40 protein-coding genes, 1 pseudogene and 1 riboswitch (2 of these 42 running past the window's edge) are annotated in these 57671 nt (G+C 68.0%); of the genes and pseudogenes, 25 read left to right on the forward strand and 16 right to left on the reverse strand.

Translation table 11 applies throughout. The features are described from left to right. A protein-coding gene (locus E1H18_RS04925) for an alpha/beta hydrolase (protein ID WP_172264278.1) crosses the window boundary here: on the forward strand, positions 1 to 922 show its 3' portion. The gene continues 167 nt to the left of window position 1, outside the view; only the last 922 of its 1089 coding nucleotides appear in the window; its start codon lies off the left edge, out of view; the stop codon is at positions 920 to 922. Between the two features lie 65 nt (positions 923 to 987). On the opposite strand, the gene E1H18_RS04930 is transcribed toward E1H18_RS04925, so the two are convergent. Both E1H18_RS04930 and hemN read right to left on the reverse strand, forming a co-directional pair. Continuing rightward, positions 988 to 3261: a nitric-oxide reductase large subunit gene (locus E1H18_RS04930; protein ID WP_172264280.1), complete on the reverse strand. Its 2274-nt coding sequence runs from the start codon at positions 3259 to 3261 to the stop codon at positions 988 to 990. 103 nt (positions 3262 to 3364) lie between these two features. Beyond that, a complete protein-coding gene (hemN, locus tag E1H18_RS04935) occupies positions 3365 to 4726 on the reverse strand; it encodes an oxygen-independent coproporphyrinogen III oxidase (RefSeq protein WP_172264282.1) in 1362 nt (453 codons plus the stop codon). 146 nt (positions 4727 to 4872) lie between these two features. On the opposite strand from hemN, the gene E1H18_RS04940 reads away from it, so the two are divergent. Beyond that, positions 4873 to 5568 (forward strand): Crp/Fnr family transcriptional regulator, encoded by a 696-nt coding sequence (locus tag E1H18_RS04940; protein ID WP_172264284.1) that lies wholly within the window; start codon positions 4873 to 4875, stop codon positions 5566 to 5568. 2 nt (positions 5569 to 5570) lie between these two features. On the opposite strand, the gene E1H18_RS04945 is transcribed toward E1H18_RS04940, so the two are convergent. Both E1H18_RS04945 and nirK read right to left on the reverse strand, forming a co-directional pair. After that, entirely contained in the window at positions 5571 to 6761 is a 1191-nt protein-coding gene (locus E1H18_RS04945) for a hypothetical protein (RefSeq protein WP_172264286.1), read from the reverse strand. Between the two features lie 67 nt (positions 6762 to 6828). Then, positions 6829 to 7860, reverse strand: coding sequence for a copper-containing nitrite reductase (nirK, locus tag E1H18_RS04950; protein WP_172264288.1), 1032 nt, complete (start codon positions 7858 to 7860; stop codon positions 6829 to 6831). A gap of 221 nt (positions 7861 to 8081) precedes the next feature. Between nirK and E1H18_RS04955 the strand changes: the two genes are divergently transcribed. Further along, on the forward strand, positions 8082 to 8540 hold the full coding sequence (locus tag E1H18_RS04955) for a hemerythrin domain-containing protein (RefSeq protein WP_172264290.1): 459 nt from the start codon (positions 8082 to 8084) through the stop codon (positions 8538 to 8540). Here E1H18_RS04955 and fixJ read toward each other — a convergent pair. After that, a complete protein-coding gene (fixJ, locus tag E1H18_RS04960; protein ID WP_172264292.1) occupies positions 8533 to 9141 on the reverse strand; it encodes a response regulator FixJ in 609 nt (202 codons plus the stop codon). The two genes, E1H18_RS04955 and fixJ, sit on opposite strands and share 8 nt — an antisense overlap. After that, positions 9134 to 10573, reverse strand: a complete 1440-nt coding sequence (locus E1H18_RS04965; RefSeq protein ID WP_172264294.1) for a sensor histidine kinase — start codon at positions 10571 to 10573, stop codon at positions 9134 to 9136. Before E1H18_RS04965 ends, fixJ begins: the two co-directional genes overlap by 8 nt. A gap of 185 nt (positions 10574 to 10758) precedes the next feature. On the opposite strand from E1H18_RS04965, the gene E1H18_RS04970 reads away from it, so the two are divergent. The 4 genes from E1H18_RS04970 (at position 10759) to E1H18_RS04985 (ending at position 14929) form a co-directional block, all read left to right on the forward strand. Beyond that, the gene (locus E1H18_RS04970; protein ID WP_172264296.1) at positions 10759 to 11448 is read left to right on the forward strand and encodes an alternative oxidase; all 690 of its coding nucleotides are present in this window, start codon (positions 10759 to 10761) and stop codon (positions 11446 to 11448) included. Positions 11449 to 11537: 89 nt separating this feature from the next. Then, positions 11538 to 11924: a response regulator gene (locus E1H18_RS04975; RefSeq protein ID WP_172264298.1), complete on the forward strand. Its 387-nt coding sequence runs from the start codon at positions 11538 to 11540 to the stop codon at positions 11922 to 11924. Between the two features lie 132 nt (positions 11925 to 12056). Further along, on the forward strand, positions 12057 to 14219 hold the full coding sequence (locus E1H18_RS04980; protein ID WP_172264300.1) for a TonB-dependent receptor: 2163 nt from the start codon (positions 12057 to 12059) through the stop codon (positions 14217 to 14219). A 2-nt stretch (positions 14220 to 14221) separates the two neighbouring features. Then, entirely contained in the window at positions 14222 to 14929 is a 708-nt protein-coding gene (locus E1H18_RS04985; RefSeq protein ID WP_172264302.1) for an energy transducer TonB, read from the forward strand. On the opposite strand, the gene cobO is transcribed toward E1H18_RS04985, so the two are convergent. Further along, on the reverse strand, positions 14926 to 15546 hold the full coding sequence (cobO, locus tag E1H18_RS04990) for a cob(I)yrinic acid a,c-diamide adenosyltransferase (protein WP_172264304.1): 621 nt from the start codon (positions 15544 to 15546) through the stop codon (positions 14926 to 14928). The genes E1H18_RS04985 and cobO overlap by 4 nt on opposite strands. Positions 15547 to 15658: 112 nt before the next feature. Here cobO and E1H18_RS04995 point away from each other — a divergent pair, with 112 nt between their 5' ends. The 3 genes from E1H18_RS04995 to E1H18_RS05005 all read left to right on the forward strand — a co-directional run bounded on the left by E1H18_RS04995 (position 15659) and on the right by E1H18_RS05005 (position 19441). Beyond that, positions 15659 to 16075: a DUF2946 family protein gene (locus E1H18_RS04995; RefSeq protein WP_370526429.1), complete on the forward strand. Its 417-nt coding sequence runs from the start codon at positions 15659 to 15661 to the stop codon at positions 16073 to 16075. A 69-nt stretch (positions 16076 to 16144) separates the two neighbouring features. After that, entirely contained in the window at positions 16145 to 18301 is a 2157-nt protein-coding gene (locus tag E1H18_RS05000; protein WP_172264306.1) for a TonB-dependent siderophore receptor, read from the forward strand. Between the two features lie 9 nt (positions 18302 to 18310). Beyond that, a complete protein-coding gene (locus tag E1H18_RS05005) occupies positions 18311 to 19441 on the forward strand; it encodes a PepSY domain-containing protein (protein WP_172264308.1) in 1131 nt (376 codons plus the stop codon). Positions 19442 to 19494: 53 nt separating this feature from the next. On the opposite strand, the gene E1H18_RS05010 is transcribed toward E1H18_RS05005, so the two are convergent. The 3 genes from E1H18_RS05010 to E1H18_RS05020 all read right to left on the reverse strand — a co-directional run bounded on the left by E1H18_RS05010 (position 19495) and on the right by E1H18_RS05020 (position 23921). Continuing rightward, positions 19495 to 22386 carry a TonB-dependent receptor gene (locus E1H18_RS05010; protein WP_172264310.1) on the reverse strand — a complete coding sequence of 964 codons (2892 nt, stop codon included), beginning with the start codon at positions 22384 to 22386 and terminating at the stop codon, positions 19495 to 19497. Positions 22387 to 22491: 105 nt separating this feature from the next. After that, on the reverse strand, positions 22492 to 23418 hold the full coding sequence (locus E1H18_RS05015) for a FecR family protein (protein WP_172264312.1): 927 nt from the start codon (positions 23416 to 23418) through the stop codon (positions 22492 to 22494). Then, positions 23415 to 23921: an RNA polymerase sigma factor gene (locus tag E1H18_RS05020; protein ID WP_172264314.1), complete on the reverse strand. Its 507-nt coding sequence runs from the start codon at positions 23919 to 23921 to the stop codon at positions 23415 to 23417. The genes E1H18_RS05015 and E1H18_RS05020 overlap by 4 nt, the downstream gene beginning before the upstream one ends. Positions 23922 to 24175: 254 nt before the next feature. Between E1H18_RS05020 and E1H18_RS05025 the strand changes: the two genes are divergently transcribed. Beyond that, positions 24176 to 26287, forward strand: a complete 2112-nt coding sequence (locus E1H18_RS05025) for a TonB-dependent siderophore receptor (RefSeq protein WP_172264316.1) — start codon at positions 24176 to 24178, stop codon at positions 26285 to 26287. A gap of 64 nt (positions 26288 to 26351) precedes the next feature. On the opposite strand, the gene E1H18_RS05030 is transcribed toward E1H18_RS05025, so the two are convergent. After that, positions 26352 to 29057, reverse strand: coding sequence for a hypothetical protein (locus E1H18_RS05030; protein ID WP_172264318.1), 2706 nt, complete (start codon positions 29055 to 29057; stop codon positions 26352 to 26354). Positions 29058 to 29321: 264 nt separating this feature from the next. Here E1H18_RS05030 and E1H18_RS05035 point away from each other — a divergent pair, with 264 nt between their 5' ends. The 3 genes from E1H18_RS05035 to E1H18_RS05045 are packed head-to-tail and all read left to right on the forward strand — an operon-like array spanning position 29322 to position 35053. Continuing rightward, entirely contained in the window at positions 29322 to 32522 is a 3201-nt protein-coding gene (locus tag E1H18_RS05035) for an efflux RND transporter permease subunit (RefSeq protein ID WP_172264320.1), read from the forward strand. Then, on the forward strand, positions 32515 to 33690 hold the full coding sequence (locus E1H18_RS05040) for an efflux RND transporter periplasmic adaptor subunit (RefSeq protein WP_172264322.1): 1176 nt from the start codon (positions 32515 to 32517) through the stop codon (positions 33688 to 33690). Before E1H18_RS05035 ends, E1H18_RS05040 begins: the two co-directional genes overlap by 8 nt. Then, positions 33677 to 35053 carry an efflux transporter outer membrane subunit gene (locus tag E1H18_RS05045; protein WP_370526430.1) on the forward strand — a complete coding sequence of 459 codons (1377 nt, stop codon included), beginning with the start codon at positions 33677 to 33679 and terminating at the stop codon, positions 35051 to 35053. The genes E1H18_RS05040 and E1H18_RS05045 overlap by 14 nt, the downstream gene beginning before the upstream one ends. Here the strand turns inward: E1H18_RS05045 and E1H18_RS05050 are convergent. From E1H18_RS05050 to E1H18_RS05070, 5 genes are all read right to left on the reverse strand, one after another. Beyond that, positions 35050 to 36483 (reverse strand): heavy metal sensor histidine kinase, encoded by a 1434-nt coding sequence (locus E1H18_RS05050; protein WP_194247876.1) that lies wholly within the window; start codon positions 36481 to 36483, stop codon positions 35050 to 35052. The two genes, E1H18_RS05045 and E1H18_RS05050, sit on opposite strands and share 4 nt — an antisense overlap. Further along, positions 36480 to 37163, reverse strand: coding sequence for a heavy metal response regulator transcription factor (locus E1H18_RS05055; RefSeq protein WP_172264326.1), 684 nt, complete (start codon positions 37161 to 37163; stop codon positions 36480 to 36482). The genes E1H18_RS05050 and E1H18_RS05055 overlap by 4 nt, the downstream gene beginning before the upstream one ends. Positions 37164 to 37386: 223 nt before the next feature. Further along, complete coding sequence (locus E1H18_RS05060) at positions 37387 to 38253, reverse strand: tyrosine-protein phosphatase (protein ID WP_172264328.1); 867 nt, start codon at positions 38251 to 38253, stop codon at positions 37387 to 37389. A 23-nt stretch (positions 38254 to 38276) separates the two neighbouring features. Continuing rightward, the gene (locus E1H18_RS05065) at positions 38277 to 39638 is read right to left on the reverse strand and encodes a TonB-dependent receptor (protein WP_172264330.1); all 1362 of its coding nucleotides are present in this window, start codon (positions 39636 to 39638) and stop codon (positions 38277 to 38279) included. Next, the gene (locus E1H18_RS05070) at positions 39638 to 40918 is read right to left on the reverse strand and encodes a TonB-dependent receptor plug domain-containing protein (RefSeq protein WP_172264332.1); all 1281 of its coding nucleotides are present in this window, start codon (positions 40916 to 40918) and stop codon (positions 39638 to 39640) included. Before E1H18_RS05070 ends, E1H18_RS05065 begins: the two co-directional genes overlap by 1 nt. Positions 40919 to 41152: 234 nt before the next feature. Between E1H18_RS05070 and E1H18_RS27225 the strand changes: the two are divergent. From E1H18_RS27225 to E1H18_RS05120, 11 genes and pseudogenes are all read left to right on the forward strand, one after another. Continuing rightward, positions 41153 to 41248 (forward strand): annotated as a pseudogene (locus tag E1H18_RS27225) (TetR family transcriptional regulator); the annotation flags it as partial. Positions 41249 to 41281: 33 nt separating this feature from the next. Next, positions 41282 to 42325, forward strand: coding sequence for a TetR/AcrR family transcriptional regulator (locus E1H18_RS05075; RefSeq protein WP_241735897.1), 1044 nt, complete (start codon positions 41282 to 41284; stop codon positions 42323 to 42325). 46 nt (positions 42326 to 42371) lie between these two features. Further along, the gene (locus E1H18_RS05080; protein WP_172264336.1) at positions 42372 to 43640 is read left to right on the forward strand and encodes an MFS transporter; all 1269 of its coding nucleotides are present in this window, start codon (positions 42372 to 42374) and stop codon (positions 43638 to 43640) included. Between the two features lie 92 nt (positions 43641 to 43732). Continuing rightward, a riboswitch (cobalamin riboswitch) is annotated at positions 43733 to 43980 on the forward strand. A gap of 120 nt (positions 43981 to 44100) precedes the next feature. Next, positions 44101 to 46446: a 5-methyltetrahydropteroyltriglutamate--homocysteine S-methyltransferase gene (gene metE / locus E1H18_RS05085; protein WP_172264338.1), complete on the forward strand. Its 2346-nt coding sequence runs from the start codon at positions 44101 to 44103 to the stop codon at positions 46444 to 46446. 168 nt (positions 46447 to 46614) lie between these two features. Continuing rightward, positions 46615 to 47064: a hypothetical protein gene (locus tag E1H18_RS05090; RefSeq protein ID WP_172264340.1), complete on the forward strand. Its 450-nt coding sequence runs from the start codon at positions 46615 to 46617 to the stop codon at positions 47062 to 47064. A 45-nt stretch (positions 47065 to 47109) separates the two neighbouring features. Then, positions 47110 to 48375 (forward strand): TolC family protein, encoded by a 1266-nt coding sequence (locus E1H18_RS05095; protein WP_172264342.1) that lies wholly within the window; start codon positions 47110 to 47112, stop codon positions 48373 to 48375. Beyond that, positions 48372 to 49628: an efflux RND transporter periplasmic adaptor subunit gene (locus tag E1H18_RS05100; RefSeq protein WP_172264344.1), complete on the forward strand. Its 1257-nt coding sequence runs from the start codon at positions 48372 to 48374 to the stop codon at positions 49626 to 49628. The genes E1H18_RS05095 and E1H18_RS05100 overlap by 4 nt, the downstream gene beginning before the upstream one ends. Positions 49629 to 49640: 12 nt before the next feature. Continuing rightward, positions 49641 to 52772 (forward strand): efflux RND transporter permease subunit, encoded by a 3132-nt coding sequence (locus E1H18_RS05105; RefSeq protein WP_172264346.1) that lies wholly within the window; start codon positions 49641 to 49643, stop codon positions 52770 to 52772. Positions 52773 to 52916: 144 nt separating this feature from the next. Then, positions 52917 to 55121, forward strand: a complete 2205-nt coding sequence (locus E1H18_RS05110) for a TonB-dependent siderophore receptor (protein ID WP_172264348.1) — start codon at positions 52917 to 52919, stop codon at positions 55119 to 55121. After that, positions 55121 to 56542: a DUF3526 domain-containing protein gene (locus E1H18_RS05115; protein ID WP_172264350.1), complete on the forward strand. Its 1422-nt coding sequence runs from the start codon at positions 55121 to 55123 to the stop codon at positions 56540 to 56542. Before E1H18_RS05110 ends, E1H18_RS05115 begins: the two co-directional genes overlap by 1 nt. Then, positions 56539 to 57671: the 5' portion of an ABC transporter permease subunit gene (locus E1H18_RS05120; protein WP_172264352.1), read on the forward strand. The gene runs 268 nt beyond the window's last position; 1133 of the gene's 1401 nt are visible here — the first part of the coding sequence; it begins with the start codon at positions 56539 to 56541; the stop codon falls past the right edge of the window. Before E1H18_RS05115 ends, E1H18_RS05120 begins: the two co-directional genes overlap by 4 nt.

The following is a 57671-nucleotide window of genomic DNA, read 5'->3' on the forward strand; positions in this document are numbered from 1 at the left end:
GGACAAACTGGCCTCGCTGGGCGGCAAACCGATCGAGACCCTGTCCCCGACCGAAGCCCGCGCTCAACCGACCCCGGCCGACGCCGTCAAGGCGCTGATGACCGAGAAGGGCCTGGCGCCGGACACCTCGGTGACCACCAAGGACATTACGTATGCTTCGGCCGCCGGCTCGCAGAAGGCGCGCGTCTATACGCCGGCTGGAGCCGGGACGAACACGCCGGTGGTGCTCTACATACACGGTGGCGGCTGGGTGATCGCCGACCTCGACACCTATGACGGCGGCGCGCGCAGCCTGGCCAAGGAAAGCGGCGCGATCGTCGTCTCGATCGAGTACCGTCATGCGCCGGAGGCCAAGTTCCCGGCCGCCCATGATGACGCCATCGCCGCCTACAAGTGGGTGCTAGCGAACGCCAAGAGCTTCGGCGGCGATCCGACCCGCGTCGCGGTGGCTGGCGAGAGCGCCGGCGGCAACATGGCCGTCAATGTCGCCATCGCCGCCCGCGACCAGAAGCTCGCAGCGCCCAAGGCCGTGATCGCGGTCTATCCGGTGGCCGACAGCAACATGGCCACCGGCTCGAAGGTCTCCAAGGCGACCGCAAAGCCGCTGAACACACCGATGCTGGCCTGGTTCTTCACCAACACCCTGGCCAATCCAACCCAGGCGACCGATCCGCGCCTGAATCTGGTCGGCGCCGATCTGGCCGGCCTGCCGCCGACCACGATCATCCTGGCCGAAATCGATCCGCTGCGCGACGACGGCGCCAACCTGGCCGACAAGCTGAAGGCCGCCGGCGTGCAGACCGATCTCAAGGAGTATGCCGGCGTTACCCACGAGTTCTTCGGCATGGGCCCGGTCGTGGCCGACGCCAAGGACGCCGAAGCCTATGCCGGCAGCAAGCTGAAGAGCGCCCTGGGCCTCTAGAGCTCAAAAGAAAGCGGCCGGACCCGCAAGGTGTCCGGCCGCTCTCGGTGTTCAGGTTCGTCTCATCATTCGGCCGGGATGGCTGCCTCCTTCGGTTGTCTGGCGGCGGACCGGCGCGAACCGATCAGGAGTTTGGCGGCGAAGGCGGCCAGAGTGAACGCCCCGCCGGCGAAGACGATGTCGCCGGGCACCCGCATCCAGACCAGGGTTTGGACCAGCGGCGAGTGGATCACCGCCGGCGAGCGGGCGTACCACATGCCATGCTCGATGCTGGCGATGGCCTGGACCACGCCGACCGGCAGCAGCGACAGGAAGATCATCATCGCTAAGCCGCCGTTCAGCAGCCAGAACGTCCAGGCCAGCAGGCGGTCGTCCCAGGCCTCGTGGCGCGCCAGGCCCCGGAAGCAGAAGAGCAGCAGGCCGATCCCAAGCATGCCGTAGACCCCGAAGAGCGCGGCGTGGGCGTGGGTGGCCGTCGTGTTCAGGCCTTGGATGAAATACAGGCTGACCGGCGGATTGATCATGAAGCCGAAGACGCCGGCTCCCAGCAGGTTCCAGAACGACACCGCCACGAAGAAGAAGATCGGCCAGCGATAGGTCGCGACCCACGGGGCGGCCTTGGTGTGGCGGAAGGTCTCGTAGGCCTCGGCGCCGATCAGGGCCAGCGGCACGACCTCGAGGGCCGAGAACACAGAGCCGATGGCGATCACCGAGACCGGGGTGCCGGCGAAGTACCAGTGGTGGGCGGTGCCCAGCACGCCGCCGAACAGGAAGACGATGGTCCCGAACAGCACCGCGCCGTTGGCGGTCTTGGCCCGGACCAGGCCCAGCTTGACCATCAGCAGGCTGATGACCGCCGTGGCGAACACCTCGAAGAAGCCTTCGACCCACAGGTGGACGACCCACCAGCGCCAGTACTCGACGATGCTGATGTGGGTGTGCTTGCCCCACATGAAGCCCGCGCCATAGAACAGGCCGATGGCGATGGTCGACAGGAACAGGATCCACAGGACCGGCTTGCTGTCCGACGGGACCTTGAGGGCCGGCCACAGAGCGCGACCGACCAGCACCAGCCACTTCATCAGGCCCACGAACAGCAGGATCTGCCAGAAGCGGCCCAGGTCGACATATTCCCAGCCCTGGTGACCGAACCACCAGTTGGTCTTCAGGTCGAACACCTGCTGAACGCCCAGCCACTCGCCGGCCATCGAGCCCAACACGACCACGACCAGGGCGACCCACAGCAGGTCGACGCCCAGCTTCTGCCCCTTGGGCTCGTGGCCCGAGATCATCGGCGCGACATAGAGGCCAGTGGCCAGCCAGGCGGTGGCGATCCAGAAGACGGCCAGCTGGGTGTGCCAGGTGCGGGTCACCGCATAGGGAATGATCTCCGAGATCCGGATGCCGTAGAAGTCGTGGCCCTCGACCGCGTAGTGGGCCGTCACCGCGCCCAGGCCGACCTGCAGCAGAAACAGGCCGATGACGGTCAGGAAGTACTTGCCCGTGGCCTTCATCGAGGCTGTGGGCTTCATCAGCGCCAGCGGATCCTGGACCGGCGCCGGCAGGTGCTCCTCGACCTTGGTCTTGCTGTGCCAGAAGACCAGCCCGCCAACCGCGCCGATCAGCAGGATGATGCTGGCGATCGACCAGACGATGGCGGCGGTGGTCGGCCGGTTGCCGATCAGCTCTTCATGCGGCCAGTTGGCCGTATAGGTGATCGTCTGGCCGGGACGCTCCGTGCCCGCCGCCCATGCCGACCACCAGTAGAAGGCCGAGATGGCCGTGCGCCGGGTCTGATCCTTCACCGCGCCATTGGCGATCGCATATTGCTCGCGCAGCTTTTCCAGCGACGGGTCCGAGCCCAGCAGGGTCTCGTAGTGCCCCCGCACCTGGCGCATGGCCTGGGCGCGATCGGCGCTCAGCGTTACCGTGTCGGTCTTGGCGTCGTAAGTGTTGGTCCGCATCTCGCGCTTCAGGCGCTCGCGCAGGCCGGCCTGCTGTTCAGGCTGCAGGGCGTCGTAGGCGACCTTGAAGTCGCGCTGGGCCCACAGGTCGAGCAAGGCCACCGACTCGCGGTGCAGATAGTCGGCCGACCAGTCGGGCGCGACATAGCCGCCGTGCCCCCAGATGGAGCCGACCTGCTGGCCGCCCATCGATTGCCAGGCCAGTTGGCCGGTCTGGATGTCGGTCTTGGTGACCAGCACCTGGCCGGCCGGATCGACCACCTGGGCCGGTATCGGCGGCGCCTGTCGGTGGATTTCGCGTCCCATCAGCCCCAGGACGGTGAACGACACCGCCATAACCAGGGCGAGGACGAACCATAGTCTTCGCGTGTTCATCGCTCGCTTTCCCCAATGCCGCGGGAGAGTCCCTGCGGCGTTGACCGGAAAGATGCGCGGGGCAGCTCCGGCGGACGTTGTCGGCCAGCAACCTTAAGCCCGATCAGACCGCCTTCGCGTGCCGCGTCACGGTCTTGGGCAGGCGCGCGTCGAAGGCCGCGGCCACTACGCGCATCAGCCGGCGGGCGTCCTCGGGGATGGTGATCACCGCGCCGTCGCGAGCGCACAGGCCGTCGCGCGCCAGAACGTCGATCTGCTCGAGATCGCCGGCCAGCTGGTCGACGCAGGCGTCCTGCGCTCGGCAGACGGCTTCCAGGTCGACGGTCATGTCGCACATCAGCCGCTCGATCACGGCCGCTCGCAGGCGGTCCTCGTCGCTGACCGGCAAGGCGCGGTTCAGCGGCAGTTGCCCCTCGACCACCCGCGCCGCCCAGTCGTCGGTCGGCGTGTGGTTCTGGACGAAGCCCTCGTGGAACTGACCGATCGACGACGGGCCGATCGGGATCAGCACCGGCGCCGGGTCGTCGGTATAGCCCTGGAAGTTGCGGCGCAGCCGGCCCTCGGTCATCGCCTTCGTCAGCGGATCCTCGGCGCGGGCGTAGTGGTCCAGGCCGATGCGGACGTAACCGGCCTGCGTCAGGGCCGCGTCGGCGGCCTCGGCCTGGGCCCAGCGACCGTCCAGGTCGGCCAGGTCCGCCTCGCGGATCATCACCTGGTGCTTCTTCATCCACGGCACGTGGGCATAGCCGAACACCGCCACCCGGTCGGGACGCATCTGGGCAGCCAGGCGGGCGGACTCGTGGACGTTCTCCGGCGTCTGGCCCGGCAGGCCATACATCAGGTCGAAGTTCATGCCGCCGACCCCGGCGGTGCGCAGCCGCTCGACGGCGCGGGCCACCATGTCCAGCGGCTGGATGCGGTTGACCATCTCCTGCACACGCGGATCGAAGGTCTGGACGCCCAGGCTGACGCGGGTGACGCCCGCCGCCCCGGCCGCGTCGATGAAGCCGTCCGACAGCAGGCCCGGATCCAGCTCGGCGGCGACCTCGGCGCCGGCCCGCAGGCCGAAATTGCGCTTCAGCTGCTGAACGAGCGTCAGGAAGTCGTCGGGGCGCAGAGCGTTGGGACTGCCGCCGCCGAAGTGCAGATGCGCCAGGCCGTCGTGCGCGCCCAGCTTCTGGGAGACCAGATCGACCTCGCGCGTCAGCACGTCGATATAAGCCCCGACCCGGTCGTAGGTGTGGACGATCGAGGTGTTGCAACCGCAGTACCAGCACAGCCGGCGGCAGAACGGCACGTGGACATAGACCGACAGCCGATCCTCGGCGCGCGTCGCTGCGAACCAGTCTTCGGCCGACCTCCCCTGCTCCGGATCGAAGGCCAGGGCGGTCGGATAGCTGGTGTAGCGCGGCAGGTTGCGACCGGCATGCGCCCGCTGAGCGTCCGACAAAGCCGTGTAGGTCATACGCGAAGTCCCGTTGTGAGCGTCCGACCTAGCAAGCCGGGCCCCGCCACCGACATTCGGGGAATGCGCCTAGGTATAATTCCGGGATTCAGATGGACGGCGGGCTCGCCTAGGCAAAGGCCAAGCTGATCCAAGGAATGCGCCTCATGGCCGCCCCCCTCACGCCCGAAGCCCTTCGCGGCGCCGACATGTTCGGCAATCTGGACGACGTCGCCCGCGCCGATGTCCTGGCCGCCGGCAAGGTCCGCACCTTGCCGCCCGGCAAGGTGGTGTTCTCGCAGGGTGACCCGGGCACGACCTGCCACACGCTGCTGGATGGCCGGATCAAGATCGTCCAGACCCGCCCGGACGGCAGCCAGTCGGTGATCCGCTTCATCGGTCCCGGCGAGATGTACGGCACCGTCGCGGCCCTGATGGGCAAGCCTTTCCCAGCCGACGCCGTCACCGTGGTCGAGAGCCTCGAGGTCTACTGGACCGTGGCGGCGATGCGCGAGCTGATGGCCCGCTACCCCGAGATCGCCATGGGCTCGGCCGCCTCGGCCGGCCACCGTCTGTTCGAGATGCAAGACCGCGTCGGCGAGATGGCCGTCGAGAAGGTCGAGCAGCGCATCGCCCACACCCTGCTGCGCCTGGTCCAGCAGGCTGGACGGCGCACCGAGCGGGGGATCGAGATCGATTTCCCGATCACCCGCCAGGAGTTGTCCGAAATGGCCGGCTCCACCCTGCACACTGTCAGCCGGACCCTGGCGTCCTGGGACGATCGTGGCGTGACGGGCAGCGCGCGCAAGCGGATCATCGTCCGCGACATGGACGCCCTGACAGCCCTCGCCGAGCCGGCCTGACGTCAAAGCTTGAAGTCCAGGCTGGCCCAGGTGCGGGTCGCGTCCGGATAGGTCGGGCCGCGGCTGTCGAACTGCCCCATCCCGACCTCGAACGACCAGCCCTTGGCCAGGGTGGTCTGGATCGCGCAGTCGATCTCGCGGCCCAGTTTCTGGCTGCCCACCGTGGTGGCGAAGTCGTGGGCCTCGGCTGTCAACCGGACTGGACGCGCCGTCCCGAAGCTGGTCACCCCGCGCAGAAAGACGTCGCGCACACCCTTGGCCGGCGTGGCGCCGATGACGTCCGACCAGCCCTGGAACAGGTGCAGCGAGGCCAGCGGCGTCTGGAACGCATGGACGCCATCCCCCTCCAGGCGCTCCATATTGACCGACAGCGTCGAGCGCTTGGTCTTCAGGCCCGCGGCGACCAGTTGGTAGTCCAGCGAGAAGCGCTGCGGGTTCGAACCCCAGTCGTTCTGGTGGGCGTATTCCAGCTCCCAGGTCCCGCTGACGCCCCCGCCGATCGGCCGCGCGCCGGCCAGCCGGACACCGAAGGTCTTGGACGACTGGGTCGCGGCGTTGTCGAAATCCAGCAGCAGGGCGTAGGCCGTTCCCTTGCCCAGCGCGCCCAGTTCGCTCTCGGCCTGGACGACATGGACGTCGCCGCGCCAGACGCCCTGCGCCGACTTGCGGCCCAGCGAGCGGTTGACCCGGTCGGCATAGATGTAGGTCAGGGTCGCGGCCTTGGTCGGATGGGCGATCAGCCGCACCGCGTCAAAGGTCTGCTCGTTCTGCCGCCAGGCCGAGTTACCGACGAAGCGGCTATTGCCCAGAATGATCCTCTGTCGACCTAGCTCGACGCTGACCTTGTCGCTGGGCCGCCAGTCCATCTGCGCGCGGTTCAGCTCCACAATGGCTGGATCGGGGATGGTCGCCTTGCCCGGCGCGGGATGCACGCCGTCGGCATAGTCGTGCTCGAATGCGCCGACCGCCTCGACCTCGATCAGGCCGGTCAGGGTGCGCGAGATCGGCTGTCGCCAGCCCACCCGCAGTCGCTCGGTGACGCCCTCGGCGTCGGGGCCGTCGGCCTCGTAGTGCTCGAACCGCAAACGCGCCTCAAGCAGGAGCTGGCCGGTTTCGGGAGCGGCTTGCGCCGCCGAAGCACCCATGGCCAAGGCGCCCGCGCTCGCCAGGGCGAGCAGGACCTGCTGTCTCATCGGAATTGTCCTGATGTCGGAAAGACATCGGGGCGGCGATCGTCTCGCCGCCCCGGGGTTTCGAGGGTTAGTGGCCGCCGCCGGTGTGCGGGTTCGGCGGCGCCTTGAAGATCGCTGGCGCGTCGGGGCCTTCGACGTGCAGGATGCCGGCGCCGCCGCGTTCCAGGCGGCTCAGGGCGTGGTCGACCAGGATATAGTTGCCGGGCACCTCCAGCTTGAAGTCGACGATCGTGGCCCCGCCGGGCGCGACGGTGACGGTCTGCACGTCCTTCGTCGGCGGGCTGCTCAGCGAACCCAGATTGTAGACGTTGTCGAAGATCTCGCCGATCACGTGGAAGCTCGAGGTCTTGTTGGGACCGCCGACGCCGAAGAAGATCCGCACCGTCTCGCCGACCTTGGCGTTCAGCTGCCGCTTGCCGGTCAGGGCCTTGTAGGCGCCGTTGAAGATCACATACTCGGCCTGCTCGTTGAGCAGCTTCTCGACGCTCTCGTTCAAGAGACCCTTCGTGCCGATCGCCTCGTCGGTATAGACCTCGCCCTGCACGACGTAGAACTCGTGATCGACCTTGGGCAGGCCTTCCTCGGGCTCGACCAGGATGGCGCCGTACATGCCGTTGGCGATGTGGGAGGCGACCATCGGGGTGGCGCAGTGGTAGATGTAGAGGCCCGGCGCCATCGCCTTGAAGGTGAAGTTGCGGGTCTCGCCGGGCGCGGCCATCGTCGCCACCGCACCGCCGCCGGGGCCGGTCACGGCATGGAAGTCGACATTGTGCATGTGCTCGCTGTCGTCGGCGTTCTTCATGGCCACCTCTACGGTGTCGCCGACGCGAACCCGGACCATCGGACCCGGCACCTTGCCGTTGAAGGTCCAGAACTTGTAGGTCGCGCCGTCGTCCAGCGTGCCGACCACCTCCTGGGTGATCAGGTCGACCTTCACCGTGGCCGGCGTACGACGCGTGATCGGCGGCGGCAGGTCGGTGGCCAGGCGAATGGTGTCGGCGACGGCGGCCTTGGGCGCGTCGGCCGTGGCGGCGACCGCGCCGGCGGCGCTGGTCAGGGCCAGGGTCGCGGCCGTGGCGAAGAGAGCGAGCGTTTTCATGTTCCTATCCCCGGGCGCCAAAGCAGCGCCGATGGGGAGACGGTCTGCCGGTCCGGGGCCTGCGACGTTGCGCGGGCGCAAACTGGCGTTATCCGGAAAAATGCTTACGCAACAACCGCTAGGCCGCGGCCAAAACGCTCCGGCGGCGGACGAGAAGCTTGGCGCCGCGCAACGTTCGCGCGCCCGTCTTGCGCTCCAATAAAGCGCCAGAGGAGACCGCGATGGACATCACCCAACAGCTCGAAACCGGCGCGCTGATCGCGCACCTGATCTCCCGCTATCACGAGGTCCACCGCCAGCAGTTCCCCGAGGCCGTCCGCCTGGCCCGGCGGGTCGAGGCCGTGCATGCCGAGCATCCGGCCGTGCCCGTCGGCCTGTCGCAGCACCTGCTGTTCATGTTCGACGACCTGGAACTGCACCAGCAGCAGGAGGAGCTGATGCTTTTCCCGATGATGGGCCGCGGCGTCGTTCCCCCCGGCCCGATCGCCTGCATGGAAGAGGAGCACGACGACGTCGTCGTTCAGCTGGAGACGCTGGCGCGGCTGACCACCGACTTCACCCCGCCCGAGGGCGCCTGCGGCAGTTGGCGAACGCTCTACGCCCTGTGCCGCGAGATCGACACCGACCTGCGCGAGCACGTGACCCTCGAGAACGACGTGCTCTTCCGCCGCTTCAGCTGACCTCGACGGACAGCGCCATGCGCACCAGTTCAGACAGGCTTTTCGCCTGCATCTTGGTCATCAGGCTGGCGCGGTAGATCTCGACGGTTCGTGGGCTGATGCCATGGTCGAAGGCGATGACCTTGTTGGCCTTGCCCTCGACCAGGCCCTTGAGCACGTCGCGCTCGCGCGGCGACAGGGTGGCGACGCGCCGTCGGGTCTCGGCCAGGGCGACGTCCTGATCATGCTGCACATGGCCCAGCTCCAGGGCCGAGCGCAGAGCGCGCAGCAGCACCTCTTCCTCGAAAGGCTTTTCCAGGAAGTCGACGACGCCGGCCTTCATCGCCTCGATGGCCAGCGGCACGTCGGCATGGCCGGTCATGACGATCATCGGCGAGCGATAGCCCTTGCCCTTCAGCAGGCGCACCATCTCGATGCCGGTCATCTCGGGCATGCGCACGTCCGTCAGCACGCAACCGCCGTCGTCGGCCGGCAGGTCGTCCAGGAACGCCACGGCCGAATCATAGAGCCGGAACGGGATGCGGTTGACCTGCAGCAGGAAACCCAGCGAGTCCCGCATGGCCGCATCGTCGTCGACGATGTGAACGACGCCTTCACTCAAGGTCGAGGTCTCCTTCTTCGGTGGTCAGCAGGGTGAACTTGAACGTCGCCCCGCCGCCTTCGGTCGGTTCCACCCACAGATGGCCGCCATGCGCTTCGATAATGGTGCGCGAGATCGACAGGCCCACGCCCATGCCGGTGCGCTTGGTGGTCACGAACGGCGAGAACAGGTTCTCGGCGATCGCCGGCGCGATGCCGGGGCCAGTGTCGGCGACGGTGACCAGGGCGTGGTCGTCCAGCCGCCCGACGCTGATCATCAGCTCGCGCCGGGACGCGTCTTCCATGGCGTCGACGGCGTTGCGGATCAGGTTGACCAGCACCTGCTGCACCTGGACCCGGTCGACCAGCACCTGATCGACATCGGGATCATAGTGGAAGCGGACGTCCACCCCTAGCTCACGCGCCCCGATCAGGGCCAGGGCGGCGGCCTCCTCGACCAGGCGCTTGAGGCTCTCGAAGGCCTTCTCGGTCTCGCCCCGGGCTACGAAGTCGCGCAGGCGGCGGATGATCGCCCCGGCCCGCAGCGCCTGCTCGCCAGCCTTGTCCAAGGCCTGGGACAGCAGGCCGCGGTCCAGCTCGGGGTCCTCCAGCAACCGCCGGCCGCCCTTCAGATAGTTGGCGATGGCCGATAGCGGCTGGTTGATTTCATGCGCCAGGGCCGAAGCCATCTCGCCCATCGAGGTCAGACGGGCCATGTGCACCAGCTCGCCCTGCAGGTCCTGCAGGCGCGCCTGGGTCGCCTGCGTCTCGGTCAAGTCGCGCACGAAGCCGGTGAAGAACCGTCCCTGCCCGGTGCGGATCTCGCCGACCGCCAGCTCCATCGGGAAGGTCGAGCCGTCCTTGCGCTCGCCGATGACCACGCGGCCCAGGCCGATGATCCGACGCTCGCCAGTGGCGTAGTAGCGTTGCAGGTAGCCGTCATGGCGGCCTCGGTCTGGCTCGGGCATCAGGCGACTGACGTTCTGGCCCTGCATCTCGGCCGCAGTCCAGCCGAACAGGCGCTCGGCCGTAGAGCTGAACGAGCGCACCAGCCCAGCCTCGTCGATCAGCACCATGGCGTCGGGCACGGTGTCCAGGATCGAGGCCAGGTGCGCCTCGCGCACTTGCAAGTCCTCCGCCACCGCCTGGGTCCGCCGACGCTCCACGCGGAAACGCTCGCCGCCGTAGGCGATGACGCCGCTGACGGCGACATAGAGCCCCGCCCCGACCCAGTCGCCCGGATCCAGGCCGTGGTGGCGCGCGCTCAGCATCAGCAGGGCGACCGTCCCGACGGCGCAGGCGACCAGACCGCCCAGCGCGCCGCGATAGGCGGCGGCCGCCACCACGGCCGGGAAGAAGAAGAGATAAAGGCCCCGCTCGCCCAGCAACGGCTCGAAGAACAGGCGCGTGACGGCGCCCGCCCCGATCAGCCCCGCGACGATGCCCGCGACCATCGCCCATTCCCGCGTGGGATCTCGGCGTGATGGCGTGAACTCGGCGATGATCTGTGCTCCGCGGCGGCCTCAGGGATTCCCCTTAGGATGAGACCAGAATTTTGCGACGCCAGGGCCAGTCGTATCAAGACCCCATCGCAACGGACGGCCCTGAAGACCGTCCTCCGTAGCAAAGGTCTCAGACCATGACTGGCCCGCAAATCAATCTGGACGTCCACCATCAGCCCAAGGGCGCTTCGGACGTCGTCGCCTTCGGCTTCGTGAAGGCCCTGCGCTTCTGCGCCGACACCTTCTTCGCCAAGCGCTACGGCCACCGGGCCGTGGTCCTGGAAACCGTCGCCGCCGTCCCCGGCATGGTCGGCGCCACGCTGAACCACCTCAAGTGCCTGCGCCGCATGGAAGGCGACAAGGGCTGGATCAAGACCCTGATGGACGAGGCCGAAAACGAGCGCATGCACCTGATGACCTTCATCGAGGTGGCCAAGCCGACCCTGTTCGAGCGCTTCGTCGTCGTCGCCGCCCAGTGGGTGTTCTACCTTTTCTTCTTCGGCCTTTACCTGGTCAGCTCGAAGACCGCTCACCGCGTGGTCGGCTACTTCGAGGAAGAAGCGGTCGTCAGCTACACCCACTACCTGGCTGAGATCGACGAAGGCCGCAGCGAGAACGTCGCCGCGCCGCAGATCGCCCTCGACTACTGGAACCTGCCGGCCGGCAGCACCCTGCGGGACGTGGTCGAGGTGGTCCGCGCCGACGAGGCCCACCACCGCGACGTCAACCACGGCTTCGCCAACGAGCTGTGCGGCCTGCCCGCCGGCGAGGTGGCCCCCTGCCCGCCGCACGTCGAGCTCCAGCCTAACTGGAAGATCGCCGCCTAGCCCGCAATCCCGCCTGCCCAGGGCCTGTCCATCCGATCGGATGGGCGGGCCCTGCTCGTTCCCGCCCTCCGCGCTCTCGAAGGCCGTCCATGTCCGAGCTCCGTGCCGCCGCACCGCGCGTCCTGCTTCTGGACCAGGACGCCGCGCTTCGTCAGGCGCTCTGCTTCTCCCTGGCTCTGGAGGGCTATCGCATCGAAGCCTTCGGCGATCCGGCTCAGTTTTTGAAACGCCTGGACGCCGCCGACCACGACGCCGTCATCATCGGCCACGCCCCGCCGGCCATTCACGCCGCGCCCCTGGTCCAACGCATCCGGTCCGAGGATCCAGCGACCGCCATCCTGCTGACCGCCACTCACCCAACCGCCGACCTCGTGCGCCTGGCCCAGCGCCGTCGAGCGCATCTGGTCGAGAAGCCGCTTCTGGAAGACAGCCTTTCGATAGCGCTCCAATCGGCCCTTGCCCGACAGACGCCTTAAGGGCTCCGCCCCGCGCGCTCGTTGCGCCGGCACAACGTTCGCGCGCGGGCGGGTTCTAACGTCCCAGTCAGGGCGGAGAAACGCCCGCAACCTTCAGAAAAGACCGCACAATCTCGTGCGCCAGGTGTCTCCATGATCCGCATCGCCGCCCTCGCCGCCTCGCCCTCCTGGCTCGCCATCGCCTTCGCCCTGACCGCGGCGCCGGCCCTGGCCCAGACCACCTTGCAGCTGCGCGACGTGGACATCGCAGCCGCCCCCGCCGAGCCGTTGACCGACGGCGGCAATCTCTCAAGCCAGACGGTCGACCATGCGCTTAAGCATCGCCACACCGCCTCCAGCGACGTGGCCGAGATCCTGCGCGCAGTCCCCGGCGTCGCCGCCCAAGGGGCTGGCGGCTTCTCCAGCCTGCCCGCGATCCGGGGCCTGGGCGAGGATCGTATCGTCGTCACCATCGACGGCGCGCCGGTCGACATGGCCTGCCCCAACTTCATGAACCCGCCGCTGTCCTATGTGGACCCGCAGACCCTGCAGTCGGTGCTGGTCATGAAGGGCGTCTCGCCCGTCAGCCTGGGCGGCGACAATATCGGCGGGATCATCGCCGCCCGAACCGCCGATCCGCGCTTCGCCGAGCCGGGCAAGACCCTGGTGACGGGCGAGGCTTCCAGCTTCTACCGCAGCAATGACGACGCGGTCGGCGGCGCGGCGCAGGCGACTTGGGCCGACGACCGCTGGAGCGCCAGCTATGCCGGCTCGGTCGCCAAGGCCCGCAACTACAAGGGCGGCTCGGGCGACGGCCGCGTGCGCTCCACCGAGTACGCCAAGACCGGCCACGCCCTGACCCTGGCCCGCCGCACGGGCGTGGGCCTGTTCACGGTTAAGACCACCCTGGACTACTCGCCCTACGAGGGCTTCCCCAACCAGTGGATGGACATGACCCACAACCAGTCCTGGTCTGTCACCGGCCGCTATCAGGGCGTGTTCGGCTGGGGCTTTGCCGACGTGACGGCCTATCACCGCGACGTCCGCCACAAGATGAACTTCCTGGACGACAAGGGCGGCGACGCCGACGGCGGCATGCCGATGAACACCACGGTCAAGTCCAGCGGAGTCATCGCCAAGGCGGACATTGTTCTGGATGCGCGCCAGACCCTGCGGGTCGGCAGCGAATTTCACCATCAGGGCCTGAACGACGTCTGGCCGGCGGTGGCGGGCAGCATGATGATGGGCCCCAACGCCTATCTGAACGTCAATGACGGCCGCCGCGATCGCTTCGGCGTCTTCGCCGAGCTGGACTCGCGCTGGAGCGACGCCCTGACCAGCGTCCTCGGCCTGCGCCACGACGCCGTGTCGATGAACACGGGCGCTGTGCAGCCCTATTCCACCGGCATGATGAGCATGAAGGACGCCATGGCCGCGGCGGCCTTCAACGCCGCCGACCGCAAGCACGATGACAGCAACTGGGCCGCCACCGTCCTGCTTCGCTACGCGCCGCAGCCCGGCGTAATCCTGGAGCTCGGCTATGCCCGCAAGGTCCAGTCGCCCAATCTCTACCAGCTGTACGCCTGGGGGCGCGGGGCGATGTCCAGCCAGATGATCGGCTGGTACGGCGATGGCAACGGCTATGTCGGCAATCTGGACCTGACGCCCGAGAAGGCCGACACCTTCAGCGCCGCCGCGCAGTTCTCAGGGGGCGGCGAGCAAGGCTGGCGACTGAAGATCGAGCCGTTCTTCACCCGCGTCGACGACTATATCGACGCGCGCAAGATCGCCGATCTGACCAACATGACGGGCCAGCCCAGCGGCTTCGTGCAGCTGCAGTTCGCCAATGTCGCCGCCCGCCTCTACGGTGTCGACGTGTCTGGCGAGACCGGGCTGTGGTCCAGCGACGCCTGGGGCCAGCTGCGCGCCAAGGCCGCCGTCAGCGCCCTGCGCGGCGAAAACCGCACCGACGGCGGCTCGCTGTATCGCCAAGCCCCGCTGAACGGCCGCCTGAGCCTGGAGCACGTCCAGGGCCCTTGGACCAGCGAGGTCGAGCTGGAGCTGGTCGCCGACAAGGACCGCGTCGACGCCACCCGCAACGAGCGCAAGACCGCAGCCTACCAACTGCTGAACGTCCGCACCGCCTACCAGTGGAAGACAATCAAGCTCAGCCTGGACGTCGAGAACCTGGCCAACCGCAGCTACGCCCTGCCGCTGGGCGGAGCCTCACTGGGCGATTATGGCGCAAGCGGCCTGCTACGCCAGACGCCCGGTCGTGGCCGTTCGATCGACATCGGCCTGAGCGCGAGGTTCTGACCATGACCGCCGCCACCGTCATGGCCACGGAACGCTGGTGCCGGCGGGTGCTGCTGCCCAAAGGCGCCGCCTTCGTGTCCTCCTGTGGGATCGTGGCGGCGCAGTTGGCCTTGGTGACCTTCGAGCGCTCGCCTCCGCCCCAGGCCCCTACGGCGCCGGACATCGTGGTGACCTTGGTCTCGCCCGATCTAGTCGCGCCGCCGCCGGCACCCCTGCGCCCCACGCCCTCGCCCGCTCTCAAGGCGCGGCACGGCCCGCGGCCGGCGGACGACCCCAAGCCTGCCAAGCTAACCAAGGCCGAGACCGCCCCGACGGCCGCGATACCAACGCAGGCAAGCGTCCCGGCGCTGAACGATCAGATCGCGCCTATGCCGATCCCGACATCGTTCGCGCCGTCGGCGCCGGCCAAGATCGCCGCCAAGGCTCCGGTCCCGACCGAGGATACGGCGTTGAAGGCCTATCAAGAGCAAGTCTGGCGGATGATCATGGCCCGTCGCCCGCCGGGCGCACGCCTGATCGGCGGGGCCATGGTCGGCTTTCACCTGATGGCCAACGGCGCACCGTGCGACATCGAGATCGTCCGCACCAGCGGCGACCCGATGCTGGACCGTCTAGCCCTGGACACCGTCAAGCGCGCAGGCCCCTTCCCCAAACCGCCGAGCGGCGTCGACGCCGCTACGCGGTTCCAGATCCGGTTTCAGTTTGGCTAGAACTCGATGCCGGCCTGGGCCTTCACGCCGCTGCGGAACGGATGCTTGACCACGGCCATCTCGGTGACGAGGTCGGCGGCGTCGATCAGAGCTTGAGGCGCATTGCGGCCGGTGACGATCACGTGCTTGCCCTCGGGCCTGGCGACGATCGCCTCGACCACCTCGTCGACCGGCAGGTACTCGTAGCGCAGCACGATGTTCAGTTCGTCGGCCACCACCATGTCGATCTCCGGATCGGCGATGCGGGCCTTGACCACCTCCCAGGCCTCACGAGCCACGGCGATGTCGCGGGCGCGGTCCTGGGTGTCCCAGGTGAAACCTTCGCCCATCGGCCGGAACTCGACCTGATCCGGAAAGGCGTCGAACACCACCTTCTCGCCGGTCTGAAGGGCGCCCTTCACGAACTGGATCACCGCCACGGTGTGGCCGTGGCCGATGGCGCGGCAGACCATGCCCAGCGCCGCGGTGGTCTTGCCCTTGCCCGCGCCGGTATGGACGATCAGCAGGCCCTTCTCGATCTGCCGCTCGGCCATCATCTTGGTCCGGGCCGTCTGGATCTTGGCCATCTTGGCCTTGTGGCGGGCGTTCAGCTCGGCGTCGTCGACGGTATCGGTCATGGCGGCTTGCCTCCAGTCGCGTCGGGGTTAGGCCGCGCCGGGGTCGACGGTCAAGCCGCGCAGGTTGAGCCAGACGCATGACAAGACCCGATGCTTGGGATAGGCCAGCCGCGTGACCAGCCGACTCTCCATCGCGGATCGCTTGGCGCGCCACGTCTGTCTGACGTTGGCGGTGCTGGCGATCGCCATGAAGGTCCTGATCCCGCCCGGGATGATGGTCGCGACCGGCCCACGCAACGAATTGCCGTTCCCGATCGTGCTCTGCACCGGCGAAGGCATGCTCAGCGTCGCGCCGGGCGCGCCGCTTTCGCAGCAAGGCGACAAGAGTGCGCCGGCCAAGTCTGAAGCGCCGTGCCTCTTCGCCGCTCATGCGCTAGCCGCGCCGCCGCCCGTCGTCGCTTCGGTCCTGGAGGTCGCATTCGTCGCGATCGAAAGCGACGCGCCAACGATCGTGGCCAGCGTCACACCCGGCCGAGGCCTGTCCGGCCCGCCCCTGCCCGCCCGTGGACCTCCGATCCAGCTGACCTGACCCAAGGCGCTGTCGCGCCCTAACCCTCAGCTCAGCTTGCGACGCCGCGCGCGTCGAAGGATCCTACAGATGAAATCGCTTCTGCTTGCGACCAGCGCCCTGATCGGCGCCGGTCTTTCCGTGGCTGCTCACGCCGAAATCCTGGACGACGCCCAGACTTCGGCGGTCGACGGCGTTCTCGTCACCGCTCGCCCCTTCAACACCACGGCCCAGGTCACGGGCCGCCTGGGACTGACCGAACGCGAAACCCCGGCCACCGTCGACGTGCTCACTCAAGAGGACTTCCAGACCCAGGGCCTGCGCACCGCCATCGAGGCCATGAACGCCGCGCCAGGCGTCGCTTCAGGCAATCTTCCAGGTTCGGTGGGCTCGGTTTCGATGCGCGGCTTCCACCGCGCCGTGAACTATCTCTACGACGGCGTGCGGATGGCCAATTCCGACGTGGCCGTCCGCAACTGGGACGCCTGGGCGTTCGAGCGCATCGAGGTCATCAAGGGCCCAGCCTCGGTCACCTCCGGCGAAGGCGCCCTGGCCGGCGCGATCAACTTCGTGCCACGTCGCCCGACGCTGGAGAAGCGCTTCGGTGAAGTGTTCGCCAGCGCCGGCAGCCGCGGCGCCTATCGCCTCGCGGGCGATCTGAACGCGCCGCTGGGCGACAAGGCCGCGGTGCGCGGCGACGTCGTCTATTCACGCGCCGACGGTTGGGTCGAAGACACCGAATCCAGAGCCTTCGGGGCGAACCTGGCCGTGCTGCTGCGCCCCAATGAGCGCCTCTCCGTCACCATGTCGGCGGACTATTATGAAGACCGGTTCTCGGGCCCCTACTACGGCACGCCCCTGGTGGCGGCCAGCGCGGCGCGGGAACCCAGCGGCCTGGTCTCGGGCTCGGCCGGCCTGGTGCTGGACAAGACCCTGCGCTTTCGAAACTACGACGTCGAAGACAGTCTGATGAATTCCCAGTCGCTGTGGCTGCGCGCTCGCGCGGACTATCGCCTCAACGATCGGTGGACGCTGGTCAGCGACACCAGCTGGTATGATTCCGACCGCCTGTGGCGCGGCTCCGACGACTACAGCTTCAACCGCACGACCGGCCGACTGGACCGCGCCACGTCGCTGATCAGCCACGACCACCAGATCTGGAACCAGCGCGTTCACGCCGCCTACGACGGAACGCAGATGGGGCGCCGCAACCGGTTCACCCTCGGAGTGGAGATCAGTGGCACGGACTTCTTCACCGTCCGCCGGTTCGGCACGGCGCCGTCGGTCGATCCGTTCGCACCGGTGCGTGGACGCTTCCCGACCGATACGGCGGCGAACTTCACGACGCGCCAGAACGCCTGGGCCGACGTGACATCCAAGGCCGTCTTCGTCGAGGACGCCTACAACCTGACGCCGCGGCTGTTGCTCGTGGCAGGGGCGCGCCTGGACGACATCGCGCTGGACCGCCGCGTGCTGAACGCCACCAGCGGCGTCGTCTCGACCTATGCGCAGGACTATGCGCCGGTCTCCTGGCGAGTTGGAACAGTCTACGACCTGCGTCCCAAGACCCAGCTATACGCCCAGTACAGCCGCGCCGCGACACCGATCAGCGGCCTGCTGTTCATGAGCGCGGCCAACGCCGCCTTCGACATCAGCATGGGCCGGTCCTATGAGGCCGGGATCAAGACCCTGTTGCTGAACGACCGGATGCAGCTGACCGCCTCGGTGTTCGACATCCGCCAGGACGACATCCTGACCCGCGATCCGGCCAACCCGGTCCTCACCGTCCAAGGCGGCAGCCAGACGTCGAAGGGCGTGGAGCTGGCTCTCGACTGGAGCCTTACCCAGGAACTGCGGCTCGAACTGGGGGCCACGGCGCTGGATGCGAAGTTCGACAAGCTGATCGAGGCAGGCGGCGTCGACCGTTCCGGCAATCGCCCGCCCAACGTCCCGGAGAGACTTATCGACCTGGCCGTAACCTATACGCCTCAGGCCTTGCCGCTGACCCTGACCGGCGCGGTGCGTCACAACGGCGACTTCTTTACGGGCAACGCCAACACGACCAAGGTGGCGGCCTTCACGGTCTTCGACGCGTCGATCGGCTGGCGGGCGCCGTTCGGGACCCTGACCCTGCGCGGACGCAACCTGGCCAACAAGCTCTATGCCGACTGGTCGGGCTATTCTTCGTATCTGGTGTTCCTGGGCGAGCCGCGCAGCGTCGAGCTCTCACTGTCGCGCAAGTTCTAGAGCGCGACCATGGCTCCCCTCCGCTCGCTTCTGCGCCAGTTTCACCTGTGGCTGGGCCTGATCCTGGGCCTGCCGTTTCTGGTGCTGGCCTTCACCGGTTCTGCGCTGGTCTTCTACATCGAGATCGACGCGCTGCTGAACCCGGCGGTCCGCTCGACGTCGGCTGCTCCGCCCCCTGACTGGCGCTCGCCGGCATGGGACAAGGCCTTGCAGACCGCCAAGGCGCGTTGGCCGGAAGCGAGCGGAAAGTGGTCTTTCGAGGTCACCGAAAAGCCCGGCGCGATCCCAGCGCGCTACTATCCGCCCTCGACGGCCCATGGGCATGCGCACGGCGTCGACCCGCTGATGGTCTGGTTCTCGCCTGATGGTGAGCAGGTCGTGCGCCAGGCCCGCTGGGGCGACTATCTGATGACCTGGTTCTACGACGTGCACCGCAACCTGCTGGCGGGCGATACCGGCAACTACGTCGTCGGCTGGATCGGCGTCGCCACCCTGCTGCTGCTGATCACCGGCCTGATCGTCTGGTGGCCCAAGGGAAGCTGGCGCAAGGCTCTCGCTTACAAGCGCCGCGCTTCGCCGAGCCGACGGCTCTATGACCTGCACAAGCTGCTGGGTCTCTCTAGCCTCGTGCTGTTGCTGATCCTGAGCGCCACCGGCGCCCTGCTCGCCCTGCCCGCCGAGAAGACCTGGCTGCTGGGCAAGCTGATCGCGCCGATGACGCCCATCCCGTCTCCCGTGTCGACGCGCCATACCGGGACCCAGGTCTCGGTCGGGCAAGCGCTGGCGACGGCGCACGCCGCCCTTCCCGACGCGCAGCTCACCTGGATCGACGTTCCCGGGCCAGGCGACGGCGCGTTTCGGACCCGTGTCCGCGCGCCTGGCGACCCGACACAGCGCTTCCCGCACAGTTTCGTCTTCGTCGACCAGTATTCAGGCAAGGTCCTGGCCGTCCACGACATGCGCCGCGGCTCGAGCTCGACGCTCGTGAACGCCTGGATCCGTCCGCTGCACGACGCCTCGGTCGGCGGCCTGACCACCCGCATCCTGGGCGTCCTGGTCGGCTTCGTCCCGACCATGCTCTTCGTGACGGGCTTCCTGCGCTGGCGGTTGCGGAAGACCAAGACCCGCAGCGCCGGATAAAAAAGGCCCGCGCGGCGATGCGCGCGGGCCAGTCAGGGGAAAGTCAGAAACGGCTAGAACTTGGCCCGAAGCCCGAAGCTCACCGTGCGGCCGTACTGGGTGTAGCCGCCGAACCAGCCGCCTTTGACGAATTGCCACTGGGCCGCCTTGGTCAGGTTCTGACCTTCGACCACGGCGGTAATCTGCGGCGTGATCCGGTAGCTGACGCTGGCGTCGAGCGAGCCGAAGGCCTTGTCGTTCAGCGCCGACAGGCCAGCCCCGCCGACATCCTGCAGCACGTCGTCGATCCAGCTGTAGCTGGCGCGAGCCGCGAACGGCCCCTTCTCGTAGAAGCCCGTCAGGTTGAAGCTGTTCTTGGCGACGTTGACCATGGCGTCGGTCAGCGTCGGCGAATAGGTCGCCTCGGTGTCGGTGTAGGTGTAGTTGGCCAGGAAGCCCAGACCGTCGAACGGTGCCGGAAGGTTCTTGAACAGGTGCTGGTAGGCCAGCTCCACGCCCTTGATCTTAGCCTGGCCGCCGTTGGTCGGCGAGGTCAGCACATAGGTCTGGCCGTCGACCACGATGTTGGTGTTCTGGCTGTAAACGAAAGTGGTGATGTCCTTATAGAAGGCGCCGGCGACCAGCGCGCTGCCGGGGGCGAAGTACCACTCCAGCGTCGCGTCGTACTGCCAGGCCTCGAACGGCTGCAACTGCGGATTGCCGCCCACCGCGGTCAGCTGCACGCCCGAGGAGTTAAGCGTCAGGCGCGGGGCCAGATCGGCCAGCGACGGTCGGGTGATCACCTTGGCGGCGGCGAAGCGGGCTTGCAGGGTGTTCGACAGTTCTAGGCTGAAATTGGCCGTTGGCAGGATGTCGGTATAGGTCTTCACATAACGGACCGGCAGCGCCGCCGAGCCGTTGTCGGCGTGGCCGGCGGAAATCTGCTTGGTGTTGGCCACACGAACGCCCACCTGCCCCCGCAGCGGCGCGCCGAACACGTTGGTGTCGATGTCAGAGAGACCATAGGCCGCCGCGATATCCTCGGAGACATGGTAGGAATTGCGCTGGTCGGCGCGCAGCGTGCCTCTCTGGGTCTTGTCGGCCAGGGCCCAGAAAGCGGCTGGATCAGGCATGGCCCAGGTGGTCGGCAGAGTTCCATCGACCTCGCCCAGGAAGTCGCTGACGGGGAACGGGTCGAAATACTCGGCCCCAAAGAACTTTCCCGCCAGGTTCGTGGTGTAGTTGATGTCCGCACGATTGTAGTCGCGCGAGCGCTCCCGGTACTTCACCCCGAACTGGATGCGGCTGAACGGCCCGAAGGCGATCGGGCGCTCGGCGTCGAATTGGATAGCGGCCTCGTCGTCGGTCGAGTCGTTGACGCGCCACTCGATACGACGGAAGGGCAGCAACGACGGGTTATTCAAGTCGGTCGTCAGCAGCTTGACGCTGGGAATGGCGTCGCCCGCTTGCGTCATCACGAACGTCGTCTGGCCGATCGATCCTTGCAAGCGCGTGCGGGTGATCGGGTTGGACGTGTCTGAGAAGGCTCGGGCATAGGCCAGATCAGCCGTCAGGGTCCAATCGTTCAGCTTCTGGCGGATCTTGCCGGCGACCATCAGGTTGTCGTGGGCCAGATCGCTGACTTCCCGACCGATCTGCGTGCCTGAGGTCACCGTGCCGCCGACCAAGGTCTTGTCCCTGACTACGACCGTACCCGGAACCAGGGTCGCGACAGGTTGGTCGGCCGAATAGGTAAGCTCGTCATAATGGTCGTCCAGCTTGGTGTAGCTGGCGTCGAAGATGATCTCGGTTTCCTCGGTCGGACGATACTGCGCCGACAGCACCACGCCCTTGCGCTCGCGGTCCTCACGTTCCAGCGTCGGGCGGATCGCGGTCGGATAGAGTTCGATCCCTTGCGCGATCATGCTCCTGCCCACGGTGGTGGCAGGATCCGAATAGCTCCAGCCCACGCCGGTGATCCGGTCTTGGCGCAACGTGCGCTGATCGTAGACCACCGCGGCCAGCAGGCCGAAAGTGCCCGCCGTGTTGGTCCAGCTGGCCAAGCCCGACAGGCGGGGATCGGTCGCGTCCGCCAGTTCCGGACGGCTGACGGTCGCCGACAGGGCCAGGGTGCTGCGGCCCAGGTCCAGCGGACGGAAGGTCTTGATGTCGACCACACCGCCGATCGCCCCCTCGTCCAACGAGGCCAGGGGCGTCTTGTTGACCTCGACGCCCGCCACCAGCTCCGACGGCAGGGTGTCGAAGCGGAACTGACGGCCGCTCTGACCGCTGTCGCGCATGTTCTCGTTCACGGCGGCGCTGCGGCCGTTCAGGGTCACGACCTGAAAGTTGGGACCCAGGCCCCGGACCCGGACGAACAGGCCCTCGCCACGATCGCGGGTGATCGCCACGCCCGGAACGCGCTGCAGCGCCTCAGCGATGTTGTTGGACGGAAACTTGCCGATGTCCTCGGCCGAGATGGCGTCGACGACATTGGCCGCCTTGCGCTTGTCCGACAGCGCCCGAGCCAGCGAATTGGCGAAGCCGCCGGTGACGACCACTTCGGCGACCGTCGCGGCTTCCTCGGCCTGGACCGGCGTGGCCGTGGCGCGGGGGGCGGCGGCAACCGGGGCCGGCGCGGTCGAAACCTTCTGGGCGGCCGGACGCAGGATCGCCGCGCCGCCGTTGCGCACGAAGGTCAGGCCCGTGCCGCGCAGCAGCTGGGCCAAACCACGCTCCGCATCGACCTGGCCGCGGACGCCTTCCGTGCGCTTGCCGCTCAGCAGCGCCGGATCGGCCAGCACCTGCAAGCCGGTCGCCCGCGAGAAGGTCGGCAGGGCCGAGGCCAGGTCGCCTGCCGGGATGGCCAGGGTCGGCTTCTCGGGCGGTGCGGCCACGGCCGAGCTCGCGGCCAACAGGGCGGCGGCCGAGGCCGAGCCCCACCAGATCCAGGTCTTCGCAGTCATGATGTCATCCCCGATTTCGCACGACGTCCAAGCCGGCTTCGGCGGGGAAGACGCCGGCCAGCGCCATTCCAGGACAGGGATTTTTGTGAAGTTTCAGCGACGCGTTCAGCGCCCCAGCACCAAACCATCAGACGTCTGACGAACCTTGAAGCCATGCATCAGGGCCAGGTTCTCGACCAGGGCCCTGGGCTCGTCGAGGCGGAAGCGACCGGCCACGCGCTGGCGGCCCAGCGCAGGCTCGCTGATGGTGATCGGCGTGGCCGACGCGCGGTTCAACCGCTCGACCAGCCGCTCCAGGCTCAGGCCTTCGGTTTCCAGCCACCCCGAACGCCAGTCCGCCGCCGACAGGTCGAACGGCTTGACCGCCGACAGTCGCCCTTCCTTGGCGAAGGCGCGCTGTCCCATGGTCAGGTCGGCCGTTCGGTGGATCAGACCACGTGGCGCCAGACGAACGCGTCCCCGATGGACCGACAGCTCCAGCCGCCCGGCGCTGCGCTCAAGATCGAAGGCGGTGCCCAGCACGCGCGCAGACCCTTCCGCCGCCTTGACCGTGAACGGCCGGCTGGCGTCATGGGCGACGTCGAAGAAGGCCTCGCCTCGCACCAGTTCGACCTGCCGCCGCCGAGCGCCCAGACGCACCTCGAGCCGCGTCGCGCCATCCAACGAAACGTGAGATCCATCGGCCAGAGTTACATTGCGAGGCTGGCCCGGCGCGGTCTCCAGCGCGATCGGCGCCACGGTCATCAGCTGCAACTGCGGCCAGGCGACGAAGACCGCGAGGCTCGCGGCCAGCAGGCCGCCCGCGACAGCCGCGATCGGCCCGAGGCGTCGACGCGGCGCTCGCCCGCGCTGCTCGCTCAGTCGCATGGCCTCGGCCAAGGCGGGATCCTGGCTTGTGCTCCAGGCTTGTCGGAACGCCTCGTCGTGAGCCGGATCCGCCGACTTCCAGGCTTCGAAGGCGGCCTCTTCACGGATGGTCGCATCCTGACGGCGCACAGCCCAGCGCGCGGCCTGTTGTCGAACGCGGCTCATGGGCGGCCTCCCGCACCACGTCGCTCGGCCTTGGCGACCTCGCGGCGCAGTTGCTCGAGCGCCCGCACAACGTGCTTCTCGGCCGCCGCCTCGCTCAGACTAAGGGCCTGCGCGATCTCTTGAAACGCCTGGCCATGCAGTTGGCGACGAATGAACACCTCACGGCGAAGCGGCGGCATGGCGTCCAGCACCTTGCCGAACACCTCGACCTTCTGGCGATGCATCAGGATCTGCTCCGGAGCCGGGGCTTCACAAGGGATCTCGTCGTGCAGCGCCTCCACGGGACGCCGCTGCGCGCGCCGGAAATGGTCGCGCACCAGGTTCAGGGCTATGCGGTAGCTCAGAGCGGCGCGGTCGACGATCGTCCGGGCCTGCTCATAGGCCAGCAGGCGCTCGAAGGTCTCCTGCACGAGATCTTCGGCCGCCGCGGCGTCGCGCGTGCGTCGCACGATGAACTGGTAGAGGTCTCGGCGTTGGGCCCGCAGGCTGGCCAGATCGGTCATGACCGGCGCCTAGCACCGGTTCGTGACAGTTTCCGCCACACGTTGCGTTGGCAGGCCAAACACGCCCGGATCGTATTGCACTTCGTCCGACCGCGTCCTTCCGGCAACACCTCTCCTCGAACCCGGGACCGGGCCGTTGCGGCGCTTCCTGGAGCGGTGTAGTTGCGACTTAATTTCAAGTACTGTGACCTGCTGACGCTCGAATGCGTCCCGCACCGTCCGTTCTTGTCCTCGCGACCAAGGATTCCGCCACCGTGCCCAAGACCTCCTTTGCATCTCTCCGCCTCCTCGCTCTGATGTCGGCCAGCGTCGGCGTCCTGGCGATGGCGGCCCCGGCCATGGCCGAGGACGAAGCGGTCGAGGCCGTCGTGGTCACCGCTCCGCGGTACGTGCCCAACGGCGAGACCACCGCCAGCAAGAGCCAGACGCCGCTGGTCGAGGTGCCGCAATCGGTCACCGTGATCTCGCGCGACCAGATCGACCTGCTGGACTGGAGCACCCTGGGCCAGGTGGTGCGCTACACCGCCGGCGTCACCGGCGAGAACTACGGCCCAGACCAGCGCGTCGACTGGCTGACGGTCCGCGGTTTCAACCCGGTCCAGTATATCGACGGCCTGCAAGCCGCGGTCGGCTCGATCAGCAACACCGGCCTGGACCTGTACGGCTCGGAATCGGTCGAGGTGCTGAAGGGCCCGTCGTCGGTGCTGTACGGTTCGACGCCCCCCGGCGGCATCGTCAACATCACCAGCCGCCGCCCGGAAGACAAGTTCGGCGGCGAGATCGAAGTGCAAGGCGGCAACTTCGACCACAAGCAGTTCAATTTCGACGTCACCGGTCCGCTCGGCGATAGCGTCGCGGCCCGCTTCACCGGTCTGTATCGCGACAAGGGCAGCCAGATCGACGGCGTTGACGCCCAGCGCATCTACATCGCCCCGGCCGTCACCTTCCGCCCGACGGACGCCACCCGCATCACGCTCCTGTCCTACTTCCAGTCGGACGACGTGAAGGGCGACAGCCGCGGCTTCCTGCCCACGTCGGGCACCCTGACGGCCAACCCACTGGGTCGCACCTCGTCGCACACCAACCTGGGCGAAAAGACCTACAACCGCTTCCAGCGCGACCACGGCGCGGTCGGCTATGACGTCGAGCACAAGCTGGGCGACGGCCTGTCGATCCAGCAGAACCTGAAGGTCACCCACCTGGAGAGCGACGACCGCGGCCTGTTCGCCAGCTCGGTGCTGGCCGACAATCGCACCGTCAGCCGCTACAGCTTCTCGTTCGGCGAGAACGTCGACGTGTTCGCCGTCGACACCCGCGTGAAGTATCGTGGCGACACCGGCGCCTTGCGCCATGACCTGGTCGCCGGCCTAGACTACCGTCGCTACGACTATGTCGGCAGCAGCGCCTTCGTGTTCGGCTCGCCCAACACCGACCTGTTCAACCCCGTGCAGGGCCTAAAGATCACCGCTCCGCCGCTGGTGGTGTTCTCCGACCAGCTCCAGAAGCAGACCGGCCTGTACCTGCAAGACCAGATCAAGCTGGACAAGTGGATCGCCACCCTGGCCGTCCGTCACGACTGGGTCGAGACGACCAACCGCATGGCCGCCGGCGCCAAGGTCGAGGACAAGGAGTTCTCGTACCGCGCGGGTCTGAGCTACCTGTTCGACAACGGTCTGGTTCCGTACGTCGCCTATTCGAAGTCGTTCCAGCCGGTGGCGGGTTCGACCTTCTCGGGCGCGCTGTTCAAGCCGACCACGGGCGAGCAGTACGAAGCCGGCGTGAAGTTTGACGCCCGCGGCCTGCCGCCCGGCGTGAAGCTGTTTGCAACCCTGGCCGCCTTCAACCTGACCCAGCAGAACGTCTCGACCCCGGACGCCGCCCATACCGGCTTCTCGATCCAGACCGGCGAAGTCGAGGTCAAGGGCCTTGAAGCCGAGGTCGTGGGCCGCATCAACGAACGCGTCAGCTTCAATGCGTCCTACACCTACACCGACTCCGAAGTGACCAAGAGCAATGGGCCGGACCTGGGCAACCGCCTGCCGATGACGCCCAAGCACAAGGTTTCCGCCCTGGTCGACTACACCTTCCAGGATGGTCCGTTCGCCGGCTTCGGCGCCAGCTTCGGCGGTCGCTACACCAGCGAGACGGCCGGCAACCTGCTGGGCGCCTTTGCGCCGGTCATCTACCAGAACGTCGCGGTCACCCTGTGGGACGCCAGCGTCCACTACGACCTGAACGACTGGAAGCTGGCGGTGACCGCCTCGAACCTGTTCGACAAGGAATATGTCGCCAGCTGCTCGCCGGCCGCCAACTGCTTCTACGGCACGCGCCGAGTGGTCACGGCCAGCATCGCGCGCAAGTTCTAAGCGCTCGGACGATCCCGTCACGCCATGCTTGCAGCCTCGCAGCCGCAAGCATGGCGGAGACCTATCAGGCCCCCTTGGGCTTGAACTGCCTTAGCAGCTCGGGCGCGGTCATCAGGTTGATCGCCCACTGCGAGATCTCGGGCGTGGCGATGGCCGGGGTAAAGGTGCTGGTTCCCGGATTGACCCAGGCCGGCTGAGCAACCGACGGCCCATCCACCCGAATAGGCTCGGCCAGGAAGCGATCCTGCCCGTCGAACTTCAGCAGATCCCGATAGAGCGCGATCGCCTTCTCCTGCAGGTCGCGCCGGCCGGTGGTCATCGCCGCCTGAGCCGTCAGGCGCGGTTCGAAGTACCAGTTGACCCGTCGTTCCGCGACGAAGCGTTCGCAGAGGCTGGTCCAGGCGCGTGCGAACTCCGGACAGTCGATCAGCGTGATCAGCTCCTGGGCGACTTGGTCGCCGGCAAACAGGAACATGAACTGTCCCGGCGGCTTGTTCGGCTGGCCGACGGCCTTCAGATGTTTGGTCGCCGGATCGAACGCATAGCCGTCTTCGGTTGCGAAGACGTCGGGCATCGCCCCGATGTCACGCATGCCGGTCAGCAGATAGCCCCGGTACTTGGCGTCGCCGGTCCGCTCCCACTCGGCCATCCAGTGACTGGCCAGGGTCAGCCAGTCGGGCCCGATGCGGATGAAGGCTTTCGGCGGGGCGATGTCGGGCCGCGGCGAGACCTTCCGCAGAGGCGGGATGTTGGCCAGGCTGGCCTCCACCACGTCCAGCGGCTCGCGCATCAGGTCGCCGGTCCGCTCGTCGGTGGTGAGGTAGTAGTGGAAGCGCTTCATGAAGGCGATGTTGATGCGCGCCTCCTTGGCCCCGCATCCCCAATGGCTGACATTATGGCGTGACCCCAGACCCGCGAAGCGGCCGATGTGATGGACATCGACCTCCAGCGTGTTGCGGGTCATGTCCTCGGCAGCGCGGAAGATGTCGGCCCGGCCGCTGCGCAGGAAGGCGAACCACAGCCAGACATTGGGCATCAGCTCGGTGGCGTTCCAGCCATGCCCGCCGATGTCGTACATCCACTGGTTTCGGATCGGATCGTAGGTGCGCTTGAAATCGCCGAAGTCCCAGAACCCGTACCAGCCCCGGCGGTCGATCTCGCCGCTGAAGAACCGGAAAGCCCGATCCAGCTGCGTCTCGGCCGCGGCGAGGTCGCCTTCGGTCAGGCCTTGAACCGGCGTGTTGGGCAGCGACCACTGCCCCAGCGTCTGGGTCAGATGGTAGTGGGCCGGAGCGCAGATCAGCAGCGGTGGCGACGCGCCGGTGTCGGCCATGGCGTCCAGCGTGTCGGGATCAGGCGTTCCTGCCGTAGCCCACAAGGTCAGCTCTGACGTGTTGGCCGCGCCATGGGCGTCGGCATGACCCTCCTCGTAGTCCTCGTAGACCACGTCCAGAGCATGACCGACCGTATCGTAGTGGCGCAGGTCCATCGGTTGAGCATCGGGCGACCAGAACCAGACCTTCAGCTCGCCAGCGGCCTGCGAAGCGTTGACCGCCTCGAACCCGGCGGGACACTTCTGCCAGAAGCGCTTGAGGCTGACGCCCAGGCCGCCGGACACATCGCCCAGGAAGGCGAAACCCCGCGCCCGTCGCCCGCCGGTGATCCGCAGCCAACTGCTCTTGGCGTTGGTGCGCTTGGTCAGCTCCCAGCTGTCGGCGGTCAGCTGGTTGAACTTGAAGCTGTCCCAGGTGGGCGTTTCCAGCAGGTTGGCGCGATCGGCCGCCGGCAAGGCGTCCAGGTTCGGAATGCGCTGGCCCTGCATCTGGGCGCGCTCGTAGGCCGCCGCATTGGCCATCGCCTTGGGCCGGTAGCCGGGCGCCAGCATCACTGGCTCGGAAAACAGGTTGTGGTCGTCGGTGGCGAAGCGGACGTGTCGGTTCTGGATCTCCTCGCGGAACGGGATGGAGAAGCTCAGTCCCAACGCCTTGATGAAGTCCGTCGACTGGTCGCCGTCAAAGACGAACGAGTGGACCATCCGGATCGAGGCCAGCCCCGCCGTGAAGTAGAACCGCACCACAAAAGGCAGCCAGCGGCGGTCGGGCCCGCCTTGCGCGCGATGTTGGCCGTCGATGCGCACCACCGCGCGGATGGGGCCGGATTGCTCGACCGTGACCTTGGTGATGTCGCTGGCATAGGCCACGTCGCGGCGGACGCCTTCGGATTCGAGGTTGGTGCGATCCTCACGGATGGCGATCAGGCTGCCCGCGCGGGCGACCTCGCGCCCCTGCACCGACAGGGATGAAATCAGGTTCGCTCCCGTGCGGTCGATCCGGGCGACGACAGCGCCGGTGTCGACCAGCACCGAGCCGCCCTCTTCCCGCACGGAAATCGCCTTGCCTGGGCGCGCAGGAGCCTTCGCGGTCACTGATACGCTGAGGTCGTCGGTCCTGCTGTCCGCCGCCAGGGCCAGCCCGGTCCACTTGATGGAACCGTCCGGCCAGTAGGCCATCGGCCAGGCTTGAGTCGGAACCAACCGCCCTGCCCCATCGCGCACCTGAACATGCGCCTTGCGGCCCACCGTTCCGCGCGGCCACGGCACGCCGAACGCCACGCCGGCAGGCGTCAGAGGCGCATGGCCATCCAGCCAGGTCAGCGGCACGGACCTTGGCGACGAAGTTTCGGCGGGCAGAGCCTTGGCCGGCTGGACGGCGACGACGCCGGCGACAGCGGTCGTGGTCGCCAGAAAGGCGCGCCGGGACGGCTCGGACATGGCCTTGATTGCATCCGACAAAGGAAACCTCCCGATCTTGTTTTTTGACCTGCCTGTTTTGCGCGCAAAACCAGGCCCAGGCGCGGCGGCACGCTATTGCCTTTGCCGCAGCTTGTCCTCGACGCCTTAGACCTTGGCGCCCAAATCGCTATCGAGGAGGGGGAGCGGCTTGCTGACCGTCTTGTCAGGTGGCCGTCAGGCTGCCGACCGCTTGGCCTTGCTAGACCATGGCCAACCTCCCCCTCCGCAACGACGGAACTAAAGATGATTTCGCTTGTGCGGACGGCCTTGGCGCGTCCCTACACCTTCGTCGTCATGGCCGCGATGATCCTGATCGTCGGCGTGCTGGCGATTCTGCGCACGCCGGTCGACATCTTCCCGACCATCCGCGTGCCCGTGGTCGCCGTCTCGTGGAGCTATAACGGCCTGTCGCCGTCCGAGATGTCGGGGCGTATCCTGACGCCGTACCAGCGCGCGCTGACCACCACGGTCAACGACATCGACCACATCGAGGCGACCTCGCTGCAGGGCATCGGGGTGGTGAAGATCTTCTTCCAGCCCGGCGCCGACGTGCGCCTGGCCAACGCCCAGATCACCGCTGTCTCCCAGACCTTGCTGCGGCAGATGCCGACCGGCACGACGCCGCCGCTGATCCTGAACTACAACGCCTCGACCGTGCCCATCCTGCAGCTGGCCCTGTCCGGCAAAGGCATGAGCGAGCAGCAGCTGTACGACTACGGCGTCAACTTCATCCGTACACGTCTCGTCACCGTTCCCGGCGCGGCGGTGCCCTTCCCGTTCGGCGGCAAGACCCGCCAGATCCAGGTCGACATCGACCCGCAGGCCCTGCTGTCCAAAGGGCTGTCGGCTACCGACGTCGGCGCGGCCATCGCCGCCCAGACCCAGATCACCCCGGCCGGCTTCGTCAAGATCGGCGAGTTCCAGTACAGCCTGAAGCTCAACAACGCCCCCGGCTCGGTCGAGGAGCTGAGCAACCTGCCGGTCCGCACCATCAATGGCGCGACCATCCGCATAGGCGACGTCGCCAACGTCCGCGACGGCTCGGCGCCCCAGCAGAACATCGTCCACGTCGACGGCCAGCGGTCGGCGCTGATGACGGTCCTGAAATCGGGCGCGACCTCGACCATCGCCATCGTCGACGGGATCAAGGCCGCCCTGCCCGAGCTGAAGACCCAGCTGCCAGCCGAGCTAAGCATCACGCCGCTGAACGACCAGTCGACCTTCGTGAAGGCCGCCGTCGACGGCGTCGTGCACGAAGGCGCCCTGGCCGCAGTGCTGACCTCGCTGATGATCCTGCTCTTCCTGGGCTCGTGGCGCTCGACCGTGATCATCGCCGTCTCGATCCCGCTGGCGGTGCTGGCGGCGATCGCGGCCCTGGCGGCGTTCGGCCAGACCCTGAACGTCATGACCCTGGGCGGCCTGGCTTTGGCCGTCGGCATTCTGGTCGACGACGCCACCGTGACCATCGAGAACATCAACTGGCACCTGGAGCACGGCAAGGACGTCAAGACGGCGATCCTGGACGGCGCGGCCCAGATCGTGACGCCCGCCTTCGTGTCCCTGCTCTGCATCTGCATCGTCTTCGTGCCGATGTTCTTCCTGCCGGGCGTGTCGGGCTTCCTGTTCGTGCCGATGGCCCTGTCGGTCGTGTTCGCGATGATCGCCTCGTTCCTGCTGTCGCGGACCCTGGTGCCGACCATGGCGGCCTATCTTCTCAAGCCCCACGCGCCACATGACGAGGAAGCGCCGTCCAAGAACCGCCTGGTGCGTTTCCAGCGCGGCTTCGAGCGCGCGTTCAGCAAGGTGCGTGACGCCTATGCGGGCCTGCTGGGCGTGGCCCTGGGCGCACGCGGCCTGTTCGTCGCGGGCTTCCTGGGCTTTGCCCTGCTGAGCCTGGCGCTCGTGCCCTTCCTGGGCCGCAACTTCTTCCCGGCTGTGGATTCAGGCTCGATCGCCATGCACGTCCGCGCGCCGCCTGGCTCGCGCGTCGAGGAGTCCGCGGCGCTGTTCGACCGCATCCAGCGCCAGGTCCGTGCCGTGATCCCCGCCGACGAGATCGACACGATCGTGGACAATATCGGCCTGTCCAGCAGCGGCATCAACGTCGTCTACAACGCCTCGGGCACGATCGGCTCGCAGGACGGCGACATCATGATCAGCCTGAAGAAGGGTCACAAGCCGACCGACGGCTACATCCGCACCCTGCGCGAGGAACTGCCCAAGGCCTTCCCGACGGCGACCTTCTCGTTCCTGCCCGCCGACGTCACCAGCCAGATCCTGAACTTCGGCAGCCCCTCGCCGATCGACATCCAGGTCTCCGGCGGCGACATGGCGGCCAACCAGGCCTACGCCCAGAAAATCCTGCGCGCGATCCGGGGCGTCGACGGCGTGGCCGACGCTCGCATCCAGCAACCGGTCTCCATGCCGGAACTGCGCTTCGACGCCGACCGCACCCGCATCCACGCCCTGGGCCTGGACGAGCGCGACGTCACCGCCAGCCTGGCCGGCGCCGTGGCCGGCAGCCAGCAGAGCGCGCCCGTCTTCTGGCTGAACCCGCAGAATGGCGTCTCCTACCCGATCGTGGCCCAGACCCCGGAATACATGCTCGACAGCCTGGACAAGCTGCAGTCGCTGCCGGTGACCGGCGCCCGTGTTCCCGGTCAGGCGCCGCAGGTGCTGGGCGGCCTGGGCACGCTCAGCCGCGGCTCTACCGCCGCCGTGATCTCCCAGTACAACATCCAGCCGATGGTCAACGTCTTCGCCGCCACGCAAGGCCGCGACCTGGGCGGGGTCGCCACGGACATCCAGAAGGTCCTCAAGACCCTGGAGAAGGACAAGCCGGCCAAGGTCACCGTCACGCTGCGCGGCCAGTACCAGACCATGAACACCGCATTCTCCGGCATGGGCTGGGGCCTGTTGGGCGCGGTGGTGATGATCTATCTGCTGATCGTCATCAACTTCCAGTCCTGGCTGGACCCGTTCGTGATCATCTCGGCCCTGCCCGCCGCCTTGGCCGGCATCGCCTGGATGCTGTTCGCCACCGGCACCCCGCTGTCGGTGCCCGCTCTGACCGGCGCGATCATGTGCATGGGGGTGGCGACGGCCAACTCGATCCTGGTCGTCAGCTTCGCTCGCGAGCGGCTCCAAGCCACTGGCGACGCCGTCCAGGCCGCCTATGAGGCCGGGGTCACCCGCTTCCGCCCAGTGTTGATGACCGCTCTGGCCATGATCATCGGCATGGCGCCGATGGCCCTGGCCCTGGGCGAAGGCGCCGAACAGAACGCGCCGCTGGGCCGCGCGGTGATCGGCGGTCTGATCTTCGCCACCCTGGCCTCACTGCTGTTCGTCCCAACCATCTTCTCCATCGTCCACGGCCGCCGTCCCCACGCGGACGCCACGCCTTCCGCCGAAACCACGCCCTCCGAAGGTCTCGCCAATGCCTGACACCCTGCCCAAGACCAGCCCCCAGGGGCTGCGGCGTCTCGCCCTGATCGGCGTGGCGGGCTTCGCCCTGATCCTGGCGGCCGGCGCGGCCTCGCGACTGCTGGCCGCCCAGGACCTCAGCAAGGTCACTCAGAACAACGCCGCCACCACGGTCAGCGTCGTCCAGCCCACCGGTGGTGAAAGCGCAGCCCTGGTGTTGCCCGGACGTCTGCAGGCCTGGAACGAGGCCCCTGTCTTCGCGCGGACAGACGGCTATCTGCGTCGGTGGTACGTCGACATCGGCCAGCCGGTGCGCAGCGGTCAGGTCCTGGCCGAGATCGACGCCCCCGAGATCGATCAGCAACTGGTCGCCGCCCGCGCCGCGCTGGCCACGGCGTCAGCCCAGCGCGACCTGGCCTCGGTCACCGCCGCCCGCTGGAAACGCCTGGTCGGCGAGAACGCGGTCTCGCAGCAGGAAGCCGATGAGCGCCAGGGCGACCTGGCCGCCCGCGAAGCCATGCGCAACGAAGCGCTCGCAAATGTCCGCCGCCTGGAATCCCTGACCGCCTTCAAGCGCATCGTCGCGCCCTTCGATGGCGTCGTGACCAGCCGCGACACCGACCTGGGCGACCTGATCAGCGCTGGCGGCGGACGCACCACGCCGCTGTTCACCGTGTCCGACACCCGCCGCCTGCGCCTCTATGTCAGCGTGCCGCAGAACTTGGCCGCCGGGATCCGCCCCGGGGTCAGCGCCCGCTTCACCACGCCGGAGCAGCCGGGTCAGACCTTCACGGCCCATCTCGTCCGCGCCGCCGAGGCGGTCGACGCCCAATCCGGCGCCATGCTGGTCCAGCTGGAGGTCGACAACAGCGGCGGCCGGCTGAAGCCCGGCGCCTACGCCCAGGTCAATCTCGAGCTCGGCGCGAGCCCCGGCGAGGCCAAGGCGCTGCGCGTGCCGGCCAACGCCCTGCTGTTCCGCAAGGAGGGCACGGCCGTCGCCGTCATCGACTCCAACGGCGTCGCCCACATCCGCAAGATCAGCATCGCCCGAGATCACGGCGCCGAGCTGGAACTGGCGGGCGGGATCTCGGCCAAGGACTGGGTGGTCACCAGCCCGCCCGACGCCATCGCCGATGGCGACAAGGTCCGCGCCATGCCGGTCAAGGGAGGCGTCGGTGCGCGCGGTTAGCCTCACCTCTCTCCTGGCCTGGGGTCTGGCCGGTTGCTCGATGGCCCCGGCCTATGCGCCACCGTCCCTGGCGACGCCTGCAGCGTTCCGCGACACCGGTCCCTGGACGCCCGTCGGCTCTGCGCAGGCCTCGGCCGACAGCGCTTGGTGGACGGTATTCGCCGATCCGGTTCTGGATGGTCTGGAGCGCCGCATGGATGACGCCAGCGCTGACTTGGCCGCCGCCGTGGCCCGCTACGATCAAGCTCGCGCGCTTTCTCGCCAGGCTTCCAGCGCCTTGTGGCCCCAGGTCGGCGCCGCGGCTGGAACCTCGCGCCAGCGCAACCCGACCAACGGTCGTTTCGACGCCACGACGGTAAGCGCCAGCGCCGCCTACGAAGTCGACCTCTGGGGCCGGCTACGCAATCTGGCGGCGGCCGGACGCGCCGACGCGCAGGCCAGCGCCGCCGACCTGGCCGGCGCACGGCTGAGCCTGCAAGCCGAACTGGCCGACACCTATTTCCGCCTGCGCGGCGCCGACGCCCAGATCGCGGTGTTGAGTTCGACCGCCGAGGCCTTCGGCCAGGCCCTGGACCTCACGCGTCGTCGACAAGCAGGCGGCGCGGCCAGCGCTATCGACACGGGCCGCGCCCAGACCCAGCTGGCGGCGACCCAGGCCCAGTACGAGCAGGCCGTGGCCGATCGCGCCCTGCTGGAACACGCCATCGCGGTGCTGGTGGGGCAACCGGCCTCGAGCTTCGCCTTGCCGGCAGCCTCAGGCCTCGCCGACGCTCCGGCCATGCCTGTAGGCGCGCCTTCGACCCTCTTGCAGCGTCGGCCCGACATTGCCGCGGCCGAACGCCGGATGGCCGCCGCCAATGCGCACATCGGCGTGGCCCGCGCGGCCTGGTTCCCGAGCGTGACCCTGGCGGCGACAGGAGGCTATCAGTCCTCTGGCGGCGAACTGTTGACGGCGGCTAACCGCGTCTGGGCTCTGGGCCCCCTGGCCGCCGCCCTTCCCTTGATCGACGGCGGCGCCCGCAAGGCCGAGGTCGCGCGCAGTCAGGCGGTCTTCGACGAGACGGCGGCTGGCTATCGCCAGACCGTGCTCGACGCCTTCCGCGAGGTCGAGGACCAGATGGTGCTGGCCAATCGCCTGGCCGCGGCCCAAGGCCGTCAGGACGAGGCGGTCGCCGCCGCCGGCCGGACCACCGCCTTGGCCACCACCCGCTATCGCGAGGGCGCGGCCGCCTATCTGGATGTGGTCACCGCCCAGACCGCCGAGCTGGACGCCCGACGCGGCGCGCTGGATCTGCGTACGCGTCGCCTGGCGGCCAGCGTCGACCTGATCCGGGCGCTGGGCGGAGGCTGGGCCGCCGGCTAGGCGTCGACGGCTTCCCGCTCCAGCGGCGGGACAGCCACGACGCGGCCGTCGTCCACAACAACCGGCGCGGCGCGCGGCAGCAGGAAGCCGATCAGCACCTCGCCGTCTTCGCAGCGCGCGAAGACCGAGCCGCCATGCATGGCGACGATGGCCTTCACCACGGCAAGACCCAGGCCATGCACCTCGCCACTGTGCTCACGGGCGCGGTCAAGACGGTAGAAGCGGTCGAACAGGCGCGCCAGATGAGCCTCGGGGATCGGGCCACCACGGTTGCGCACCGAGAAGCATACGGCCTCGTCCTGGGTCTCGATCGTCACCCGCACGACCTTGCCGTCGACGCCGTGGCGGATGGCGTTGTCCAGCAGATTGGTGACCGCCCGGCCCAGCAGCGCCGCATCGACCACCACACGGGCGTCGCCGCGCACCTCCAGGTCGACCGCCGCATCCTCGAACAATATGTCCAGGAAGTCAGCGGTCTTGTGGGTTAGGGCCGCCAGCGATAGCGGCGTCAGATTGGCGGCCAGAGCGCCCTGGTCGGCGCGCGCCATGAACAGCATGTCGTTGATGATCGTGCGCAGACGCTCCAGCTCCTCCAGGTTGGAGTGCAGCACCTCCTCCAGCTCGCCGGTCTCGCGCGGCCGAGACAGGGCCACCTGAGTCTGGCCGATCAGGTTGCCCAGCGGCGTGCGTAGCTCGTGAGCCACATCGGCATTGAAAGCCGACAGGCGTCCATAGGCTTCCTGCAAGCGATCCAGCGCGCCGTTGAAGGCGTTCATCAGGCCGACCAGTTCGTCCGGCAGGTCCTGGACAGGCATGCGCAGACTGGGATCATCGGGATTGAGCGTACCTGCTCGCCGTGAAAGTCCTCCCACGGGCGCCAGGCCGCGCCGAGCGATCCACCAGCCCAGCAGACTGACCAGCGCGATGGTCGCCAGCGACCCAGCCAGGACGCCGACACCCAGCACCAGTCGCGAAGCGTCGAACGGCGCGGTGTCCGCGGCGATCACCAGTCTCGCCTCCGGACGCTCCAGATACGGCGGCACCCGCCGCGACAGAGTCATGAACCGCTTGCCGTCGAACTGGATCAGGCTGACGCCGTCCGGCGCGGCGGCCAGGGCGTCGTCGGGCATGAAGCGGAAGCGCGCGTCTTCACAGTCCACCCGATAGCGAACGCTGCCGTTGGCGGGCGTGAACGAGCGCAGCTTGTCAGCCAGCAGCGGCCAGCGGTTGGGGTCGCCGGCATGGCGGATCATCGCGTCGATGATCTCCATCCGGGCGTTCAGTTCCTCGGCCTGGTGGCGGCGCAGCTCCAGGCTCTGGAAGCCGAACATCGCCACGCCCGCGAAGATCGACACCAGGCTGGTGGCGACAGCGAACATCAGGGCCAGGCGGCCAGCGATCGAGGACGGGGCGATCGAGAACCGCTTCATGGCGCATTCCCCTCGGGACGATGTTCCAGCACGTAGCCCATCCCGCGCACGGTGTGCAGCAGCTTGGTCTCGAACATCCCGTCGATCTTGGCCCGCAACCGCTTGATGGCGACCTCGACCACATTGGTGTTGGTGTCGAAATTGATGTCCCAGACCAGCTCGGTGATGATGGTCTTGGAGACGATCTGCGACTGACGCCGGCCCAAAACGACCAGCAGGGCGAACTCCTTGGCCGTCAGGTTCAGGCGCCGGCCCGCCCGCGTCGCGCGCCGAGCCAGCAGATCCAGATGCAGGTCGCCCACGGCGATGGTGGTCGCCTCACTGCGACCGCGGCGAGTGATGGCCTGCAGCCGGGCCAGAAGCTCCAGAAACGAGAACGGCTTGACCAGATAGTCGTCGGCGCCCGCGCCCAGGCCCTTCAAGCGGTCCTCGACGCTGTCGCGAGCAGTCAGCATGATCACCGGCGTCTGGCGGGTCTGACGCAGTCGCTCCAGCACCTCGACGCCGTCCAGTCCCGGCAGCATGCCGTCCAGCACCACGGCGTCGTACTCCAGGGTCTGGGCCAGGTGCAGGCCGTCCTCGCCGTTGCTGGCGAAGTCGACGGCGTAGCCCTGCTCGGTCAGCCCCTTGCGCAGATAGGCGACGGTCTTGGGCTCGTCCTCGACGATCAGAATCTTCATAGCGCGAGGCGTCCCACGTCCAGCAGCCCGGGACGCTGCGAAGCATCCCGGGCCGACAAGATAGAGTGTCCTCGCGCTCGCCGCCACGCTGGGGGGGATGGTGGACGAGTAGTCTGTGGCGAACACAAGGACGGCGTCATCCTGCCGACGGCGCCGGGTCGTCACGCTGACAGCGAGATGACATTTTTGACCGGAACGCAGCTCCAGCTGTCAGATCAAGCGATCAGACCGTGTAGAGCGCCTTCAGCCGGGCCAAGCCGGCAGCGTCCACGCCCAGCTCGCGCTGGAGATAGCCCTCGACCGAGCCATAGTCGCGGTCGATCGTCGCGAACACGGCCTGCAGGTAGCGCGCGTCCACGCCCATGAACACGGCGCGGACATCGGCCGGCAGACGGGCGAAGGCAGCCATCTGGGGGTTGTCCTTGTCGGCCCGCGACAGGTCCGGACGGTAGTAGCGGTTGGACAGCTCGTAGTCGGTGACGATCGTCTCGCGCGGCACGCCCAGGGCCGACAGGATCAGGGCAGTGGCGATGCCGGTGCGGTCCTTGCCCGCCGAGCAGTGATAGACTACCGCGCCCTCGCCCTTCAGCAGGTCGGCGAACAGCGCCTTGTGCTGCTGGCGCTGCATCTGCAGCATCTGCGGATACGAGCCGGCGAACACCTCGCGCGCCTTGTCCGCCGTCACGCCGCCCTGCAGCAGCGGACCGAACGCGGCGTTGTCCATCGTGTAGTCGAAGGCGGTGATGGTCGGCGCGCCCTCACCGGCCCAGGCGGTGGGCTGAGCCTTGCGCTCGTCGATCGAGCGCAGGTCATGGATCGCCCGCACGCCCTTGGAGCGCAGCACGTCGATGTCGGCCGCGCTGAGGTGCGAGAGTTCGGCGGTGCGGAAGATCACGTCCCATTTGACCGTGCGGCCGTCGACGGTGCGATAGCCGCCGATGTCGCGGGCGTTCTGGACGTTCTGCAGCGGCAACAGGCGCTCGTGCGCGACCTGAGCAGCGGCGGCCGGCGCGGCCTGGCGGGCCAGGGCCGCCGGCGCGGGACCAACCAGCAGCGCCAGGGCCGCGACGGAGAGAAGGAGCTTTTTCATCTTGGTTTTCCTTGTCCTCGGGATCAGAAGCGGAAGCGCACGCCGGCCATGAAGCGGCGGCCGATCTGCTCGACTTCGGTCGGGTGGCGGACGTCGCCCTCGTAGGCGACATAGGTCTCGTCGGTCAGGTTGTTGGCGTCGAAATAGACCGAGACGTGGTCGTTGACGGCGTAGCGCAGAGACAGGTCCAGGTTCTCGTAACCGTCACGCATCTGGTCGCCGAAGCCGGCGAAGGTCAGGGTGTCGATCCACTTGGAGCGCCACTGGTAGCTCAGGCGCGCCGAGACGCCGTACTTCTCATAGAAGATCGAGGCGTTGGTGATGGTGTCCGACACGCCCGGGAAGTCGACCGTTCGGCCGTCCGGAGCCTTGAAGTCGCCGCTCAGCAGCGAAATGTTGCCCTGGAAGCCGAAACCGTTCCACACGCCGGGCAGGAAGGCGAACTGCTGCATATAGGCCAGCTCGATGCCGTACAGCTTGCCCTTGCCGCCGTTCAACGTGGTCACGTAGTCATAGCCCGTGCGGTCCAGACCCGGCGCGTCGAACAGGTCGTCCGTCACCCGCGTGCGGCTATCGAACAGCACGTTGTCGACATTGCGATAGAAGCCGCTGACCGAGGCCAGGCCCGAGCCCGGCAGGTACCATTCCAGCGCGGCGTCGCCGCCCCAGGTGCGCTCGGGCTCCAGGAACGGATTGCCCGCCGTCACCACCTTGCCGGTGTCGTCGATCGAGGCGCTTGTGCGGACGACTGCGAAGGACGGCCGCGCCACCCCTGTCTGGGCCGCGAAGCGCAACACCAGGTCGTCGTTCAGGTCGAACTTCACGTTGATGCTGGGGAAAAGGCTGGTGTCCTCCTGCGTGGCGTTGACCGCGGTGAAGCCGCCCGTCGTCGGCACGAAGCCGCCGATGTCCTGCTTCAGACGCTCGACGCGCAGGCCCGTCACGATCTGGGCCGGGCCAGCCTGGAACTTGGCCGAGGCGTAGGCGGCGCTCAGGTCTTCCTTGATGCTGTAGCGACCGTTCGGCGGCGTCAGGGCCGCCTTGCTGTAGAGGCCCGCCCCTTCTAGCGCGCCCAGGATCGAGTCGATGTCCTTGCGCATGGCGCCGTTGTCGACCCAGTTGATGCGGAAACCGAGCGGGAAGCCGGTGTCCCAGGCCTGATCGGTGACGTACTTGGCCGGGTTGAAGGTCATGCCCACGCGCGGCAGCAGCGCCGGCAGCATCAGCACCGAGGTCGTGCTGATCGCCGCGCCCTCGACCTTGCGGCTGTCGTGCTCGACGCCCATCGACAGCTCGACGGTGCGGCCGCCCCAGTCGAAGCTGCGCGTGCCGTCCAGCTTGTAGACCCAGCTCTCGGTCTCGACCGCGCTGGTGATCGGGATCATCAGACTGACGTTCGGATTACCCTGGCTGAGCGCGTCACGCGCCGCGCCGCGCCGCGGGTCAGGCCGCCGGCCCCGACGGCCGTGTCGTACAGCTTCACGAGCGGCAGGTTGGGGTTCGAGCGGTCGTAGCTGATCGACGGCGAGGTGCGCGGGTCGACCCACATCTGGCGCATCATCGGCAGCCAGGTGGTGTTCTCGGTCTCGGTGTAGTTGATGCGCCAGCTGAGGTCCCAGCCGCCGGCCGCGTGGTCGCCGCCCAGCGTGTTGATCCAGTTGCTGTTGCGGTACTCACCGAAGTTGAACGCGCCGTTCACCGGCACGCCGACCAGGTCGCCAGACGTCGCGCCAATCGTACCCGAGGCGGCGCCGGCCAGGTTCAGAACGTACTGGTTGCGCTCTTCGTCGTCGTTGAAGTTGGAATAGAGCGACTTGAAGAACAGCTCGTGGCCGTCGGCCGGACGGAAGGCCAGGCCCAGCATGGCCGCCTCGCTGGAGCGCGTGACGCGATAGCTGCGGATGTCGAACTCTTCCGGCAGGCCGGTCGTCGGATCGTACGAGAACTCGCGGTTGTCGGTCAGCTGCTCGCGCTCGTAGTGCGAGGCCGCCGCCATGACGCCGAAGCGGTCGTTGGACCACGAGACGCGCAAGGCCGCCTGCTCCTGGGCGCCGCCGCCCAGGTTCATCTCGCCGTAGCCCAGGTCGCCCTGGACGTGGAAGCCGCGGCGATCGAACGGCGAGAAGGTGCGCAGGTTGACGCGCGCCAGGATGGCTTCGCCCGGCAGGTCGGGGGTCAGCGACTTGTTCACTTCCAGCGAGCTGAGGATGACGGCCGGCACGGCGTCGAAGCGGAAGGCGCGCGACACGCCGCCCTCGTCGACCCCGATGATGTTGACCCCGTCCACCGAGACGCTGGTCCAGCGGTTGGGGCCGCCCCGCACCTGAAGATAGCGCTCCTGGCCCTGGTCGCGCTGCACGGCGACGGCCGGAAGGCGCGCCAGGGCGGCGGCCGAGTTCTGATCGGGGAACTGGCCGACGGTGTCCGAGGCGATGACATTGATCAGGTTGTCGGCATTGCGCTGCTGGACGAGAGCGGCGCGCTGGCTGCCCACGATCGGCGAGGCCGTGACGATGACGTCATCGATGGTCTCGGCGGCCTCCTGGCGGGCCTGCGAGTCCGCGGCGGTCTGGGCCTGGACGGAGCCAGCAGCCGCCAGGGCCGCAAGGGCGACCCCGCCGCTCAAGACGGTGCGTAAGGAGAAGGACGAGAGCTTGTTGAGCATGACGACACCCCGATCGTTATTCGATGGGGCTGCGAGTTAGAACGTTTGTTCTGCACCTTCGCGACGCTATTGCGACGTTTGCACGACACCGCGCCAGGAACGTTGCCTCCAAACGGGATTGCAGGCACATCCATGGCCATGCCGAAGCCGTCCGAACGCCCCCCTTCCAGCATCACCGATCCGCCGAACGGCGGAGACCGGCGCGCGGAACTGGTGGACGCCTTCCTTTTGCAAATGGCCGATGCGGGCGTGGACGGAGCATCGTCACGCACAGTGGCCGCACGGATCGGCGCCTCAGCGTCCGCCATCAACTATTATTTTTCCTCGATAGAACAATTGTACGGGGTCGCGCAAAATCATGCGATGAGCGAGGCGGACTGCTGGCTGAACGATCGTCTGGTCGAGATCGAAGCTGGCGCGCCCTGGCCTGCCCATGCCTTCCCCGCCTTCGCCGCGCACGTGCTCGACAGTTGGTGCGCAGACCGTCGCGCCGAGGCCCACGCGGAAGCCTGCGACTTCGCCGGCCTGGCCTGGCGCCCGTCAGAGACGACTTCACGCTGGCTGCGGCTCTGGGGCGACTTCTGGACCGCCGCCCTGCCCCGCTTCGGCCTGGACACGTCGCTCGCCGCCATCGCCGCGCCGATCCTGCAGTCCGAGCGCTTCGGTCACCTGGCGCGCTGGCGTTCGCCCCACGATCGCGCCGGCCTGGAAGAGGTCTGCCTGCGGCTGACCGCGCGGCTATCGGGCGACGCCGAGCTTCTGGCGCGCCCCACGCCGTGGCGGCTCGCCGCCGAGCGGGTGTCGCAGGAGACCACCGTCTTCCGCCCGCTGTCGGAAGCCGCCGAGCGGATCGCCGACGCTGTCGTGGCCGCGGTCGACGAAGGCGGCGAAGGCGCCCTCACCCACCGCAGCGCCGCGACCAAGGCCGGACTGAGCCTGGGAGCGGTGACACATCACTTCCCCACCCGCTCGGCCCTGATGGCGGCCGGCTACGCCCATCTCTACCAGACCAATTTCGAGACCGCGGTCGGCGTCCTGACGACACCCGATCCGGATGCGCCGACGCGCGGCCTGCTCCCGCACGACGACATCGGCCAGCACATGCTGTCGTTCCTGAACGTCGGTCGCGCCGCGCCGCGCGGGCGGGGCTTCGAGGCCTTCTTCTTCGCCGCGACCCGCGATCCGGCCCTGGCCGACTTCGCCGCGAGGGTGCGCTACAGCCGGGGCTTCAACACCTTCCGGCACCTGGGACCGCTGGCCCCGCAGCTGACGCGTCTGGACACCCTGCTGATCTCGCACTGGATCTCAGGCACGGCCCGCGCAGCCAGCGTCCTGCCCGACCAGGCGGCAGCGCTGGAGGAGGCCATGGGCGCCCACGCGACCAGGATCTTCGCGCGCAAGCCCTGAAGCGCCGCTTCACGACGCCGTCACCGCGGACTGCTAGCCCGTCCCCGTGGAAAAGACCCAACAGCTTGGAACCGGGCGCATCGCGGCCTTCTCGCTGCCGCTCCTGTTTTTCCAGGCGATCGGCGTGGCCTGGCGTGTCTATCTGCCGGCTTTCATGGTCGGCGCGATCGGACTGTCGCTGGGCGCGGCCGGCGCGGTGATCATGATCGTCCGGATCCTGGACGCCGCGGTCGATCCGCTGGTCGGCTGGATCGGCGACCGCTCCGGCCGGCGCAAGCCCTGGATGATCGCAGGCGTGCCGCTGGTGGCGATCGGGGCGCTGAGCCTGTGCCTGGCGCCGCCGGGATCGGGTTTCCTGGTGATGCTGGCCGCCAGCTTGGCGCTGAACCTCGGCTACACGCTGATCGCCAATCCGTACGGCGCCTGGGGCCTGGAACTGGGTCGCGATACGGGCGAGCGCACCGCTCTGGCCGGCGCCCGGATCTGGTTCGCTTCGGCCGGCATGATCCTGGTCCTGCTGTCGATGGGCGTGCTGGAGCGCCGCTTCGGCTTCGACCGCACGGCGTTGGTGGCGGTGCTGGGCGTGATGATCGCCGTCATCACGCCCCTGACTGTCGGCCTGGTGCTGGCGTTGTTCGCCGAGCGCCCCGCACCGCGGAAGTCCAGCGGCATCGGCGTCGGCGCCCTGCTGGGTGAGCTGATGCGCAAGCCCCAACTGGTCGCCGCGCTGGGCCTGTACGCCGCCGCCGGCGCCTCGGACGCGGCCGGCATGGCCAGCTTCCTGTTCTTCGTGGAGAACGTTCTGGGCCTCGCGGGTTGGGGAGCAATACTGATGCTGGCGCCCACCGGCGTCCTGCTCGGCGCGCTCCCCGCCTGGACCTGGCTGGCTCGGAGGATCGGCCGCAGGCGCACGATGATGACGGCCTGCGTGATGGACATCCTGATCGCGCCCCTCGTTTTGCTCGTTCCCGCGCAAAACCTGCTGTTGCTACTGCCGCTTTTGGTGCTGCGCAGCCTGCCGTCCGGCGTCGACTACATGCTGCTGATGAGTCTGTTCGCCGACGAAGCGGCTCAGGATTTCAACGCCGGACAACGGCGCGCAGGCGTCTATCAGGGCCTCACCCATGTCACCCTGAAGCTGGCCATGGGCGTCGGGGCCGCCGGCGCACTGTGGCTGATCGGCCTGACCGACTTCACCGCCGGCGCGCCGCCATCGATGTCGGCGGAATGGGCGATCCGCCTCGCTCACGCTGCGCCGCCAGCCCTCTCCGCAGCAATCGGCATGATCGTCTGGGGGCGCGGCCTGGTCCGCTGAAAGCCGCCGCAGGCAAGAAGAACATCCGCCTTCAGCCCAACTATCACATAAAGATATCTTTATATGACAGTTGACTCGCACCGGGTGCGAAGTCAGTGTGCGCGTGTCGTGGTTCCCTGGGGCGCATTGCGCCTTGGGGCTAAGATGGGAATTTGGTGCGGCTCGCTCTTCTCCGGAAGATTGGGCCAATGCCGGAGCTGCCCCCGCAACTGTAAGCGGCGAGCGGCTGTCCAACATGTGTCACTGACACGCCGAAGCTGGTTCGGTGGCGTGTCGGGAAGGCCCGGACAGCTGCGTTGACCCGCGAGCCAGGAGACCTGCCTCGACAGATAACGTCCTCCGGCGGGGTGCCCGGTCTGGTCGCATGCTAGGCGTGTCCGGGCCGCGATGACCCGTGCGCGCTCGTCCGCGCGCGCCCCGATCAGCCTCCCGCCATCACACTGGCTGAGGCTTTTCAAAGATGACCGTCACCGTCGCCACTCTCGGGTTTCCCCGCATAGGCCCCAAGCGGGAATTGAAGACCGCGCTGGAGCGCTATTGGTCGGGTAAGACCGACCAGCAAGCTCTGCTCGACGTCGCCGCAGATCTGCGGGCCCGGACCTGGGCGCTCCAGGCCGCTTTGGGCGCCGACCATGTCCCGTCCAACGACTTCTCGCTCTACGATCAGGTGCTGGACACCAGCGTGCTGGTCGGCGCGATCCCGGCGCTGTACGGCCGCACCAGCGGCCCGGTCGCACTGGACACCTACTTCGCCATGGCCCGCGGCAGCCAGGGCGCGACGAGCGAGGATGCGACCTGCGGGCCGGGCTGCGGCCACGCTCATTCTCTGGAGACCGGCGTACCGGCTCAGGAAATGACCAAGTGGTTCGACACCAACTATCACTACCTGGCTCCGGAAGTGACGCGCGACCAGACCTTCGCCCTGTCTTCCACCAAGCCGATCGACGAGTTCCTGGAAGCCAAGGCGCAGGGCGTCCACACCCGTCCTGTCCTGCTGGGACCGGTGACCTTCCTGAAGTTGGCCAAGACCAAGGCGGAAGGCTTCTCGCCGCTGTCGCTGCTGTCGGCCCTGCTGCCGGTCTATGTCGAGGTGCTGAAGACCCTGGCGTCGGTCGGCGCCGACTGGGTGCAGATCGACGAACCTTGCCTGGCTCTGGACCTGACTGACTTCGAGCGCGGCGAGTTGCGCCGGGCCTATGGCGCCCTCACCCACGCCGCTCCCGGCCTGCGCCTGATGCTGGCCAGCTATTTCGGCGGCTATGGCGACAACCTCTCCACGGCCGTGAACCTGCCTGTCGCCGGCCTTCACCTGGACCTGGTGCGCGCGCCCGAGGAACTGGCCACGGCCCTTGCCGCCAGCCCGGAAAGTCTGGTGTTGTCCCTTGGCGTCATCGACGGTCGCAACATCTGGCGCGCCGATCTGCCGGCGCTGCTGGACCGCCTGGACTCGGTCGTCGCCCAGCGGGCTCCCGACCGGATCATCCTGGCCCCGTCATGCTCGCTGCTGCACAGCCCGATCGATCTGGCGCTGGAAACCGCGATCGATCCGGAAGTTCGCCAGTGGCTGGCCTTCGCCGTGCAGAAGATCGAGGAGCTGGCCATCCTGGCCAAGGCGCTGAACCAGGGACGCTCCGCCGTCGCCGCTGAGCTCGAGGCCAGCCGCGCCGCCGCCCAGGCCCGGCGCACGTCGCCGAAGATCCATGACCCGGCGGTCGCCGCTCGTCTGGCGTCCGTCGAGGCCCGCATGGCTCAACGCAACGCCCACTTCGGCCGCCGCCGCGCCCTGCAGATCGCTCGGCTGGACCTGCCCGCCTTTCCGACCACGACAATCGGATCGTTCCCGCAGACCGAAGACGTGCGGAAGGCTCGCTCGGCCCACGGCAAGGGCCAACTGACCGACGCCGCCTACGAGACCTTCCTGCAGGCGGAGACTGAACGCGCCATCCGCTGGCAGGAGGAGGTCGGACTGGACGTGCTGGTCCACGGCGAATTCGAACGCAACGACATGGTCCAGTATTTCGGAGAGCAGCTGTCGGGCTTCGCCTTCACCAAATACGCCTGGGTGCAGTCCTACGGCTCGCGCTGCGTGCGCCCGCCGATCCTGTTCGGCGACGTCTCGCGGCCCAAGGCCATGACCGTCGAATGGTGGACCTATGCGCAGAAGCTGACCGAAAAACCGGTCAAGGGCATGCTGACCGGGCCAGTGACGATCCTCAACTGGTCGTTCGTCCGCGACGACATCCCGCGCTCGCAGTCGTGCCGTCAGATCGCCCTGGCCATCCGCGACGAGGTCGTCGACCTGGAAGCGGCCGGCGCCAAGATCATCCAGATCGATGAAGCGGCGCTTCGCGAAGGCCTCCCGCTGCGCCGCAAGGATTGGCAGACCTATCTCGACTGGGCCGTGGAGAGCTTCCGCCTGACCGCCTCGGGCGTGTCCGACGCCACTCAGATCCACACCCACATGTGCTACTCGGAGTTCAACGACATCATCGCCGCCATCGGGGCGATGGACGCCGACGTGATCTCGATCGAGACGGCGCGCTCGAAGATGGAGCTGTTGGACGCCTTCGTCAGCTACGACTATCCGGCCGAGATCGGTCCTGGGGTCTATGACATCCACTCACCGCGCGTGCCGTCGGTGCAGGAGATGTCGGAACTGCTGACCGCCGCACAACAGCGCCTGTCGGCCGGCCAACTGTGGGTCAATCCCGACTGCGGCCTGAAGACCCGCAAATGGCCCGAAACCAAGGCCGCCCTCGTCAACATGGTCGCCGCCGCCCGCCAGGCGCGCAGCGTCCAGGCCTGACGAAAAGACCGGCGCCGCGGGTGGAAACTCGCGGCGCCGTACGCTGTCCATTCGAGGCCTTCGGGACCGCATCGTCGACGCCTCGCGGATCTCGTCCGGTGTTGCCGGGCCGCGCCGCCCTGCGTAAGAATGATTCTCAGCGTTCTGGGACGCTGAAGGAGAGCGTTGGTGATCGCGCGCATCGACAGACTGCTGGGAAAGGGCATGGCGATATTCGCCGTCGTGCTCATGACCCTGCTTGTCGTCCAGGCGCCGATCGCGACGGTAGACGGCATTCTCCACACCGCCGGTTACGGCCACGCGGCCAATGCGTTCGCCGGCGCGCTGGTCGATCTGACCGGCCACGACAAGGATCATCACGACGGCCATGATGGCGAGGATGCGAGCGCCAACGTCCAGGCCGACGACGACGGCGGTCCCATGCCCGACACGCCGGCGCCGCACCATCACCACCAGTCCGACCATGCGTCCGTCTACGGACTAGCCGGAGCGCCCAGCCTCCCCATGGCTTGGGCGACCTCGCCCCACGTCTTCGGGTTGGAAAACGATCTGCGCCACGGGATCGGCGCGCCCCTGCAGGAACGCCCGCCCAAAACCCTCCTCGTTCACGTCGCCTGATCCGCGCGGCCCCGCGCCGCGTCCCGCACGTTCGAGGACCTTTTCATGTCTGCCTCTCACCAAGACCGCCCCCTGCGGTCCTGGCTGCTCGCCACGGCGCTTGCCCTGGCGGCTTCCAACTCCGCCTCGGCGGAGCCCCTGACCCTGTCCGACGCGCTGAGCCGCGCGGCCAAGGCCGACCCCGCGCGCCCCGCCCTGCAGTCGCGCCTGAACGCCGCCGAAGCGGGCGTTCGACAAGCCAATGTCCGTCCCAATCCCGTCATCGGCCTTGATGTCGAGGACACCGGCGGCACGGGCTCGTATTCCCTGCTCGATCGCACCCAAGCGACAATCTTCTACCAGCAGAGCCATGAGCGCGGCGGCAAGCGCGCCGCCCGCACCGCCCTCGCGCGCAGCGACATCGCCCAGGTTCGCCTGCGCGACGACGTCCGGGTCCTCGACCTCTTCCACGAAGTGGAAACGGCCTGGATCGAGGCCGCCGCCGCTGAAGCCGAAGCCCGCCTTGCCGCCGACCGCCTGGCCCTGGCCAAGCGCGCTCAGGCGGAGGTGTCTCGCCGGGTGAAGGTCGCGCGGGACCCGCTGTTCGCCGGCGCCCGCGCCGACGCCCAGGTCACGGAGGCAGAGATCACCCTGTCTCAGGCCCAGACCCGAACAGCCAATGCGGCGCGCGCCCTGACCGCATTCTGGGGTGGCGGCGACGCCGAGATTGATCCTGTCAGCCTGGAAGACCTCTCCGCCGCCGACCGGGCGGCAGGACCGGCCTCGCCGGTCGACCTGGCGCTGTGGGAGGCGCATCGCGTCGCCGCGATCGCGAAGGTCAGGGTCGAGGAGAGCAAGGCCGTCCAGGACCCCACCTGGCGCGCCGGCCTGCGCTGGCTGAACGACAGCGGCGATGTCGCCGCCATCGTCGGCGGCTCGATCCCGCTGGGACGCTACGACACCAACCGAGGCGCGATCGAGCAGGCCCGCGCGACCCAAACGGCGGCGGACCTCGACTTGGTCAGCGCCCAGGCGGTGCTCGAGCGAAAGATCGCCGCGACCCAGGCCCTGCTGGCCCAGAAGGCCAGCGAGGCGCGACGGATCGAGGCCGAGATCGTGCCGGCCAACGCCCGGACGGTCGATCTCGTCCGTGAGGGCTTCAACCGCGGCGGCTTCAGGTATCTCGACGTCCTCGAGGCCCAGAAAGCGCTGATCGAGGCGCGCGCCCGCCGCCTCGCCATCCTCAAGTCCTTCCAGCTCGACCGCGCCCAACTCGACCGCCTGACCGGTGCGCACATGAGCCTGATGCCTGCCTCGGAGTCCGCCCGATGATCCGCCTTTCGCGCCCCGGCGCATCCCTGGTCCTGGCCCTGGCCGGAACGCTCACCCTCGCCGCCTGCAGCGAGGGGCCCAAGTCCGCCAAGACCGAAGCCCACGCCTCTGACGCGGGCGACTACGAACGCGGCCCCCATCGCGGCCGCATGCTGCGCGACGGCGACTTCGCCCTGGAGGTCACGATCTTCGAGGACGGCGTCGAGCCGGAGTTCCACGTCTACGCCTACAGAAAGGATAAGCCGCTGGCGCCGAAGGATGTGCAGCTGAACATCACGCTCTCGCGGCTCGACGGCGAAACCAACCGCTTCGTCTTCACGCCGCAGGAGGACTACCTGCGCGGCCAGGGCGTGGTCACCGAGCCGCACTCGTTCGACGTCGCGGTCACCGCAACGCAAGCCGGCAAGTCCAGCGCCTGGCGCTACCCGTCCTACGAGGGCCGCACGACGATGTCGGCCCAGGCGGCTCAGGCCGGTGGCGTCAGGACCGAAATCGCCGGCGCGACGCCGATTGCCGAACGGGTCGACATGGCCGGCCGCGTGGAGATCACGCCCGAGGGCAAGGGCGAGGTCCGGGCCTGGTATCCGGGCCGCATCATGAGCCTGAACGGCAAGTTGGGCCAAACCGTCCGCAAGGGCCAGATCCTGGCGCGTGTCGAGTCCAGCGAAAGCCTGCAGACCTATGCGATCCCGGCGCCGATCAGCGGCGTCATCGTCGAGAAGAACCTCAATGTCGGCGACGTCGCCGGCGAGCGGGCCATCCTGGTCATCGCCGATCCGACCAAACTGCACGCTGAGTTCTTCGTCTATCCGCGCGACGCCGAGAAGGTGCGGGTCGGTCAGCCTGTCGAGGTGCGCAGCCTGTCGGGCGACACCAAGCTGCAGGCCGAGGTCGAAGCGGTGCTGCCGATGGCGGACCTGGCCAGCCAGACTCTGCTGGCCCACGTGCACCTGCCCGGCGGCGCCGACAGCGCTTTCCGGCCCGGCATGGGAGTCGAGGGCTCGTTCCAGGTCGGGGCGACGAACGCGCCGCTGGCGGTGCGGACCAAGGCCATCCAGCGCTTCCGTGATTTCCAGGTCGTGTTCGTCAAGGTGAAGGACACCTACGAGGTTCGGATGCTGGAGCTGGGTCGCCAGACGCCTGAATGGACCGAGGTGCTCTCCGGCCTCAAACCCGGCGCCGAGTACGTCACCGACGGCGCCTTCCTGATCCGCGCGGACATCGAGAAGTCCGGCGCGAGCCACGATCACTAAGGAGGCGACATCATGCTCGAACGCATCATCGCCGCCGCGATCCGGCTGCGCTGGATCGTGTTGGCCCTGGTCGCCCTATCGGCGGCCATAGGCGTCTGGAGCTTCCAGCGCCTGCCGATCGACGCGACGCCAGACATCACCAACGTCCAGGTCCAGATCAATACCCAGGCCCCAGGCTTCTCGCCTCTGGAGGCCGAGCAGCGGATCACCTTCCCGGTCGAGACCGCCATCGCCGGCCTGCCGGGCCTGCAATACACCCGCTCGGTCTCGCGCTACGGCCTCAGCCAGGTGACGGTCGTCTTCAAGGACGGGACCGACATCTACTTCGCCCGCCAGCTGGTCGGCGAACGGCTGCAGAGCGCCCGCGCTCAGCTGCCGGCCGGGCTCAACCCGGAGCTCGGGCCGATCTCCACAGGTCTGGGCGAGATCTTCATGTACACGGTGGAGGCCAAGCCCGGCGCGCGCCGTCCTGACGGCCAGGCGTGGACGCCGGAGGACCTGCGCACGCTGCAGGACTGGGTGATCCGGCCACAGCTGCGCAACACGCCCGGCGTCACCGAGGTCAACACCATCGGCGGCTATGAGCGGCAGTACCACGTCACACCCCTGCCCGATCGACTCTCGGCCTATGGCCTGACCATGGGCGACGTCGTCGCGGCGCTGGAGCGCAACAACGCCAATGTCGGCGCCGGCTATGTCGAGCGTTATGGCGAGCAGTATCTGGTCCGGGTCCCCGGCCAGCCGACGGGCGTCCAGGACCTGGCCGCCGTCATCGTCGCCAGCCGCAACGGCGCGCCGATCCGGGTCGCCGACGTCGCTGACGTCGGTCTGGGCAAGGAGCTACGAACCGGCGCCGCCACCGAGAACGGGCGGGAGGTGGTGCTCGGCACGGTCTTCATGCTGGTCGGCGAGAACAGCAAGACAGTGGCCCGCGCCGCCGCCGACCGGCTGGAGCAGGCGACCAAGGCCCTGCCGCCCGGCGTCACCGCCAAGCCGATCTATGACCGCACCCACCTGGTCGACCGGGCCATCGCCACCGTCGAGAAGAACCTGATCGAGGGCGCGGTGCTGGTGATCGTCGTGCTGTTCCTGCTGCTGGGGAACATCCGCGCGGCCCTGATCACGGCGGCGGTCATCCCGCTGGCGATGCTGCTGACCATCACCGGCATGGTGCAGTCGAAGGTGTCGGGCAATCTGATGAGCCTGGGCGCCCTGGATTTCGGCCTGATTGTCGACGGCGCAGTGATCATCGTCGAAAACTGCCTGCGCCGCCTCGGCGAGGCCCAGCATAGGGAGGGCCGCCTGCTGACGCGGGACGAGCGGTTCTCGCTGACCGCCGGCGCCGCCAGCGAGGTCATCAGGCCATCGCTGTTCGGGATCCTGATCATCACCCTGGTCTTTGTGCCGATCTTCGCCCTCACCGGCGTCGAGGGGAAGATGTTCCACCCGATGGCGATCACCGTGGTCATCGCCCTGACCGCCGCTCTCGTGCTGTCCCTGACCTTCGTCCCCGCCGCCGTGGCCTTGTTCGTCACCGGCAAGGTCGAGGAGAAGGAAAGCCCGATCATGCGCGGCGCACGACGCCTGTACGAGCCCGCCCTGGAGATGGCCCTACGCCTGCGCGTGGCCTTCGTCGCCGGGGCGCTCGTGCTGGTGGCGATCGCCGCGCTGGCGGCGTCGCGGATGGGTTCGGAATTCGTGCCCAATCTCGATGAGGGCGACATCGCCATGCACGCCCTGCGCATCCCGGGCACCAGCCTGTCGCAGGCCGTCGCCATGCAGTCGGCGCTGGAAGCCAAGATCAAGACCTTGCCAGAGGTCGAGCGGGTGATCGCCAAGATCGGCACGGCCGAGGTCGCCACCGACCCCATGCCGCCGTCGGTCGCCGACACCTTCATCATGCTGAAGGACCGCAAGGACTGGCCTGACCCGCGCAAGCCCAAGGTCGAACTTGTCGCCGAACTGGAGGCTCTGGTCGCCCAGGTGCCTGGCAACAACTACGAGTTCACCCAGCCGATCCAGATGCGGTTCAACGAGCTGCTGTCCGGCGTGCGGGCAGACGTCGCGGTCAAGGTCTATGGTGACGACCTCGACCAGCTGCTGGAGCTGGGCAAGGCGATCGGCGGCGTGGTCGAGGGCGTCGAGGGCGCACAGGACGTCGGGGTCGAGCAGGTCACGGGTCTTCCCGTGCTGCAGATCACGCCGGACCGCGCGGCCCTGGCGCGCCTTGGCCTCAATGTCGACGACGTACAGTCGGTGGTGGCCACAGCCGTCGGCGGCACGGTCACCGGCCAGGTGTTCGAGGGCGACCGTCGCTTCGACGTCGTCGTGCGCCTGCCCGAAGCGATCAGGGGCAAGGTCGACGAGATCGGCCGCCTGCGCATCCCGCTGCCGGGAACCGTCGATCAGCCGCGCGGCTTCGCCCCGCTGCAGGACGTGGCCAAGGTCGAGACTATTATCGGTCCCAACCAGATCAGCCGCGAGGACGGCAAGCGTCGGGTCGTGGTCACCGCCAACGTGCGAGGTCGTGACCTGGGCTCGTTCATCACCGAGGTGCAGGACAAGGTCGGGTCTGAGGTCGAGCTGCCGACCGGCTACTGGATCTCGTACGGCGGCACGTTCGAGCAGCTGATCTCGGCGGCCAAGCGGCTGCAGCTGGTCGTGCCGGCGGCGCTGCTGTTGATCCTGGGACTGCTGTACGTGCTGTTCCGATCGGTCAAGGACGCCGCCATCGTCTTCTCCGGCGTCCCGTTGGCGCTGACCGGCGGGGTGGCGGCGTTGCTCCTGCGAGGGCTGCCACTGTCGATCTCGGCCGGCGTCGGCTTCATCGCGCTCTCGGGCGTGGCGGTGCTGAACGGGGTGGTGATGGTCAGCTTCATCCGCGCGCTTCGCCAGGAGGGCGCCGACCTCGACACCGCGATCCGCGAAGGCGCGCTCACGCGTCTGCGGCCAGTGCTGATGACGGCCCTCGTCGCCAGCCTGGGCTTCGTGCCCATGGCCTTCAATGTCGGGGCCGGGGCGGAAGTCCAGCGTCCTCTGGCCACCGTGGTGATCGGCGGGATCATCTCTTCGACCCTGCTGACCCTGCTGGTGCTACCCGCCCTCTTCCGGCTGGCCCACGCGGCTCCGCATCAACGCGCCTAAGCCGACCGTGCTGCGCCGGCCCGGCCGGCGCAGCACGTATAGGCCCGCCCCTTCCACGCTTGACACCCTCACGCCCGATCCTTAATCGCGAACCGGTAGTGATATATTATATCATAACGATTCTCTTCGCGCCTTGGGGGCCTGATGACGTCCAGAACCTTTTACACCGCCCGCCGGGCGGGCGGCCTTCTTGTCGCCCTGGGCGCCGCGCCCGCCCTCGCCGCCGCCGTCCTGGCCACGCCGACCGCTGCCGAGGAGTTCGACGATCAAAGCACCCCGCTCAGTTCGGTGACCGTCGAGGGCGCGCGGACGGGCTACGCGGCCAAGACCGTGGCCATCGGCGGCAAGGAGCCGGTCTCGGTCCTGGAAGTGCCCAACACCATCAGCGTGATCACTCAGCAGCGCATCCAGGACCAGAATCTGGTGACCATGGTCGACGCCCTGGCCCAGATCCCCGGCGTGTACGTCACCACCTGGGACGGGCTGATCGGCCAGATCCGCTCGCGCGGCTATCTGCTCGACGTGTCGTATGACGGCATCCCAGCCTGGAACAGCGGCCAGGCCCAGGAATTCGACCTCGTCGTCTACGACCAGATCGAGGTGCTGCGCGGCCCGGCAGGCATTTTCAAAGGCTCGGGTCAGCCTAGCGGCACCGCCAACTTCGTGCGCAAGCGCGCTCCGGCCAAGTTCGCCGGCTCGGTGGGCGCGTCGCTCGGAACCTGGAACAACTACCGCGTCGAGGCCGATCTCGGCGGGCCGCTGGCCCTGAACGGTCGCCTGCGCGGACGCTTCGCCGGATCATACCAAGACCGCGGCTTCTATACGGATCGCTCGCACGAGGAGAAGGTCGTCGCCTACGGCGCGCTGGACTTCGACGTCACCGACCGCACCCTGGCCTCGGCCATGGTCACCTACCAGGACGACCAGGGCGACGCGATGAGCATGGGCCTGGCCAACTACCTGCTGGCCGGAAATCCACGAAACAACCAGTTCCTGGACGTTCCGCGCTCGACCAACCAGTACCCGGACTGGAACCTCAACCTCTACCGCACGCTCGAGTATTCCGCCGACCTTCGCCACGAGTTGGCCAATGACTGGGTGCTGCGCGCCAAGGCCACCTATCGCGACCAGCGCAAGGTCTTCCGCGACGGCTTCCCCACGCCCGGCACGGGCTTCAACCCGGTCACCGGCCGCTTCAGCAGCTATAATCGCCGCGAGAACGACGGGACCACCGAGCGCACCGGCGTTGATCTCTACGCCTCAGGGCCGCTGGACCTGTTCGGCCGCCGCCACACCCTGACGGTGGGCTACAGCTACGAACTCTACGACAACGAATACACCACCATCACCAACCTGCCCTACACGGGCGCGCCGGCCGGATCGGGGATTGCGCTGGGCGAGGCCGCCGCGATCCCCAGGCCCAACTTCGTCCACAACAACGGCGGCATCACCCGCACCGAGCAGAGCGGCGTCTATGGCCAGGGCCGCTTCCAGATCCTGGACGGCCTGACCGTGGTGGCCGGCGCGCGCCTCAGCAACTTCGACTCCAAGTTCCGCAACATCGCCCCCAACCCCAGCCCGACGACCTTCGCCAGCCAGGGCCATGAGACCGGCGTGCTCACCCCCTATGGCGGCGTCGTCTACTACCTGCGTCCCAACATCACCCTGTACGGCAGCTATTCGGACATCTTCATCCCACAGACGGCGCTGAAGTGGACCGAAAGCGGCGGCACGACGCTGGACCCGCGCGAGGGCCGGCAGCTGGAAGCCGGGATCAAGGGCAGCTTCTTCAACGAAGGCCTGAACGCCTCTCTGGCCATCTTCCGCACCCGCGACGTCAACCGCACCTTCACCGACATCGCTCACCCGGGCTTCTTCCTGCAGCTGGGCAAGGTCGAGGTGCGCGGCGCAGACTTCGAAGTGACGGGTCGCCCCGCGCCAGGCGTCGACCTGTCGTTCGGCTATTCGTTCCTGGAGACCGAATATCTGGAGAACTCCACCGCCAGCCTGGTGGGCGCAGCCTTCGACAGCTGGGAGCCCAAGCACACGCTCAAGGCCTTCGCCAAGTACACGCCCAGCGCGCCGGGCTGGAACCGCGCCTGGATCGCCGCCGGCGTTCTGGCTCAAAGCCGCTTCATCGGGGGCGGCGTCGCAGGCGTCCGCGACCAGGCGCCCTACGCCCTGCTTAGCCTGCACGGCGGCTATGCGTTGAACGACAAGGTCTCGGTCTCGGCTTCGCTGAACAACACCTTCGACAAGGTCTATTACGCCCGCGTCGGCGGACCCAACACCTACAACACCTACGGCGACCCGCGGAACGTGACCGTGGCGCTGCGGGCGCGGTTCTGATGAGCGTCCTGGCCGTCTCGGCGCGCCATCAGCTGCGGCTGATGGCGCGCGACAACCGCCTGCGCTGGCTGGCCCTCGCCGTTCTGCTGCTAGCGTCCGTCAGCCTGGCGACCGGCGCCGCGCGCCTCCACGCGCAGGGTCTGGAGCGCCAGGCCGCCGCGCGTCAGGACCAGGCGATCTGGGATGCGCTGGGACCAATCAACCCGCACGGTGCGGCCCACGCTGGCCGCACCGTCTATGCGCCGGTCTCGCCGCTGGCAGCCTTCGATCCCGGCCTGAACGACTATCTGGGCTCGTCGGTGAAGCTGGAGGGGCACTCGCAGAATCCTTCGCGCGACCGCCCCATGGAAGGCGGCGCGGCGATCAGTCGGTTCGGCGGCTTCTCGGCTGCTTGGGCGCTGCAGGTCGTCGGGCCGCTGCTGATCGTGCTGGCGGGCTTCACCGCCTTCTCCGGAGAGCGGGCGCGCGAGCGGCTCAAGCAGGCGCTGGGCGCCGGCGCTTCGGCGCGCGCGCTGGTCCTGGGCCGCTTGGTCGGTCTGGCGACCGCTTCGCTTCTGCTGCTGGCGGCATTTGCCGGCATTGGCGTCCTGGCGTTGCTGGCCGGGGGCGCGTTCTGGACTGAAGGCTTGGCGCTGCTGGCGATGACCGGCGGCTCTGGCCTGTATTTGCTGACCTTCGCCGCCCTGACCATCGGCGTCTCGGCCCTGGTGCCATCGGCGCGCGGCGCTCTGGTGACGCTTCTGGCCTTCTGGGCGGCGGCGACCTTACTGGTTCCGCGGATCGCGCCGGCTGTCGCCGAGACGCTACATCCGACGCCCAGCGCGCCCGCTTTCGAAGCGGCCGTCACTGACGAGGCCAAGAACGGCGCCTCAGGGCACGATCCGGCCGATGAACGCCTCGCCGCTCTCAAGGCCCAGACCCTGAAGACCTACGGCGTGGATACGGTCGAAGACCTGCCATTCAACTTCGATGGCGTGGCCCTGGAGTTCGGCGAGAAGAACTCCACCGACACCTATAACCGCCACTACGACGCTTTGTTCTCGGCCTATCGCCGCCAGGACGCCGTGCAGCAGGCCTTCGGCCTGGTGTCGCCGGGCATGGCCGCCGCGCCCTGGTCGCGCGCCTTCGCCGGCACGGACTTCGCCGCCCATCGCCTGTTCCTGCGTGAGGCCGAGACCTATCGTTACGCGCTGATCCAGGCCCTGAACCGCGACGTCCGGCTGCACAAGCCCAAGACTGCCGATCCCTACAAGGCCGACGTCTCGGCGATCGCCGCCAGCCTGAAGTTCACGCCGCGTCGACCAACCTTGGCGCAGATCTGGACGGCTCAGTCAGTCAATTTCCTGATCCTCGCAGCCTGGGCCCTGACGGCGCTCGGCTTTGCCCTCTTCGCCGCCACCCGCCTGGAGCGCGCGCCATGACCGGCTTCCTGACCTTCGCGACGGTCACTCGCCACGAACTCAAGCGGGTCCTGCGCGACCGCGCCCTGCCCTGGCTGCTGATCCTGTTCGCCGCGCTCGCCGCCTACGGCGCCTGGAGCGGCGCACAGTGGACCGCCAAGCGCGCCCAGACCGTCCAGCTGCTCACCGACGAGATCGGTCCGATCATGGAGATCAAGGCCAAGCAGCTGGCTGAGTCCCCACCCGGAACCTGGCCGTTCTCGGCAACGCCGCAGGTGGCCCCATTCCGCCTGGTGCTGACGCCTGGCCCGATGGCCCCGCTGTCAATCGGCCAGGCCGAGGCCTACCCCTACGCCGCGCGGATGATCCCGCTCGAGAACATCACCATGTTCGACCCATTCAAGCTGGACGTCGACAACCCGGCGGTGCGGGCGGTCGGCCGGTTCGACCTGGCGTTCGTGATCGTCTTCGTCCTGCCGCTGGTGCTGCTGGCGGCCAGCTTCGACCTGTGGTCGCGAGACCGCGAGCGCGGCGTGTCGGCGATGATCCTGTCCCAGCCGGTCACGCCGCTGGCCGTCATCGCGGGCAAGGCCGCAGCGCGGGCGATCGTCGTCCTGCTCCCAGCCACAGCCCTGGTCCTGGCGGCGCTGGTCGCCATCGGCGCGCGAGCGCCGCTGGGCCTGATCGCCACGGCGCTGGTGGTGCTGGCCTATGGATTCCTCTGGATCGTCCTGGCCGCGCTGATCAACGTCTTCATCCGTCGCTCGACCGAAGCGGCCCTGGCGGCCGGCGCGGTCTGGCTGCTGATCGTCGTGCTGGCGCCGGCCCTGAGTCTGGCAACGGCCAACATCCTGTCCCCGCCCCCATCGGAGCTTCGGTTTTCGGCTGACTACGCCCAGCAGAGCCGCGCCATCCGCACCGAGCAGCGCCTGGCCCGAGAAGCCCTGGGTCCGGAGGTCGTGGCCGATCCCGCCCCGAAGGTCCCCGACCGCATCCGCAAGTTTTTCGTCGAACGCACCGTCGAAGATCGCCGGCTGGCGCCGCTGATCGATCGTCAACTGGCCGCCCGTGAGCGGAGGCGTGACAGCCTGAATGCCCTGCGCCTCTTCCTTCCCGCGGTCGCGGCGCAGGACGCGCTGGATCGGATCGC

Origin of the sequence: Caulobacter sp. RHG1 (assembly GCF_013181195.1) — a bacterium.
In the GTDB taxonomy this organism is placed as follows: Bacteria; Pseudomonadota; Alphaproteobacteria; order Caulobacterales; family Caulobacteraceae; genus Caulobacter.

Excerpts from the sequence above, each read along its gene's own strand:
- E1H18_RS04930 (WP_172264280.1), bottom strand. The coding sequence starts at position 3,261 with ATGAACACGCGAAGACTATGGTTCGTCCTCGCCCTGGTTATGGCGGTG.
- hemN (WP_172264282.1), bottom strand. The coding sequence starts at position 4,726 with ATGACCTACACGGCTTTGTCGGACGCTCAGCGGGCGCATGCCGGTCGC.
- E1H18_RS04940 (WP_172264284.1), top strand. The coding sequence starts at position 4,873 with ATGGCCGCCCCCCTCACGCCCGAAGCCCTTCGCGGCGCCGACATGTTC.
- E1H18_RS04945 (WP_172264286.1), bottom strand. The coding sequence starts at position 6,761 with ATGAGACAGCAGGTCCTGCTCGCCCTGGCGAGCGCGGGCGCCTTGGCC.
- nirK (WP_172264288.1), bottom strand. The coding sequence starts at position 7,860 with ATGAAAACGCTCGCTCTCTTCGCCACGGCCGCGACCCTGGCCCTGACC.
- E1H18_RS04955 (WP_172264290.1), top strand. The coding sequence starts at position 8,082 with ATGGACATCACCCAACAGCTCGAAACCGGCGCGCTGATCGCGCACCTG.
- E1H18_RS04965 (WP_172264294.1), bottom strand. The coding sequence starts at position 10,573 with ATGGTCGCGGGCATCGTCGCGGGGCTGATCGGGGCGGGCGCCGTCACG.
- E1H18_RS04970 (WP_172264296.1), top strand. The coding sequence starts at position 10,759 with ATGACTGGCCCGCAAATCAATCTGGACGTCCACCATCAGCCCAAGGGC.
- E1H18_RS04975 (WP_172264298.1), top strand. The coding sequence starts at position 11,538 with ATGTCCGAGCTCCGTGCCGCCGCACCGCGCGTCCTGCTTCTGGACCAG.
- E1H18_RS04980 (WP_172264300.1), top strand. The coding sequence starts at position 12,057 with ATGATCCGCATCGCCGCCCTCGCCGCCTCGCCCTCCTGGCTCGCCATC.
- E1H18_RS04985 (WP_172264302.1), top strand. The coding sequence starts at position 14,222 with ATGACCGCCGCCACCGTCATGGCCACGGAACGCTGGTGCCGGCGGGTG.
- cobO (WP_172264304.1), bottom strand. The coding sequence starts at position 15,546 with ATGACCGATACCGTCGACGACGCCGAGCTGAACGCCCGCCACAAGGCC.
- E1H18_RS05000 (WP_172264306.1), top strand. The coding sequence starts at position 16,145 with ATGAAATCGCTTCTGCTTGCGACCAGCGCCCTGATCGGCGCCGGTCTT.
- E1H18_RS05005 (WP_172264308.1), top strand. The coding sequence starts at position 18,311 with ATGGCTCCCCTCCGCTCGCTTCTGCGCCAGTTTCACCTGTGGCTGGGC.
- E1H18_RS05010 (WP_172264310.1), bottom strand. The coding sequence starts at position 22,386 with ATGACTGCGAAGACCTGGATCTGGTGGGGCTCGGCCTCGGCCGCCGCC.
- E1H18_RS05015 (WP_172264312.1), bottom strand. The coding sequence starts at position 23,418 with ATGAGCCGCGTTCGACAACAGGCCGCGCGCTGGGCTGTGCGCCGTCAG.
- E1H18_RS05020 (WP_172264314.1), bottom strand. The coding sequence starts at position 23,921 with ATGACCGATCTGGCCAGCCTGCGGGCCCAACGCCGAGACCTCTACCAG.
- E1H18_RS05030 (WP_172264318.1), bottom strand. The coding sequence starts at position 29,057 with ATGTCCGAGCCGTCCCGGCGCGCCTTTCTGGCGACCACGACCGCTGTC.
- E1H18_RS05035 (WP_172264320.1), top strand. The coding sequence starts at position 29,322 with ATGATTTCGCTTGTGCGGACGGCCTTGGCGCGTCCCTACACCTTCGTC.
- E1H18_RS05040 (WP_172264322.1), top strand. The coding sequence starts at position 32,515 with ATGCCTGACACCCTGCCCAAGACCAGCCCCCAGGGGCTGCGGCGTCTC.
- E1H18_RS05050 (WP_194247876.1), bottom strand. The coding sequence starts at position 36,483 with ATGAAGCGGTTCTCGATCGCCCCGTCCTCGATCGCTGGCCGCCTGGCC.
- E1H18_RS05055 (WP_172264326.1), bottom strand. The coding sequence starts at position 37,163 with ATGAAGATTCTGATCGTCGAGGACGAGCCCAAGACCGTCGCCTATCTG.
- E1H18_RS05060 (WP_172264328.1), bottom strand. The coding sequence starts at position 38,253 with ATGAAAAAGCTCCTTCTCTCCGTCGCGGCCCTGGCGCTGCTGGTTGGT.
- E1H18_RS05065 (WP_172264330.1), bottom strand. The coding sequence starts at position 39,638 with ATGATCCCGATCACCAGCGCGGTCGAGACCGAGAGCTGGGTCTACAAG.
- E1H18_RS05070 (WP_172264332.1), bottom strand. The coding sequence starts at position 40,918 with ATGCTCAACAAGCTCTCGTCCTTCTCCTTACGCACCGTCTTGAGCGGC.
- E1H18_RS05075 (WP_241735897.1), top strand. The coding sequence starts at position 41,282 with ATGAGCGAGGCGGACTGCTGGCTGAACGATCGTCTGGTCGAGATCGAA.
- metE (WP_172264338.1), top strand. The coding sequence starts at position 44,101 with ATGACCGTCACCGTCGCCACTCTCGGGTTTCCCCGCATAGGCCCCAAG.
- E1H18_RS05095 (WP_172264342.1), top strand. The coding sequence starts at position 47,110 with ATGTCTGCCTCTCACCAAGACCGCCCCCTGCGGTCCTGGCTGCTCGCC.
- E1H18_RS05100 (WP_172264344.1), top strand. The coding sequence starts at position 48,372 with ATGATCCGCCTTTCGCGCCCCGGCGCATCCCTGGTCCTGGCCCTGGCC.
- E1H18_RS05105 (WP_172264346.1), top strand. The coding sequence starts at position 49,641 with ATGCTCGAACGCATCATCGCCGCCGCGATCCGGCTGCGCTGGATCGTG.
- E1H18_RS05110 (WP_172264348.1), top strand. The coding sequence starts at position 52,917 with ATGACGTCCAGAACCTTTTACACCGCCCGCCGGGCGGGCGGCCTTCTT.
- E1H18_RS05115 (WP_172264350.1), top strand. The coding sequence starts at position 55,121 with ATGAGCGTCCTGGCCGTCTCGGCGCGCCATCAGCTGCGGCTGATGGCG.